Source organism: Vibrio nereis NBRC 15637 (genome assembly GCF_001591105.1).
GTDB classification, from domain to species: Bacteria; Pseudomonadota; Gammaproteobacteria; order Enterobacterales; family Vibrionaceae; genus Vibrio; species Vibrio nereis.
Map to the genome: position 1 here is coordinate 346,030 of NZ_BCUD01000001.1, position 57,671 is coordinate 403,700.

Genomic DNA, 57,671 nt, shown 5'->3' on the forward strand with positions numbered 1-57,671 from the left:
GTCTTATTAATAGATAGCGATTGATAGGGCAGATCACAAGGGGATTTACACAATGCTTACTTTTCTTCTATCGGTGGAAAATCGATTTCCTGACCTTCTGCAGTGAGTATGGATACGCGCTGCGGTTTACCTTGCGGATCTAACCTTAATTCACCAACCGCACTCGCGTTAACGAGCTTGCGAGCACCTGATGTGTTCGGTTTGCGTTTTTTAATCTTCATTCGCTTACGCTTGGTGAAAAAGTTAAGCAATGAGCGCGGTGAATAAAGCAGACGGTCCGCATGGTCGCAAAAGCCCAATAGAGGCTCGGGAAAGTTATTTTTGATGCCACTGCAGGTGATCTGAAAGATGTTTGGGCTGCACTTTCTAAACCTGAGTTTGATGTCGTAAGCGAATGAGTAGTGCACATCGCCAGAGAGAATCACAAAATTGGTTGGGGTTTTGGTGTGGGTAAAAATACTCAGCAGAGTATTGGCACTGCCTGGATGCGCCATCCAGTTTTCTGCATCCACCACCAGAGGGTAGCCTAGACTGGTCATGGCACGTTGCAGGGCTTCAATAAACTTCACACCAAATATTGGCGCAGCAGAAACAATGATCACTTTATCTTGGTGCATCAGCTCTTGATGAAACTCTATCATCGCTTCCCAATCCATTAACCCCGAAGGCTTATTCATGCGCGATTCGGAGCGCCAGCGCCTTGTACGAGTATCCAGCACCACGACTTTGGGCGAGGTATGAATGGTGTAATGCCATTTTTCAAACGTGTACAAGTGTTGAATAAAAGCATCCTGTGACTCGCAGCTCGGGTCTGCAAAGTAAGTGTCAGCCAGCGTTAAAAATTCTTGGTTAAAGTTGTCAGGTTCATTTCCCCAGCCCTGACAAAGCCAGTAAGACAGCAAACCATTACCAATAATGCGTTTTGAGAAAGGGTTCTCATACGCCGCTTTTTCCCACCCTATGGTGAGGTTCCAATCATCAGTCACATCATGATCGTCAAAAATCATGTAAGTCGGAATGTGAGCCAGCAAACGTTGAGTGTGATGCAACCCAGCGACAAAACCGTCGATGTGTTTTTTCTCTTCACGCCACTTTTGCTGCCATTTAGGTTCGAGTTGCTTTCCATTATGCACAAAGCCCTGGTCGAGCAGACGTGTACGGTTCACGCAAGACCACAATTCTGGCGACCAAACCAGCAGGTACATGGCGAAAAACTCAGAAAAAGTAATTAAGTGGTTCTCGCAATCTGTCGAGGTAAAAATAGGCGCATGGCGATGTGGAAAAAATTTGCTGAGTAAACTGCCGTCATCGACGTAATGAGGCAATATCTTGTCTCGTCCATAGATGAAATCTGGGTGCGAGCGAAGCTCTGTGCAATCGGCAACAGGGCTGTCGGAGAAATTTTCTTTCGGTAAACCCAGTAAGTCGATGACTTGGTCAATGACATCCAAAGTCGGCCCGGCAACGTGATCGGCGTAGATTTGATCGCCGCTCATCATTAATAAGTCTGGTCGTTCGTGCAGTGCTTGGGTTTCCACTTTCTTGTCGGCAACGACGAGCGCATCTTTGCAAGGGTCATGTGGGTTTCGGCATGAACCGTGGACGATGTAATCCGCTTTGTCAGAAATGGTAATGCTCAAGCGTTTTTCATCACCATAAAGCAGATGCGGCGTTAGCTGCGTAAGGTCACCAAATTGAGTATCAAACTGGTAGTTCAACGCTGCATTGGTTGGAAATTCAGATTCAAATTTTGCTAACGTGACGAATGCATGTGTGCCGACCTGAATAGATTGCGCTTCACTTAAGTCAGCCGAGAAAAACGCAGAGTCGTTACCTTGTTTATAAAGTTGGAACGTTCCTTTTAACGGCTCGCGAGTGACGAGCCAAAACACGAGTTGATTGGACGTTGCTTTACGTAAAACAGGGCCAGCGATAAGAAAAGGAATCGTATTAGAGGTCATTAGGGTCTGTTTATCTTTCGTGGTTAATTTTTGTTCGAGATAAAAGCGTTTTAATCGCGGCGAGAGGTTTGTAGCTTAGTCATTCTAAGCAAAATACCTCTCAACAAAGAGTAAAACGCTTTTAGCCGAACCCTTCGGGCAGCGTTTGTGGTCCCTTTCTACTGCGTTATCGGCTTATCAGGTAGAACAACTACATTTCAAATCCTCTGCCTTGTATAAAGAACCCACAAACTGCTGCAAAAATCATCTCGAAAGGTAAACAGGCCCTAATCAGTCAGTTTCTTCTACTATATCTGGGTTCTCGAGTATTTCGATGACTTCTGAGCTTGTCAGCTCATGGCCCATCAGGAAGAGTGCTAGCATAGCATCTGCTTTTGTCTTTGTATCTGAGTCCTCTTCCAGAATTTGCTCAAAGCGCTGGCGGATCATATCTATTTCATGCTCGACAAATCCTCTGCCTTCTTCTTCCCCCTGAGTTTCCTCGGGTGCTGAATCAAACTCCAAAAACAGTAGCTCGCCATCAAGCTGAGTATGAGTGAGCCGCTCTGGAAGCCACAGTTCACCACACACAACCTCTGGGTCGGTGTTGTCGGGTAGGGAAGTCAGCAGTGTTTTTAGTTCGGACGCTTTCACAGTAGATTCATGTAGGAACAGGACGTTACCTATTTTAACGGCATACGACCCTTAAACATAAGTATTAACCTGCTCAATTGATTAATAAATGTGTCATTGAGGGCAGAAAATAGAATTCTCAACGAGTAATTGATTGAAGAGGGGACTTGGTAAGATAAGTAGAGGGACAAATAGAAAAGGTTCCAAGATCGAATCTTAGAACCTTTGTTATCAGAGAGACGGTGTTTTATTCACTAGGCAGTTCTTTGGCAACTTGACCAAGTGTATCAATGATCACATCGATGTGTTCTTTTTCGATGATAAGCGGTGGCGATAGCGCAATGGTGTTACCCATGCTACGTACCATAACGCCTTTGTCGTAACAACGCTTAAGAATATCGAAACCGATTGGTTTACCGTGCGAAGCTTCGGCAAATTGTACTGCACCGATCAAACCGTAGTTACGGATATCAACAATAGAGCCGATGCCTTTCAGTGAGTGAAGACCGTCTTCGAAGTACTGGCCAATCTCGCCACTACCACGAGTCAGTAGCCCTTCTTTTTCATAGATATCAAGCGTTGCTAAACCTGCTGCACAAGCGACAGGATGGCCTGAGTAAGTGTAGCCGTGGAAGAATTCAACCGCGCCTTCCGGTGCATTGTTGACCACTGTTTCGTAGATCTTGTCTTGAACAAATACTGCGCCCAGAGGTACAACACCGCTGCTGATACCTTTTGCTGACGTGATGAGATCTGGGATGACATCAAATTCTTCAGATGCGAATGGTGAGCCCAAACGTCCCCAGCCTGTGATAACTTCGTCAAAAATCAGCACGATATCGTGTTTAGTACAGATCTCTCTTAGACGACGTAGGTAACCTTTTGGTGGAAGGATTACGCCACCCGCACCCGAAATTGGCTCTACAATCACAGCCGCGACAGATTCCGCACCGTGGAACTGAATTAAGCGCTCAAGTTGTTCTGCTTTTTCAACGCCATTTTCTGGCAGGCCTTTGCTAAACGCGTTACGCGCGATATCTAGCGTGTGGTCTAGGTGGTCGGTTTGCAGTAAAGGGCCAAATCCTTTGCGGTTAGGAGTCAAACCGCCGACAGAAATGCCACCAAAGTTTACGCCGTGGTAACCTAGCTCGCGGCCGATTAGCTTGAATTTACCTGTGTTACCTTTTGCTTGTTGGTAAGCCAGTGCAATTTTTAACGCACTTTCCACTGCCTCAGAACCTGAGTTCGTAAAGAATACTTTGTTCAGGCCTGGTGGCGTGTATTTCACTAAACGCTCGGCGAATTCAAAACCAATGTCATGGCCAAAGTTGAACGGTGAGCTGTAGTCTAGCTCTGCAACTTGCTTGGCCATTGCTTCACCGATCTCTTTACGACCGTGACCTGCGTTCACACACCAAAGACCAGCCGTTGCATCCAGCATTTCGACGTTTTGGTCGGTGTAGCAATACATGCCTTCAGCACGATTGATGATGCGTGGGTTCTGTTTGAAATCGCGATTAGCGGTAAATGGCATCCAGAATGCTTCGTAACTGACTTTTTTATCCATGATCCACAAACTCTATGGTTGGTTAATGTTGCGGAGATGTTATTTGTAGTGTTGGATGTGTAAAATCATCGCGAATAAATATAAAGGTTTAGCGCTATCAAACTTTATCCTTCAGGGGCCACAAGCTTTACCGGGCGTCGTTTAGCTTTCCTTGCAAAAAACGAACAAATGCCTTTGCCGCGGTGGAAAGGTAGTGACTTGATTTCCAGCCAATGCCCAGTTGTAAAGGAATCGGGGGATCGAAAGGAATGGCTTTCAGCTCGGGATCATCGGCAACCAAAACGGGCAGGCAAGTGCCAATACCTACGTGGCGACGCACCATAGATTTGAGCAGCTCAGGTAGGTTGGTCTCAAAGTGAATATTGGGTTGTAGCTTAGATTGCTGGCAGTAACTGTTAACAGTTTCACGCAAAAAATAACCATTTTTAAACAGTACCAAAGGCTGTTGGCAGAACTCTTCCAGTGTGATGCTAGCGCGGGACGCGAACGGATGATCAGCCGGTACACAGGCGGCAATCTGATCTTTTGCAAGCAGAGTATGGCGAATTTGTTCATGATCTCTATCGCCGCGAATCAAAGCCAAATCTAATTCACCATTAACAAGCATCTGTGCCAGGGTTGCAGTACCTGCTTCATGAATTTTAATCTGAATGCCTGGGTAGGCTTTTTTGAATTGCTCTAAGGCATCCGGCAAAAAGTAGGATGCCAGCATAGCTGGGGAGCCAAAATGGATCACACCACGGGTTAAGCCTTTAAGCTCTTGGAGCTCTTTTTCTGCTTGCTCGACATCTTCCAAAATAATCTTCGCATGACGCAGTAAAACTTGCCCTTCTGCGGTCAGGCTCATTTGTCGCTCAGTGCGATTGATCAGTTTTAAATCCAATTGCTGCTCTAACTTTTTGATGCTCGTGCTTAACGCAGATTGCGCGATACCCAGCTGATCGGCCGCTTTGGTGAAGTTGCCAGTTTTGGCCAATTGGTTGAAATAATGTAGCCGCTTCAGATCCATCGTGATGACTCGCTATCTATTTTGTATATGGAAACTATACATACCATATATTGTTAATATATTCCTACAATCGTTATAGTTTTGTTGACTCAAGCGTCGGGCCGACTCGCTTAACAAAAACAAAATGACGTGAAAGGCAATTATGCTGCCAAGCCAAATAAGGAAGTGAAACAATGAACATTGCTAAGGTTTTTAATCAAAATGTAGAAGAACGTTGCGGATTTACTATCTCTTTGCACCCAGAGAGCCCGCGTTTACAAGTGGTGACTCTTGCAAAAGAAACCTTGGATACATTCTCTGATCTCATTCAAAACTACTCGCTTCAATCGATCGAATACAAACCGTTCCTTCGTTTCGCTGTGGCAGACGCGCTAGACAAAGCGTGTGACTACCAACTGGGTAAATTCCTAGTTGAAACCATGGAAGATCGCGAAACGGGTGCATTTTTGCTAGAGCCTTCTGAAGAGGCTATCGCGTCGTTTGAAGACAGCGATGAACAGCGCGAATTCTTTGTCGTTCTTTCTACGGCGATTTCACACTTAATCGGTATTCCAAACTTTGACGCGATGTACGGTAAATACTACGCACGTTTCACCGTGAAGAACGAAGATAACAGTGACAGTTACCTACGTCAGGCTCATCGTCGTATGGAACTGCACAACGACGGCACTTACGTGAATGAGCGTACCGATTTCGTATTGATGATGAAGATGGACGAGAAAAACATGCAAATGGGCGATTCACTGCTGCTGCACGTTGATGACTGGCAAGATCTGGATCGTTTCTACAACCACCCAATGGCGAAGCAAAACATTGTATGGGGCGCGCCACCAAGCAAAAACATCGGTTACACCATCGAGCATCCAGTGTTCTTCGAAGAAGACAAAAATGGCAAACCACACATGCTGTTCATTGACCAATTTGCTCAGCCACAAAACATGCAACAAGGTCTGTACCTGCACCAGATGGGCGAGTCTTTGGAGAACGACACTAACTGTATCAATGTTCGCGTGAATATCGGCAGCATGCTGGTGGTACAAAACCACTGCTGGCTACATGGCCGCGACAAGTTTGTTGCCCACGAAGGCTTGAAGCGTGAACTTCTGCGTCAACGTGGTCACTTTACTCGCTAGTAAATAGCCTCGCTTGCGGGGCTTATAGTCAAACGGCTTTACAGCTTAAGTCGGTGAAGCCGTTTCGCTATAACTAAAATAAAGAAAGTGAAGGAGCACGTAAGCGTGGAAAAAATATACGACTACATAGTAATTGGTGGCGGGATCGTAGGTGTCTCCACCGCGTGGCAACTACAAAGCCGCTTTCCAGATAAATCGATCCTGTTGATTGAAAAAGAATCAGGATTTTCTCGTCACCAGACAGGCCACAACAGCGGTGTGATTCACGCTGGTGTTTATTATGCACCGGGCAGTTTGAAGGCAGAGTTTTGTAAAGCTGGCGTTGCTGCGACTACCGAGTTCTGTGCGAAACACGATATTCCGGTCGAAAACTGCGGTAAATTGTTGGTCGCTACTTCGCCGCAAGAAGTGGAAAGAATGCAGGCGCTGTATGAGCGTTGTCATCAGAATGGGCTTGATGTTGAGCTGATTGATCAAAACGAACTGAAAAAACGTGAGCCGAATATCGTTGGCTTAGGCGCTATTTTTGTACCGACAACCAGCATTGTGAATTACCGCCAAGTGACCGAAAAAATGGCGGAAGAATTCGTTGAAACGGGTGGCACCATTCAGTTGGGGGCGGAAGTCACCAACCTAGTTGAAACCACAGAGAAAGTCTTGGTTTCTGCAACACGCGGCTCAGAGTCGTTGGCGTATCATGGCCAGTTTTTAGTTGTGTGCTCTGGTTTAATGGCGGATCGAATGACACGTATGATGGGGATTGAAACGGATTTTCAGATCATCCCTTATCGCGGCGAGTACTACCGTTTGCCTGCTAAATATAATGACATCGTCAATCACCTTATTTATCCAATCCCAGATCCAGACTTGCCATTCTTGGGCGTGCACTTAACGCGTATGATTGATGGTTCAGTAACCGTTGGTCCGAATGCAGTGCAAGGCTGGAAACGAGAAGGGTACGGCAAAATCAACTTCAATCTGCGTGATGTGCTAGACATGGTGAGCTTTCCTGGTTTTTGGAAAGTGTCGGCTAAGCACTTGAAGACGGGGCTGATTGAAACGAAGAACTCTTGGTGGAAACAAGGCTACTTGAAGCTGGTGAATAAGTACTGCCCAAAAATCAAAGTAGAAGACTTAGAATCATACCCAGCAGGTATTCGAGCGCAGGCGGTATTGAAAGATGGCACCTTAGTGCATGACTTTTTGTTCGCTGAAAGTGAGCGTAGCCTCCATGTATGTAATGCGCCGTCACCGGCAGCAACCTCTGCTATCCCAATTGGTGGCTACATTTGCGATAAGATCATGCAAAAACAGCAACTAGATAATGCTGAGAATGCCAACTCAGAAGTAGCCGACGTCGCGTAATATTCTTCTAAAAATAAAAAAGAGCCTGAAAGTGATCACTTCCAGGCTCTTTTTTATTCCGGCTTACTAAACGTTATGCTTTCGATAATAGTCACGCATGGTTTTAATAAACAGCGATCGCACTTTGTTCAGTGCATTGGTTTTTTTGGTGATCGCCATGATCTCTAAGTGATAAAACCGACGAGAAGGCGCGATCGCCACCAGTTCACCTGAATCAACATATGGTTTGGCATAGTTTTCTGGTAAATAACCGATAAAGCGAGAAGAAAGCAGCAGTGCCATCCGCGACTCGTAGTTGTAGGCGGTCGCTTTAAGGTTCATGTTGGCAAGGTGGCCATTGATACGCTCTTGAGTTTTTATACCCGCGTAGGTCACCGGAAAACCATCAATAATTTCATCGGTTAACTCTTCATCACTCAGCTGAGCCAACGGGTTATCTTTGCTCGCGTAGAGATAGCAAATGTCCGTATAAATGTGTTCGTATTCCAAGCCATCCAATTCACGGTGGAAGGGGATAAAGCCAATATCGGCTTCTTCTTGCATCACCATTCTTTCGATTTCTGTCATTCTGGCAACTTCGGCCGTTAAATAGACCTCTTGGGCTAATTTTGAAAACTTACGAATCACCGCAGGTATGCTGGCGCGGTGGTCCAAACTGATGGTGTCACTAAACAGGATCGTCAAGCTACCGGACAACTGAATGTCGAGGTGGTTAATGGTATTGCGGAAGTCTTCCAGTTCTCCCAGAAGCTTTACTGTAGCTTCATACACGACCGCCCCTTCTTCGGTTAACGCGAATCCAGATCGGCCACGGCGGCAAAGGATCAAATTTAAGCGAGATTCCAGATTAGAGATATGAATACTGATTGTTGATCGGCTGATATTGAGTTCGGTTTCTGCGGCTGAGAAACCGCCACAGTCAGCAACAACTTTAAAGATCTTAAGCTGTTTTATTTCATAGTCACCGATTTGACCGACAGGCGAAGGTTTTTTGCTCATTGTTTTAGGCTCGTAAAACTTTATGTTTACAGGGGAATATTTAACTCCCCCGACTGCTTGTTATTATTTTGTTATGTTTTTTGGTGATTATGCGCGATTTTGAGTTATTAATCTTTGAAGTTGCTAATATTTATAAAAATAGGAATTTGAGTGATGAGAGATTTAGTCTTATCCCGTGGCTTGATCAATGGTGAATGGGTCGAAGCTAAGGACGGCAAGCAAGTAGATGTAACTAACCCGGCAAATGGTGATGTGATTACATCCGTACCAGATATGGGTAAAGAAGAAGCGGAAACCGCGGTACTTGCAGCACACGATGCGTTTCAAGATTGGCGAAAAACGACGGCTAAGTATCGTGCTGGGCTACTAAAGAAATGGTTCGACCTAATGGTTGAAAACGCTGACGCACTAGCAAAACTGCTGACGACTGAGCAAGGCAAGCCGTACAAAGAAGCTTATGGTGAAGTGATGTACGGTGCCTCTTTCCTTGAGTGGTTTGCCGAAGAAGCAAAACGTGTTTATGGCGATGTTATCCCATCGGCGAACCCAAGCACTCGCTATGTCACAATCAAACAGCCTGTTGGTGTTGTCACCGCGATCACACCTTGGAACTTCCCAGTAGCGATGATCACCCGCAAAGTGGGTCCTGCGTTAGCGGCAGGTTGTACAGTTGTTGTCAAACCCGGTGAAGACACGCCACTTTGTGCGCTTGCAATGGCAAAACTGGCTGAACAAGCAGGTATTCCAAAAGGGGTAATAAACGTCGTAACCACGTCTCGCCCGGCCGAAATTGGTGATGTTTTGTGCCGTCATCCTCTGGTTCGCAAAGTCTCGTTTACGGGCTCAACGCCAGTTGGCAAATTGATTCTGCGCCAAGCTGCGGACACAGTGAAAAAAGTCTCGCTGGAATTGGGTGGTAATGCGCCATTCATCGTGTTTGAAGATGCGGATATCGAAAAAGCGGTTCAAGGTGCGGTGATCTCCAAATATCGTAATGCAGGTCAGACTTGTGTGTGTACCAACCGTCTTTACATCCACGATGCGGTTTATGATCAGTTTGTTGAACGTTATACCCAAGTCGTTAAAGAATTAGCCATCGGTGACGGACTGGTTGAGGGTAACGAGATTGGGCCGCTGATTAACCAAAAAGCGGTGGATAAGGTGGATTCTCTAGTTGCAAAAGCGTTAGAGCAGGGCGCAAACAAGACGCTTGGTGGCAATGTCTCTGAGGTGGGCGATCAGTTCTACCAGCCAACGATCTTAACGGACATCACTGAAGAGATGGAGATCGCGCATCAGGAGCTGTTTGGCCCTGTTTCGACGCTTTTCCGATTTACAGATGAAGACGACGTGATTCGCCGCGCCAACGATACGCCATTTGGCTTAGCCGCGTATTTCTACACCGAGAGCCACAGCCGAGTATGGCGCGTGAGTGAAGCGCTGGAATACGGAATCGTTGGCATCAACGAAGGCATTATCTCGACAGAAGTTGCTCCGTTTGGTGGTGTGAAAGAATCAGGCTGTGGCCGAGAAGGTTCCAAATATGGCATCGATGATTATTTAGAAATCAAATACCTATGCCATGGTGTTTAGTGTTTGATTTCACATAGTTTCTACATGTTTTCCCTAACTTGTTAGTTTGTTCAGACCCTCTGGGTTTTTTGATAGCAGCACTTGATGTGCTGCTTTTTTTCGTCTGAAGATTGAGGAGAACAGTCCGCGTGCTTGAGAAAGGTTTGAGAGCCGTAAAACTTTAGGTGGATAAATTTGGATTTAACAAATGTAAATGAATTGTAATTATCAGTAACAAGGTGACAACTGGGAAATGATAAGTCACTTAAAAGACTGTTACTGGCATGGCCAGAGCAAACAGGAATACATCAAGGAGATAATTCATGTTTAAAACCTTACGCAATAAGATGCAAAAAAAGAGTGTATCTAAACTAGTCGCTGGGTATGCACTTGCAATTTCAAGTACCTTTTTTACTGCATCTCAAGCTTTCGCTGCCGAGCACAACTGGCGTTTTGTAAACCTATACTCACGCGGTTCTGCTTACGGTGAAGTGTACAAACATTTTGCTGAAAATATCGAAACGATGTCTAACGGTCGTATCTCCGTTCAAATGATGTATGCCGGTGAAGGCGTAGGTCAAACAGGGGTGCTTGGTTCAGTAAAATCAGGCCTGATGACCATGGGTGCTCCTTTCCAACCAATGCACGCGGGTGAGTTCCCAGCAGGTGTTGTAGAAGTTGGCCTACCAGGCATGACTGACGATGTAGGCGAAATAAGCGCGCTTTTCCACGAGAAAGGCTGGAGCGAAGTTCTAGAAGAAGCTTACGACAAACAGAACCTTGTATGGCTAGAACCTTACATCCAACTGCCAGTTTATGTACTAACTAAAGAGCCAATCAACTCTGTAGAAGACTTCAAAGGATTGAAGATTCGTGCGCCAGGTGCATACGGCAAATTCCTACGTAACCTAGGTGCGTCTCCAGCTTCTTTGTCTTGGAGCGAAATCTACACCAGTTTAGCAACGGGCGTTATCGATGGTTCGATTGGCAGTAACATCATCGACCACCGTGACGGTAACCACGTAGAAGTGGCTAAGTACATGTACCGTCTACCAATCGCGGGTGCTCAGGCGTTGCCGATTGTTGTCAATAAGAGTGCTTGGAACAAGCTACCTAAAGATCTACAAGCGATTGTGCGCGCAGCAAGTGCGGTTCACGCTCGTGAGCAGATGACGAAGTCAAGACTTTGGGAATCTCAAGCGATTGCCGACATGGAGTCAAAAGGCATGAAGTGGAGCCCAGAGCCAAGTGCTGAAGATGTCACGAAATGGAATGACGCTGCTAACTCTCTTTGGTCAGAATATGCAGAGTCAGACAAGTACAGCAAGCGTTTGATTAAAATTGTACAAAATAACTAATTATATAAGGCAATTGGGGATAGTTCGGATCTTCACTTAGAAGAAGAATGACAAGTGAAATTGCCTACTAAGGGGGCTTGCCCCCTTTTCCTTTATTCTGGCAGGGATGATGTATATGTTGAGTAAAGTTTTGACAGCTTACTGTCTTGGAATTAATCGCTTAGTTTATTGGGTCGGCCTATCTGCATCGGTACTCATGCCGATACTTGCAGCAACGGTCGCTTTTGAAGTCTTTTCTCGTTATGTGCTTGGTTCACCAACCATCTGGGCGTATGACGTTTCTCTTTTCTTATTTGGCTATATCGCGGCACTGGGTGGCGCATTAGCTCAACAAAACAAAGCACACATTAACGTGGACGTGCTTTACCTTTCGGTATCGATGCGCGTGCGCTCGGTCTTCAATCTTGTCTCTTATTCCTTGGCGATTTTCTTCCTTGCTGTTGTGTTGATGATGGCATACGGAAAATTTGAAGAGGCGATTGAATTTAACTATCGACGTCAGTCTGAGTGGGCACCATCAATGGCACATTTTTGGATCATGATGATAGTGGCTTGTGGCTCATTTATCGCCCAGTTCACCAGCGACATGCTACAAGACCTGTACTACGTAGTGACAGGCAAAGCCTTAATTGAACAAGATTCGGAAGTCAACGAACAACAAGATACGCTGGTTGAGCAAGCGGGGGATGTATGAGTATAGAAGTATTAACGCTGCTATTGATCGGCTGTATTTTATTTAGTTTTGCGTTGGGTGCGCCTGTTGGCTTGGCATTGGGTGGTATCGCCATGGGCATGGGCTACATGACCTGGGGGGATGGCATTTTTAACCTGGTTCCGACCACCATCGAAAGTAACTTCTTTAGCTTTATATTGCTGGCTATCCCTTTGTATATCTACATGGGGCAGTTGCTGACTCGTTCTGGGATTGGTGACGCGATGTTTAATGCGAGCCAGATGGCGATTGGCCGCCTGCGTGGCTCATTAGCGATCAGCGTGATTGGCGTCTGTTCGATGATCGGTGCAATGGTGGGGATCATTGGTGCGGGTATCATGACATCCGGCAGTATCGCACTCAAACCTATGTTGGAGCGTGGCTATGATAAACGCTTGGCTCTGGGTGTGATTATGGCGGGTGGTGGCTTAGGTATCCTGATTCCACCAAGTATTCCGATGATCATGTACGCGGCGACAACGCAGAACTCTGTCGGTCGAATGTTCCTTGCAGCTATTATCCCTGCGCTTATTTCCATTACATTGCTGATTACCTATGTGATCGTTAGCTGTAAGCTCAACCCGAAAAAAGCGCCACTTGGTACGGGCAGTGAAAGCTCAATGACGGGTAAAGAAAAATTCAGAACCGCACGTGACGGGATATTTTCTTTACTGCTGATCGTAGCGGTACTGGGCAGTATCATTACCGGTATTGCGACACCAACAGAATCTGGCGCGATTGGTGTCGTTGGCGCGATCCTATTGGCGTTCCTTTTTAAGCGTTTCCGTTTTGAAATGTTCAAATCATCCGGCTTTGAAACCGCGATGCTGGTGAGCGTGTCGATGTGGATTATTCTCGGTGCGTCACTGTTTAGTAACTTCCACATGCTGAGTGGCGTGCAGAATATGGTTGCAGACATCACTCAAGACTTAGGCTTGCCGCCGCTTGGTGTCATTATACTGATGCAAGTGATCATGTTGCTGCTTGGTTTCATCATCGATGAGCTGATCATTGTCTTGATGTGTGCGCCGCTGTTTACCCCAATCGTGGTATCACTGGGTTATGACCCGATTTGGTTCGGTATTTTGATGATTCTAAACATCGAGATCGCCGTTCAAACTCCGCCTTATGGTTTCGCCTTGTTCTATTTAAAAGGCATAGCGCCGCCGGGTGTAAGCATGATGGACATCTACCGTTCTATTTTGCCGTTCATTTTACTTAAGCTGTGTGTACTTGTGATGTGTATGTTGTTCCCTGAAGTCGTGATGTGGCTACCGAACAAAGTGATGGGGGTAAATTGATATGAGTTTACAACGTATCTTAATGCCAGTGGATCTCGCATACCCTGATGTGGTGAAACGTGAGGTGGAAATGGCGTTAAAACTGATTGCTGAAGATGGGCTGATAGACATGCTCTATGTGGATGATGCACGTGTTCACCACAGCATGGTGCCAGCCACAAGTGGCAACGCGTTTTCGAGTCATCACCAAACCTCGTTTGATGGTGTTCAAACCATGCTAGAACAACTGGTGCCTAAAAAGCACCGAGGTAAGAGTATTGTGCGCAATGGTGTGGTGTTTGATGAAGTCGTTCTACAGGCGAAAAAGTCACGAGCAGACGCCATTGTGATGGCATCGGCTAAACCCAAATTACGTTCTTATCTACTAGGTTCAAATGCGGCAAAAGTGGTGCGTCATGCCCCTTGTTCGGTGTTTGTTGTCAGGTAAAGCAAACATTCAAACTCATCAACATAGCCCTGCGTTTAGCGTAGGGCTTTTTTGTTTCATGGTGTTGGTGTTTTAAACACTTTGGAGGAGAAGGGCGTAGGCGATGGGGTACCTTGCCGCGCTTAGGCGTTTTTATTCAATCGAGAAGGTGGCTTATGATACAATCCGCGCAGTTTTATCAAGATAAATGAATAGGTAACGCTTTGACATCGTCACAGCCCCCAAGAACAGATTCTAAGGCGACTGAGCAACAAGCTCAGGCTAATACGCCAGCATCATTACGTAAAGCACTTAGCCAGTGCATGATGCGAGATCGATTTCGTCTCAGCAAACGCATTTCCGGCGCAAGTAAAATTAAAAAAGACGCGTCACGCAATGCCGTATTTGACGAAATTGCACTCGATATTGCGAAATCCATGATGGAAGTGGAGCAACGTGCTAGCTTCCACGCGACCATCGAATACCCAGAGCTATTGCCTGTCAGTCAGAAAAAAGACGACATTGCCAAAGCGATAGAAGAAAACCAAGTGGTTATCGTCGCAGGTGAAACCGGCTCGGGTAAAACCACTCAGCTGCCAAAAATTTGTGCCGAGTTGGGCCGCGGTAAGTTTGGTCTAATTGGTCATACGCAGCCGCGTCGTCTTGCGGCCCGCTCTGTCGCCAGCCGTATTGCCGAAGAAATGGAAACCAAGCTGGGTGAGTTTGTCGGCTATAAAGTTCGATTTAACGATCAAATCTCTGAGAATACTCAGATCAAGTTGATGACGGACGGTATCTTGTTGGCAGAGATCCAGCACGACCGCTTCTTGAATCAATATGACACCATCATTATCGATGAAGCGCACGAACGCAGTCTCAATATCGACTTTATTCTTGGTTATCTGAGAGAGCTGTTGCCTCGTCGTCCTGATCTGAAAGTGATCATCACTTCGGCAACGATCGACCCTGAACGTTTTTCCAAACACTTTAATGATGCGCCGATCATCGAAGTCTCCGGTCGTACTTATCCGGTAGAAACGCGCTATCGTCCACTGCGCGGTGATGATGACTCGGATCGCGATCAGCTTGAAGGCATTTTTGAAGCCGTCGATGAGCTGTGTGATGAAGGCTTAGGAGATATCCTGATCTTCATGAACGGCGAACGAGAAATTCGCGACACGGCAGACGCGCTCTCAAAGCGTAATTTGAAGAGCACGGAGATCGTCCCTTTGTACGCACGTTTGTCTGCGGGTGAGCAAAATAAGATTTTCCAACCTCACGCTGGCCGCCGCATTGTATTGGCGACCAACGTCGCGGAAACCTCGTTAACGGTTCCGGGCATCAAGTATGTGATTGACCCAGGCACAGCGCGTATTAGCCGCTACAGCTACCGCACTAAGGTTCAGCGCCTTCCTATTGAGCCGGTTTCTCAAGCAAGCGCCAACCAGCGTAAAGGTCGTTGTGGTCGTGTAGAAGAAGGTATCTGTATTCGACTTTATTCAGAGGAAGACTTTGAATCACGTCCTGAATTTACCGATCCAGAAATTCTGCGTACCAACTTAGCCTCGGTTATTTTGCAGATGACCGCACTGGGGCTCGGCGATATCCAAGCTTTCCCATTTGTTGAAGCGCCAGATAAGCGAAACATTCAAGATGGTGTGCGTTTGCTTGAAGAGCTTGGTGCGATTAACGCCGAAGCGAAAGATCCTAAAAAGCGCCTCACGTCGGTGGGTCGTCAATTGGCGCGTTTGCCTATCGACCCGCGTTTAGCTCGTATGGTGCTAGAAGCGCCAAAATACGGTGCTTTAAAAGAAGTGATGGTAATTGCGTCTGCGCTTTCTATTCAGGATCCGCGTGAACGCCCGAGTGATAAACAGCAGTCGTCTGACGATAAACATCGTCGCTTCTTCCATGAAGAGTCGGACTTTCTGACGTTTGTGAACTTGTGGGACTACATTCAGAAGCAGCAAAAAGCGCTGACGGGTAACCAATTCCGCAAGCAGTGTAAACAAGAGTATCTTAACTACCTTCGCATTCGTGAGTGGCAAGACGTTTACTTCCAGCTGCATCAGTCCATGCGCGAGATGGAGTTCAAATTGAACGACGAGCCTGCGAGTTATCACGGCGTACACAGCGCAATACTGGTTGGTTTACTGTCTCACATTGGTATGAAAGACCAAGAGAAAAATGAGTATCAGGGCGCGCGAAATGCCCGTTTCCATATCTTCCCTGCATCGGGCTTATTTAAGAAACAGCCGAAATGGATCATGTCGGCCGAGCTGGTGGAAACCTCAAAATTGTGGGGTCGCATCATTGCTAAAATCCAACCGGAATGGATTGAACCTGTAGCCAAACACCTGATCAAACGCAGCTACAGCGAACCGCATTGGTCGAAGAAACGCGCAGCAGTCATGGCGTACGAAAAAGTGATGCTGTACGGGGTACCAATTGTACCTAAACGCTTAGTGAACTATGGCCACATTGACAGTTCAGTGAGCCGTGAAATCTTCATTCGCAGTGCATTGGTTGAAGGAGAGTGGGAGACCAAACACGCGTTCTTCAAGCAGAACCGTAAACTGCTGCAAGAAGTCGAAGAGCTCGAACATAAATCTCGTCGCCGTGACATTCTGGTCGATGACGATGAGCTGTTTGATTTCTACGATCAGCGCGTGAGTACGGAAGTGGTGTCAGGCCGCCATTTTGATACGTGGTGGAAGAAGGCTTCGAAAGAAAACAGCGAACTGCTCAACTTTGAAAAAGAGATGCTGTTCAAAGGCGATGCCAGCCACGTGACCGATTTGGATTATCCAAACTTCTGGCATCAAAACGGCCTTAAGCTCAAATTAAGCTACCAATTTGAGCCGGGTGAAGATAACGATGGTGTGACGGTTCATCTTCCGCTTCCGGTACTTAACCAAGTTGAGCCCGCTGGGTTTGACTGGCAAATCCCAGGTTTGCGTCATGAACTTGTTGTGAGCCTGATTAAGTCTTTACCAAAAACGGTTCGTAAAAACTTTGTGCCAGCGCCGAACTACGCAGATGCATTCTTGGCACGCGTAACGCCGATGGAAGCGCCACTGTTGGATGCATTGGAGAAAGAACTGCGCCGCATGACAGGGGTGGAAGTACTGCGAGAAGACTGGAATCTTGACCAAGTACCAGACCACTTAAAGGTGACGTTCCGCGCGGTAGACCACAGAAATCGTAAGCTGAAAGAAAACCGTAATCTGCATGAGCTAAAAGAGAGCTTAAAAGATAAAGTTCAGGAAACTTTGTCGAAAGTTGCAGATGACGATATCGAGCAGCAAGGCTTACACACTTGGAGCTTTGGTGAACTGCCGAAGGTGTATCAACAGAAGCGCGGTGGGTATGAGGTAAAAGCGTATCCTGCGATTGTTGATACCAAAGACAGCGTTGAAATTAAGCTGTATGAAACTGAACAAGAACAGGTTCAGGCCATGCAAGCGGGCCAACGCCGTTTGATCTTACTGAATGTGCCATCGCCGATTAAGTATTTGCACGCGAACTTGCCGAACAAATCTAAATTGGGCTTGTACTTTAACCCGTATGGCAAAGTGCTCGATCTGATTGATGATTGCATCGCATGTGGCGTCGACAAATTGATCGAACAGCAGGGCGGGCTGGTTTGGGAACCTGAACAGTTTGAAGCGTTGAAAGAACATGTCCGTGCGGAGTTGGGTGATACGGTGGTCGACATTGCCAAACAGGTTGAAACTATTTTGACCACTGCGTTTAGCATCAACAAAAAGCTCAAGGGCAAGATTGATTTCACCATGGCATTTGCACTTTCAGATATTAAGGCGCAAGTGGAAGGATTGATCTTCAAAGGGTTTGCGACCGAATGTGGCTGGAAGCGTTTGCCGGATATTTTACGTTACCTGAAGGCAATTGAACGCCGCATGGAAAAATTGCCGATTGATCCTAACAAGGATCGCTTGCATATGCTGAAAATTGAGTCGGTCACCAATGACTACAAAGAACTGCTCAATAAAATACCAAAAGGTGTGGCAGTGCCAGAAAATGTCAAAGAAATCCGATGGATGTTAGAAGAACTTCGTGTAAGCTACTTTGCCCAACAACTGGGGACGCCGTACCCAGTTTCGGACAAGCGAGTTAAGAACGCGATAGATGCCTGTTAGGCATGCTAATTGCTTTGCTTTAGATATTTGTTCAGTATTTTGACTCGATAGGCAGAGGGTTGCCCCTGCCTCTAGTAATTTAAAAGAAGGTTTATTATGAAAAAGACACTATTAGCGCTAGCTCTTATTGGCGCATCAGCAACAGCTTCTGCGGACTCATGGATTTACGGTAGCGCAAGTGTCGGCCAAGCAGATTTTGGTGGTGAGACTGCGTCTTCTTACAATGTTCACGTAGGTACTGGCATTCTTCCTTTTATTGGTCTTGAAGCGGGTTACCAAACTTTCGGCGAGTTCGAAGGCGTTAACTACAAGAACCAAAAGTTAAACCTTGAAGGCCAAACACTTTACGCTGCGGCTAAGCCAAGCATCGATTTCGGTCCTCTGCACATTTACGCAAAAGCAGGTCTTCACTCTTACACGTTAGAAGATAGCGCGGCGAACTTCAAAGAAGAAGAAATCGACACTATGTACGGTGTAGGTGCAGAATACTTCACTATGGGCCCAATCTCATTTGGTGCGGCATACAATGTATTCTCAATGAAAGATGAAGACGTTGAAAACTTCTCGCTAAACGCGACATTCCACTTCTTATAATTTTTATAAGCTAGCTGAATTTAAAAAAGCCACTCGCTTAAATCGAGTGGCTTTTTTGTGTCTGTTTTACTTAGAAAACGATGACAGGGTTATTTTACGGCAACTCCTGTTCCTTGCGTGTCACCTTGCAGCTGCACAAACACGGCGGTTGTGAGTGGAGGAACAGTGAATTGCTCGTTGGAAAAGGTGGCTTGTTTCACTATCGCGTCAGCCGAGTTTTGCTGAACAGGGTGAAGTTCAAATCCATTCGCACCTTTTAGCGTAAACACTTGTTGCTTAGCGGTTGAGTTTAATACAGCCACGACCGAATCGTAGTTTGCATCTAGATCGTCGCCAGCCGACACACCGTCATCAATCGACATCACAATCACGCCTTGCTCTTGGCCTTGTCCCACATTGTGGAATGTAACGCGATCAATCACTTCTTGAGCGGTATCTAGGCGGAACAGTTCACTTGAGCTACGGATTGTTAATAGCTCAAGGAATTGCTGTTTAGTCAGTTCAATGTCAGTACTGTCTGGGTGAGCTGTTGTGTCAGCGACGATAGTTTTAATCAACTCCCAGTTTGAACCATCTTTATCTTGGCGCGGCAGGCCAACGTTCCAGTTATTGTCTGAGCCATCGAAGAATACACGGTTGAACCAGTCACCAGAGTCGTATGAATCACGCTGCATGGATTTAGAGCGAAGCAGCTCTGAACCCATATGGATAAATGGGATCCCTTGTCCAAGCATCACGGTTGATAGAGACACGGTTTGCATTCGAGCGCGATCCGCCGAACTCGTGCCAGTGGCAATCTTGTAAGCATGGTTATCCCAAAGGGTTTGGTTGTCATGCTTAGAAACGTAAGAGATATTCTCCGATGGCAGTTTGGTGTAACCCGCGGGCGCGCCATTGTAGTCAATCTCTTTACCCAGCTTCGCGTTGCCTTGATAATCGGTCAGTGTGAAGTCTGCCAAGTTACCCGCCATACCAAGGCGCACTAAGTCTTGACTGTGTAGCAGAGCATCGGTGGTCTCTTGGTTTTGGATCACTTCTTCGTTTGGATAAGCCGCGTTACCAAAACCTTGATTGTAACGCAAAGGGTGCTTTCCTTTTGAATCTGTGCCGCCATCGAACGGACTGCCCCCGCGTACCGCATCACGTAAACGGTCGGAGAAAGTGCCAATAGCCGTTCCTGCCATGTTGATTTGTGTGGCTTGGTCAAAGCGGCTGTCATTGGCGACTTCACCAAAATTCCAACCTTCGCCGTAAAACAGCGTGTCTGGGTCTACTTTTCGGATTTGTTCCAGCGCGTAAACCATCACATCTTTGGGTTGGTGGCCCATCAAGTCAAAGCGGAAGCCGTCGACTTTGTAGTCCTCAGCCCAAACTTTTAACGAGTCCACCATCAGTTTACCCATCATCAAGTTTTCGGTAGCGGTATTATCACAGCACGTGGACGTTTCAACCCCACCTGTATTGACGTTCAGGCGGTGATAGTACCCTGGGACGATTTTATCCAGCACGGACTTCTCATTGACGCCCGAGGCGTTGGTGTGGTTGTAAACCACGTCCATCACCAACTTGAGCCCCATATCATGCGTAGATTGCACCATCTCACGGAACTCAAGAATGCGTTTGGAGCCATTTGGATCAGTCGCGTAGCTGCCTTCTGGAACGGTGTAGTGGTAAGGGTCGTAACCCCAGTTGAATCCATCAAGCATACGAAGATCATTCATCAGTGCTTGCGCTTTATCCGTGGCAGGATCGTAGCTGTTTAGCACATCTTCTATCGTGGCAGTGTCGCTTTCATTGTCACAGATAGCCGCTTCCGGTTTCATTCCGCACAGCTTACCAACCGTATCGGTAATATTAACGACATTGCTTGGGTTTTCGTCGACGGTGGCGATATCAAAAGCGGGCAGAATATGCAGTGTGGTTAAGCCCGCATCTTTAAGCGCTTGCAGGTGCTGGACGGATTCACGGTTATCTTCAGTTAGCGCAAGATACTTGCCGTTTAGGCTAGGTGTGCCAGCTTTATCACTAAAACTGAAATCACGAATATGGGACTCATACAGCACATGGTCTTCATCTTTGTCTAGCGAAGGGCGCGTGTTATTAACGTCGGCCCAGCCAACAGGCATCAGATTGGTGCTATCTAGGTCAACGACTTGAGAATACAGTGAGTTTTCAGACAAACTCAGCGAGTACGGGTCTGTCACTTCTCGCGTTTCAATTTCACCCGTCAGTGGGTGGTAGACCGTCACTTGATAGCGGTAGTACTTGTTTAAAACATCAGTGACAGCAGCCGAAGACCAGATACCTGTTACCGAATCTTCGGTCATCTTCAAGGTTGATTCAGCATTAAGATCGGCGTCGTAGATGATCAATTGAACGTCTTGAGCGGTCGGCGCCCAAAGTTTGAAAGTGGCGTCGCTACCTTGAACAATCGCGCCCAAATCTTGACTGATGGCGTTACCAGCTTGCTCATCGGCATAGACGGCATCCAGTACGCCAGCCTTTTGCACTTGGGTTGCCGAAACAACATCACCATTGGCATCATAGGCAACAATCACGATCTGCGACTTCAGTATCTGGTGCAACGTTTTGTTATCAACCTCAATTTCAGCGGTGGAGAGACTACCTAGGTGGCGGAATCGTGTTTTGAGTACTTCAGACATGGCGCCTGTTTTGGTTAGCTCGACAGCTGCTCCACCTGCAATTTGATTGTCTTCATCCATCTGGATTTCGTTGTTGGCATCATAGAACAGCTTGATTGAATCGGCATTAGCGGCCGCTTCCCAGGCGATAGTCTTGGCATCTAACCAATGTGCTTTTTGACCATCAACTTGCACAGGGAGTTGTTCAGTCGGCTCATAGAACAGTTCGCTACTACCGTGGAAACCAAACAGGCTTTTTGTCTCACCAATCTTAGTGAGGTCCACTTTGGAATTCGAGCTGCCGAAGGCTTTGTCATTGCCTTTGTGAAGGATGAAGTTTAAGCATTTGTGCGGGTCGGCGGCGTCAGGGTCAACTTTCAAGACGTAATAAGCACCATAGGTCTCATTGATCCCAGTGTATGGGAATGGCTTGTTCCAATCTGTTCCACTACTCGTAAGCCCCATCGCTTCTAAGTCAGTGCTTGAACAGCCATCACCATTCCAAAGGTGTAATCCCCAACCTTCATAGTCATTACTGGTCGATCGACTTGAGATATCACGTTTGTAGTAAATAACCACTTCGTTTTCTGCCGCTTGATGCAGAGAGGTATTGTCAGCGATTGAGGTCTTTTCGTCGCTGTCCAAAGCACACCCTGCAATCAGAGTAGCAGACACCAAAGGGATAATTGTCTTGGCGATGGTCGATAGTTTGAAAGTATTTTTGTCCACGTTTACAGATCCATTGTTATTAAATTCTGATTCTGAAAGGTAAAAGTACCTGACGGTGAATGTGAACAGTGATGCTACTCGACGGATGGCAGTGCAAAATGTGAGGGTGTCTATCTAAGTTTTTTGTGACCGTGAATTTTTAATTACGATGAATGATATTCACAACTTCAGTATGAAATATCAGAATGAACGCGATATGTCTCTCAAATCAAGCTCATCAAATGGGCTGGGCGTAGAGGCTAGGGAGGAGAGGGGCTGAGAATCTCTCATCCCCCATTGTGTGATGCTATGCGGTGGAAAATTGAGACTAATTGTTTGAAGGAAAATAAGTTTGGGTAGGACTAAGACAGGCGTTGAATCGGGTAGTCCTTGCTCACTTGTCATCCTCATAGTTTGTCACGATGCATTCGGCTGCTAATTCACTATATCGGCTTTGCATTGTCAGAAGAAATTCCTCGGCGTCGTTAAATTTGGGGATTGCTTCACCAAGCACAACATCGCAATTAAATGGGACGAACATGGCCGTACCTTTGGGTAACGAGCGACCTAAACCTCGCATTACTACTGGTATAACAGGGCAGTGTTGATGTTCTTTTGTGAGGTGGAAAATCCCCTTTTTCAGGCCACTCATGACTTCTGGTTCACCGCGACTACCTTCGGGGAAGATGATCAAAATATCCTCATTGTTGAGAGCATTGTGGCACTCGTCAAAGATGGCGTCTCGTTCACTTTTGGATGGCGAACGACGAATAGGAATAATGCCGAGGACATTCAGTGACAGCCAAGCCGTCAGCTTGTTTTTTAAGAAATAATCAGCCGCTGCTACCGGTCGTACCTTGTGAACCATATCGATAGGAAACAAAGCCAGCAACACCAATGTATCTAGGTGACTATTATGATTTGCTGCGACAACGATAGGCCCTTTCTCAGGGAGATTTTGCCGATGGATAATATTTAAACCTAGGCCGATAAAAACTAACGGCTTAACGAAAAAGAGCACAAACAGAACTTTCAGTAACTTCATATTGCTCTCCTAGTAATACAGATAGTAGATGTAATGGAAAAACAGTGGGGCGGTAAACATTAGGCTATCAATACGATCGAGAATGCCACCGTGACCCGGTATAAATTGGCTGGTGTCTTTAATTTTTAGATCACGCTTGACTGAAGAAATCACAAGATCGCCAATAAACCCACTAAACGCGATAAGCATGCCTGCGATCAAACCCTGAACCGAGGTCAGTGGTGTCAGGTATGGCGCAAAAAAGTAGCTCGCAGCAATAACCGTTAAGGCTCCACCGACAAAACCTTCCCACGTTTTATTGGGGCTGACTCTTGGCACGATCTTGTGTTTACCAAAGCTTTTACCCCAAACGTATTGGCACACGTCGTTAAACTGCGTGAACACAAGCAAAAATAGCAGCATACCCATAGAACCTGCTTCTGGGTTTTTACTCGGCAGTACCAGCAAATAAGCCATATGGCTAACACAAAAAACCGTTAGCATAAGTGCCCAGTGGATGATGCCAGCAGAGCGGATAAACCCTTTAGTTTCTCCTATCAGCACCGCCACCATCGGCAAGTATAAGAACATGTAAACCGGGATGAATATGATGTACATGCCGTACCAACCAATGGATAGCCAATAGTATTGGAAGGGGATGGACAAGTAAGCCCAGAAAATGACGCGGCGGTCAGCCATGCGAGTCGGTACGATAGAAAGAAACTCTTTAAGCGCCATAAAACTCAGAAATGCGACAAACACGAGCGTGTATTGCGTCGGGAGATAGAGGACGACAAATACGATCCCAATCATCCACCACCACGAACGGATACGGAGTTTGAGTTCTTGATAGTCTTTGTTTGGGTTACGTCGCGACAGGAACAGATAAGACAGCGTGCCGACAAGAAGGACGATGACGATCGTCACCATCATATGCAGCGAGTGTGAAGGAATACTACTCATCATCTGCCTCCGTTAAAGCAGATGCGTTCTTGATACAATAAATCTGCGCCAGCCTTCTCCAACAAGTCGCGACACAGCCTAAGGTGATTACAACTAGGGCAGAATCCATTAGATAGAGGCTTGCGGGCCAGAAATAACCAAAAGCCTGTGCGGCAGCCATTATTAAGCTGGTAAAGGTGAGTAGAGCCATACGATGTTGCTTAGCCATAGGGCCACGAAAGTCTGCTTGGCAGCCCATACTGACACCCAGAACGCGAATATAGGCGGTCATAATCGCGAGAGCACCAGCAAGCCATGCTAAGTGTAAGGCATACTCATTTTGAGCAATAAACCCCGCACCGAGAATAAACATGAGATCCGCGATTCTGTCTGGTGCATCGTTAAACAGCTCACCAGCGGGAGATTGTTTACCGCCTTCGACGGCAACCATGCCATCAAATAAGTTGCAAAGTAAGCGTAATTGGATGGTTACTGGAAAAACGAACAGCCAGACAATGGAAGGGGAGTTGTGATGAACAATGGCAACTAAGAGACCAAGAGCAGCGACAGCGATACTGAGTAACGAGATCTGATTGGGGGTAATGTTCTTTTGCGCGAGCCAAACAGAGATACGTTTGGTAATGGATAAGCTTCTGACGGCCAGTGGTCGTCGGTTAGATTGGTCTTGTTGTTCCATGCATTCGTCTACTTTGCGTCCGTAAAGAAAAGTATTATAGACGTTGCATATCAAAACGTAAGAGCGTAAGTCGCGGTAAAACCACCAGTTGAATCAACTATGAGACTGGCATGCAAAATAAAAAGCCAGCGGTCACTCACCGCTGGCTTAATCAATCGAGAATGTTAAAGCTTAGAGGCGATTACGCTTCTTGCTTTTGCATCTCTGCTTCTTTTTCTTCTGCAATGATAGCGTCCACAATCACTGCACAAGCCGCATCGCCTGTGATGTTTAGCGCGGTACGGATCATATCGAAGATACGGTCTAGAGCGAACAGAAGTGGCAGACCTTCAATTGGAATACCCGCCGCCAGAAGCACAGCTACAACTAGGAATGAAGGACCAGGAACACCTGCTTGGCCAACGGCGCCTAGAGTAGACGTTACGATGATCGCAATATAAGCACCCATGCCTAGGTCAATGTTGAATAGCTGTGCGAAGAAGATAGCAACAAGACCGTAGTAAATAGCATTACCAGACATGTTGATAGTGGCACCCAGTGGCAATACAAATGATGCTGTTGAGTTTTTAACGCCCAGCTCTTTTTCACACGTATCCATGGTCACAGGCAGGGTAGCCATAGAAGAAGCCGTTGAAAGTGCTACGGCTTGTGGTTTCTTCATTGCTGTTAGGAACTTCTTCGCTGAGGTCTTAGTGAAGATATGAACCATTAGAGGGTAAACAACAAAGCCGAAAATTAAGATCGCTGCGATGTAAACAATAAACAGTTTGAATACCACCATAAGGGCACCGAAACCGAACGTACCTACTGCTTCCGCCATTAGGCCGAATACGCCGATAGGCGCGATGATCATTACCTTGTTGATCATCCATACCATTGCGTCAACAATGCAGTTTACACCGTTCATGATTGGTTCACGGCGTTCTTTTTCTTGCTTAGAAATCGCAATACCAAAGAACATACAGAAGACAAGGATCTGTAGAATATTCGCTTCGTTTAGTGACTGAAAAACGTTGGTTGGGATCATACCAGTGATGGTTGCCCAGAAAGATGGCAATTCACCTTTTGAAGCGTACTCTGCTGAAAACATGCCTTCGACGCCAGAAACATCGATACCCATGCCCGGTTCAAAAACCTCTCCCATAAATAGAGCAAGCGCCACGGCTAGCGCTGAAGTTAGGCCAAAGTAACCTAGCGTTGTTAGACCGACTTTACCTGCAGACTGGCTGTTGCCTAGACCAGCGGCACCAGAAATAAGGGCGACGGCAACCAAAGGGATAACAAGCATTTTAATTAAGTTGATAAAAATTGCGCCTAGTGGAGCAAACATCGATGCACTATGACCCATAAAGGCACCAACGGCTGTACCTACGATCATAGCAATGACGACCTGCACGCCAATATTGCTTAGTAAACTCTTTTTCTGTAACACTTCCATAACCTCTGTGCTAATAAAATTTAATTATCTAGAATTACCATCTGAGTTAAAACTCGAATCTAGGCAATAATATCGCTTTGCTTTGTACACTTTATTTTTACATTTATCAATACAATTGAACGCAGAGTAGCCCAGTGAATGGCATTTTTATTGACGAGTGACAATTTTTAAACAGTTGCAAACGATTGCTATTGTTTTTATCTATGTGTTTGGCTTTTGGGATAGGTCAAGTGATTGGTTTTCGTGACGTGAGGGAAAGAGTTGAAATGTTAATAAAAAGATCGATTTCACAATAATTTAAGAAACCGATCTCATAGATGTTTAGATGGCTAACACGCTACTTGCGTGTTGCTTCTTTCATTGAGGATACAAAAGCTGCGAGTTGATTTAACATCTCGTCTGGTTTTTGCGTATTAGATTCAATGATTTTGACAACCGCAGAGCCTGAAATTGCGCCCGCAGCCCCCGATTCAAGTGCTTGCTTTACCTGATCTGGCTCAGATATGCCAAACCCAAGTAGAGAAGGTGGTGCGTCAAATTGGTTCAGTTTATCTAGCATGGCGCCCACTGGCATGTTGGCTTTTGTTTCTGCTCCCGTAACCCCTGCACGAGAGAGCAGATATGTGTAACCGCCCCCCAATGTAGCCACAGAGCGTAAGGTGTCATCCGATGCCGTTGGTGGAGCAATAAAAATAGGCTCTATACCGTGTGTTTTGGCGGCTGCGACAAATTCTTCACTTTCGTTTGTTGGTACATCTGCAATTAAGACCGAATCGATACCTGCTTTAGCGCATTGCTCATAGAAAGCATCAACACCGCGAGAGTAAACCAGGTTTGCATACATCAACAGGCCAATCGGTAATTCCGGGTATTTTGCTCGGATTTTTCCAATTTGTTCGAAGCAAATTGCTGGCGTCGCGCCTGACTCAAGCGCTCGGATATTGGCACCTTGAATGGTCGGGCCATCAGCCAAAGGATCAGAAAATGGGATACCAAGTTCTAGCGCATCTGCTCCTGCTTCTACCAAGGTTTCCATGATCTTCAGGGATTGCTCTGGATTAGGGTCACAAACCGTTACGAACGGTACGAATGCGCCTTGATTTACTTTACCTAGGCGCTCAAACATAGCTTCATAGCGGCTCATTAGATCACTCCTTTTTCTTCTAAGATGGCATGTACGGTGAAAATGTCCTTATCACCACGACCAGACAGGTTAACCACTAACAATTGTTCTTTTTCAGGATTTTCACGAGCCATGCGAAGGGCTTGCGCAAGGGCGTGTGATGACTCCAAAGCTGGGATAATCCCTTCACTGCGAGCGAGTTCTTGGAACGCTTCTAGTGCTTCGTCATCCGTCACATTGTCATATTCGGCGCGGCCTATCGCGTTAAGGTGCGCATGTTGTGGGCCAACTGATGGGAAGTCTAAGCCAGCAGATACGGAGTAAGACTCTTCTACTTGGCCATTCTCATCTTGCATTAGCGGCGCTTTCATACCGAAGAAAATGCCTGTTTTACCATGTTTAAGTGGCGCGCCATGTTGGTCTGTGTCTATGCCTTTACCCGCTGGTTCCACGCCGATTAAGCGTACGGATTCTTCTTCGATGAAGTCGGCAAACATGCCAATTGCGTTTGAACCACCGCCCACACATGCGATCACCGCGTCTGGTAGTCGGCCTTCACGAGCCAAAATTTGGTTTTTGGTTTCTTCACCGATCATGCGTTGGAATTCACGTACGATGGTTGGGAATGGGTGTGGACCAGCGGCTGTGCCCAACAAGTAGTGAGCATCTTCATAACTGCCAGACCAATCGCGTAGTGCTTCGTTACACGCGTCTTTTAACGTAGCAGAACCTGAATGTACAGGGATGACTTCTGCACCCATCAATTTCATACGGAATACGTTCGGGCTTTGGCGCTCAACGTCTTTAGCGCCCATGTATACGCGACATTTCAAACCTAACAGTGCACATGCCAAAGCGGTTGCAACGCCGTGTTGGCCTGCGCCAGTCTCAGCAATGATCTCATTCTTTCCCATGCGTTTAGCCAGCAGAGCCTGACCTAGCACTTGGTTGGTTTTGTGCGCGCCGCCATGTAGTAAGTCTTCACGTTTTAGGTACAGTTTGGTTTTAGTACCTTTGGTAAGGTTACGCGTGAGCGTTAGCGCAGTAGGGCGGCCTGCGTACTCTTGTAACAAGCTCATGAATTCACTGCGAAACTCTGGGTCTTCTTGCGCGTCGATAAATGCTTGTTCAAGCTGCTCCAATGCAGGAACTAAAATTTGCGGTACGTACTGACCACCGTATTCGCCAAAATAGGCATCAAGTTTTGCCATGGTTTATTCCTTTAATAATTCAGCTTGGTATGACTGCTCACACCAAAAATATTGTTTGTTTTAATTTTAGTAATCGCGAATGGCTGCGAATGCCTGATTCAACTTAGTTTGATCTTTCTTACCTGGCGAGCTTTCGACTCCAGAATTTAAATCCAGTCCTAGGCAGCCTTGTTGAGCGGCTTTTTGTGCATTAAATGGTGTGATCCCGCCTGCCAGCATGACGCGTGATGGATCGCCTATTAAAGACCAGTCAAAGACCAAACCTGTCCCACCTGTTTGCGAACCAATTTTAGTATCTAAAAGGTGACGGTCGATGTTGTTGCTCAGCAGTGATGGGATCGAGTCTGTCACGCCATAGGCTTTCCAAATTTCAACATCGCCAGGTAGTTGAGCTCTTAACTGGTCGACGAATTGCTGATCTTCCTGTCCATGAAGTTGGACTGCTTTTAAGCCGAGCGATTTCACTGTATCCAAAATAAAATCTACCGCTTCATTTTGGAACACACCCACGTAGTTCAGTGGCGCACCACTCATGGTTAAGCGGGCGGTTTCCATATCGACATAACGAGGTGAGCTTTTTACAAATATCAGGCCACCCAATACCGCACCCGCTCGATAAGCCTTGGCTGCGTCATCAGGGTGTGTCAGGCCGCATACCTTGTTTTCACCTAAGATCACTTTACGTGCGGTGAGCTCTAGGTTTTTCTCAGCCATCAATGAACTGCCAATCAAAAAGCCATCGGCGTATGCTGATAAATCTCGCACTTGTTGATTGGTGTAGATGCCAGACTCAGAAATCACGGTGGCTTGTGGTGCGAGTTTACGAATCAACGGTGCCAGTTCTTTGGTGCGGTTTAAGTCGGTAGACAGATCGCGTAAGTTGCGGTTGTTTATGCCGATAACTTTTGCACCGAGATTTACTGCGCGGTGAAGTTCGTCTTCGTTGCTGACTTCCGTCAATATGCCCATGTTTAATGACGCCGCAACCTCGGCAAGAGCGCGGTATTGTTCATCATCAAGCACCGAAAGCATCAGCAGAATGGCATCGGCTGAGTAGTGACGAGCAAGGTACACTTGATAGGTGTCGACCATAAAGTCTTTGCACAATACGGGTTGAGTGACTTGGCTACGGACTTGAGGCAAAAAGTCAAAACTACCCTGAAAGTACTTTTCATCAGTAAGGACAGAGATCGCGTCTGCGTGTCTGTTGTACACAGATGCGATGTAATCTAAGTCAAAGTCGTCACGGATAAGTCCTTTAGACGGAGAGGCTTTTTTACACTCTGTAATGAAAGCGGTTTTCTCGCCACTCAGCGCCTGATAAAAATCACGATCAGAGGGAGTCAGGTTGCCTTTAAAGCTCTCTAACGGCTCGGCTTGTTTACGTTCTTCTACCCATGAATACTTGTCTCGCACAATTTTTGCCAATACTTCGGCCATTTGCGCTTCTTTAGCTGAGACATGTTCGGACAAGTGGTTGTTTTTATGAGTCATCTTACTTACCTGTAACAAAGTGACTTGGGGTTTAAAGTACTTAAGCGTGGTTGGCCAGCTGTTTAACTAGCTCGTAGGCTTTGCCTGAATTCATTGCTTCAATGGCTTTTTGGGTATTCGCTTTTAGGTCTTCGTGACCAAATAATCGCATCAGTAACGCAACGTTGACGGCTACCGCACCCAACTGAGCATCGGTTCCTTTACCCGTTAGGATATTGGTGATGATCGCTTTGTTCTCTTCTGGATCTCCGCCTTTAATGGCTTCAAGAGGGTGAGCACTTACGCCGAAATCTTCAGGGGTTAGGGTGTACTCAGTAATTGTGCCATCTTTAATTTCGGCAACGGTGGTTTCGCCATGGATTGCCACCTCATCAAGGCCACTGCCATGTACCACGGCTGCGCGTTTCATTCCCATTTGTAACATGGTTTCGGCGATAGGGCGTACGAGTTCTTTGCTGTAAACCCCCATTAATTCAATATTTGGCCTTGCCGGGTTAATCAGTGGGCCAAGAATATTAAAGATAGTGCGGGTCTTCATAGTTTGGCGCACAGGCATCGCGTGGCGTACACCGCCATGGTATTGCGGAGCAAAAAGGAAAGCGACACCAAGTTTGTCAACGGCAGAGCGTGTGTCTTCTGCACTCATGGCGAGGTTTATGCCAAAAGAGTCCAGCAAGTCAGAAGAGCCTGATTTGCTTGAGACACTGCGGTTACCATGTTTTGCGACTTTCAGGCCACATGCCGCGGCAACAAAAGCTGCAGTGGTTGAAATGTTGATCGTGTTGTGGCCGTCTCCACCTGTACCAACGATATCGGCAAAGTCGTACTCTGGTCGAGGGAATGGAGCCGCGTTAGCAAGCAGGGCTTTTGCTGCGCCAGCAATTTCATCGGGTGTTTCCCCTTTGATCTTTAGCGCAGTCAAAGCTGATGCCATCAAAATAGGGTCGAGTTCGCCACGGATAATTACATCAAACAGTGTCTGACTTTCTTCTTGAGTCAATGATTGTTGGCCGTATAGCTTATTAATAATCTGTTCCATGATCGTTTTCCTTACTGCTGCTCTTTCGCGAGTGCCCAGTTAATCGCATTGGTTAATAGTGTTGCGCCATAGGTTGTCATAATAGACTCTGGGTGAAATTGGAACCCGCAGACTTTATCTTGCTCATGCACCACCGACATCACTAAGCCGTCTACTTCTGCGGTGACTTGCAGAGCGTCAGGTACTTCGGTCGCGACTAAAGAGTGGTAGCGCGCGATAGCCAAAGGTGATGGGAGATCAGCGTATGTGGCATGATTTTGGTGTTCCATCATAGAAACTTTACCGTGAATGATTTCGCCTGCGCCAGCAACTACTCCGCCATACGCTTCAACAATCGCTTGATGACCAAGGCAAATACCAATAACAGGCACTTGTCCTTTTAACCTTTGGATGATTTCTGGCATTGAACCAGCGTATGACGGCGCGCCTGGGCCTGGAGAGAGCAGTACCACGGGGTTCTCTAATTCTGCTACTGCTTTTTCAATCGCTTCGGCAGGAATGTTGTTTCGGTAAATCTTCACCTTGTGGCCCAATGAACGGAATTGGTCAACGAGGTTATATGTGAACGAATCGAAGTTATCGATAAATACGATATTAGCCATCTCTACTACTCCTTGTGCGCTGCTTGAATTGCAGAGATAACGGCTTGAGCTTTTCCGCGTGTTTCATCTGCTTCTGCTTGCGGATCAGAATCGAATACGACGCCTGCGCCAGCTTGAACTTGTGCAATGCCATTCTCGACGTATGCTGAGCGAATGACGATACAGGTATCTAACGTGCCTTCACCAGTGAGATAGCCAACAGCGCCGCCATAACTGCCGCGTCTTGCGCCTTCAACGCCACGAATTAACTGCATGGCTCGAATTTTAGGCGCACCAGTCAATGTTCCCATATTCATGCAGGCTTGATAGGCGTGCAGCGCATCAAGGTTATTACGCAGTTGCCCAACGACTCTAGATACCAAATGCATTACGTGGCTGTAACGGTCTACTTTTAGCAAGTCAGCCACATGTCGTGTGCCAGCTTCTGAAATACGCGCCACGTCGTTACGCGCTAAGTCAACCAGCATCATGTGCTCAGCATTTTCTTTTTTATCGCTGCGCAGCTCTAATTCAATGCGGCTATCTAAATCGAAATCAATCGCGCCATTCGCTCTTTTGCCACGACGGCGGGTCCCCGCGATTGGATAAATTTCGACTTGGTTAGTATGTGTTTCGTATTTAAGTGCGCTTTCAGGGGATGCGCCAAATAAGGTGAACAGCTCATCCTGCATGTAAAACATATATGGACTAGGATTACTTAGCTTCAACTCTTTATAGGCAGCAAGTGGCGAAGGACAGGGTAGGGTAAAGCGTCGCGATGGGACCACCTGAAAAATATCGCCTTTAACCACGTAGTCTTTTAAATCGTTTACGATTTGGCAAAACTCACTGTCCGAGATATTGGTCGTTGTTTCAATAGAGCTAAGCTTCTGTGCTTGTGGTAGAGTTTTTAGGTTTGAGCACTGGGCTGCAATATCTCTAATACGTGCCTGGAGCGTGTTTTTTTCGTCCTGATTTGCAAACAGTGTCGCTTGGATGTCGCAACTCTCTGCTTGGTGATCGACCACAATCAGGGTTTCCGCTACGTAAAAAACATAGTCAGGGCATTGATTCGTTTGTTCAGCTTCACCTAGAGGCTCGAAGTTTGCGACTAAGTCATAAGCGAATAAACCGCCGAGAAAAATGGCGTGCTTATCTTGCTCGCTAAGGTCAAAGCTATGTTGAATCAGACGAAGAGCATCAAAGGAAGAAGCTTCACGTAAACGGGAGTCTTCATCCAACGTATCACATGGAGCGGTAAATCTTAGCGTTAATACCGAGCCTTCAAATTCACTGTCTATATTAGCGTGGATATTGTTGTAAAGATGAATGAGAAGCTGCTGACCGTTTGGTGTCAGCGCCGTTAGAGTAACGGTGTGACCGAAGCAAACGATGCGAACGGCGGAATCAACAATAAGTAAGCTTTTTAAGTCCTGTTTCGAGTCAATCTCAGCAGATTCAAGCAATAAACTGTCGGTTTTGTTCTCACACAAGGTATGGAACAGACGAGTTGGATCCTGTGTGTAAGGAGCGGAAGCATGAATGACTTCAAGCTGTCCTAGCTTTCTGATTTCTATAGCCTTGTTCACAAGACCTCCTTTCCGTAGGTAAATAGTTCCTTCTACACATACTCGCATAAAGAAAAGCGACACCCAATCGGGATTTATCTGTATTCGGCGATTTATTGAGCATGTAAATGTGTAAAAGGTAATAAAACAAAAAAGCCCGCTATATCAGCGGGCTTTTGTAACAATAATTCTATAAATTAGAAGTACACGTTAGCCCACCAAGAACTTGTCCAAGTGCGCCACCAAGATAGATCTGATGCAGTGGTGCTCATTGAGCAAACTGCAACTTTCGCTTTCTGGTTGTGGTTAATTTCTTGTAACATAGTGAGCCTTAATTCAGGTACTTCGTATTTGTGTACTAGTTAACTAGTGCAGAGGTAAAAAGTCAACTAAAAAAACAGATTTATGAGAATTGATTTACATAGCCACACCACTGCCTCTGACGGACGACTAGCGCCCGCTGAATTGATAGATCGCGCATTAAGCTTTAATTTGGATGTACTGGCTATTACCGACCACGATACAGTTGACGGGTTAGAGCCCGCTCATCGCTACATAAAAGAGCAGGGTTATACGCTTAAGCTGATCAACGGTATCGAAATATCCACAGTATGGGAAAACAAAGATATTCACATCGTCGGTTTGAATATTGATCCTGAATCCGCTCAGCTTGAAGCTCTTATCCAACAGCAAAAAGAACACAGGCAAGGCCGAGCAGAGCTCATCGCTCATCGCTTAAGCAAAGCGACACGTGAAGGCGTTCTAGAAGAAGTCAAAGTGATTGCGGGAGACGCGCCTATTACGCGTGCGCATTTCGCTAAATGGTTGGTGGATAACGGGTATGCTAAAACCATGCAACAGGTCTTCAAAAAGTATTTGACCCGCAATAACCCGGGATACGTGCCACCGCAATGGTGTTCAATGGCTGATGCGGTTGAAGCGATACACGCAGCTGGTGGTCAAGCGGTATTGGCGCACCCGGGCCGATATGGCTTAACGGCTAAGTGGACAAAAAGATTGATTTCCGCCTTTGTTGAAGCGGGTGGGGATGCAATGGAAGTTGCACAACCTCAACAAGGACAACAAGAAAGACGCAACTTGGCAGATTATGCTATACAATACAAACTATTAGCTTCTCAAGGCAGCGATTTTCATTATCCATCTCCGTGGATGGAATTGGGCAGAAATCTTTGGTTACCTGCAGGTGCGGAACCTGTATGGCAAGATTGGGGTATTGAGCCTTCACAAACAGAAGCGTCTGTTTGAATCATATCAATACATTAGAATATAGAGTCGAGAGATTCGATAGGGTCCGCGGACCCAATAATGAGGAATTACAATGAGCCAGTTTTTTTACGTTCATCCAGAAAACCCACAGGCTCGCTTGATCAATCAGGCTGTAGCAATCATTCGTAATGGCGGAGTCGTCATTTACCCAACGGATTCAGGCTACGCATTGGGTTGTCAGCTAGAAAACAAACAAGCGTTAGAGCGAATTTGTCAGATCCGCCGTTTAGATGAAAAGCATAATTTTACGCTTTTATGTCGCGACCTTTCTGAGTTGTCATTGTATGCACGAGTAGACAACACGGCGTTTCGTCTGCTGAAGAACAATACACCGGGGCCATACACTTTCATCTTTAAAGGTACGAAAGAAGTGCCACGACGTTTAATGAACTCAAAACGTAAGACGATTGGTATCCGTGTTCCGGACAATCGCATTGCGTTAGATTTGTTAGAAGCGCTGGGCGAGCCACTGATGTCTACATCGCTTATTTTACCGGGTAGCGATGTGACGGAATCTGATCCGGAAGATATTCGTGACAAACTAGAACATGCAGTCGATTGTATTCTTAACGGCGGCTATCTTGGTGAGCAACCAACCACAGTGGTTGATTTTAGCGAGGATGAGCCTGTTATTGCCCGTTTAGGCTCAGGGGATCCTGCACCGTTCGAATAATCAAAAATACGTGATTTTCGGCACAGTATTTGCGATAATGTGCGACCGCGATTTTGGGTCGCACATTTTTATTCGACGTCTGAGAAGACGACACATAGGTAGATAAATGAACGAAAAGTTACAGAAAGTATTAGCACGAGCAGGTCACGGATCACGTCGCGAGCTTGAAGCTTTGATTAAAGCTGGTCGCGTGAGTGTGAACGGAGTTGTCGCTAAGCTTGGTGAGCGATTAGAAGATGAGAACGCGGTAGTTCGAATTGACGGACACATTGTTTCTGCGAAAGCGCAGGAAGAAGTGATTTGTCGCGTTCTAGCGTACTACAAGCCTGAAGGTGAATTGTGTACTCGTCATGACCCAGAAGGTCGCCGCACTGTATTTGACCGTTTGCCAAAAATCCGCGGCTCTCGCTGGATTTCAGTTGGTCGTCTAGATGCAAACACATCTGGTCTACTACTTTTCACAACGGATGGTGAACTTGCAAACCGTCTGATGCACCCAAGCCGTCAGGTTGAACGTGAATACCTCGTACGTGTATTTGGTGAAGTTACCGAACAGAAAGTGAAAAACTTGGTTCGTGGTGTTGAGCTTGAAGATGGTATGGCTCGCTTCGAAGATGTTGTATACGCAGGTGGTGATGGTATGAACCACACTTTCTACGTTGCAATTAACGAAGGTCGTAACCGTGAGGTTCGTCGTCTATGGGAATCTCAAGAAACAACCGTTAGCCGTCTGAAACGTGTTCGCTATGGTGATATTTACCTAGATAAGAAATTGCCACGTGGCGGTTGGATGGAGCTTGACCTTAAACAGGTTAACTACTTACGTGAGTTAGTGGAGCTTCGCCCAGAAAGAGAAACACTATTGGACGAAAACAAAGCGAACACATCACGCAAGCGTGAACGTTCTCGTAGCCAAAAAATTCGTCGTGCAGTTAAACGTCACGAAGAACGCATGAATAACGGTGGTGGTCGTAGCAATAACCCAGCACGCCGCAAACCTAAGAAAGGTGCCGGTGAGCAAGGTGCACGTAACAAACAGCGCCAGCGTTAATTTACCGTCTTAATTGAAGAAAGCAGCCAATGGCTGCTTTTTTTATCTCTGCTATGCGCAATTAAAAAGAGCCGAAGCATTTCTGACTTCGGCTCTTTTAGTATGAGTGACTACTTTACTGCGACTAAAGCGTTTGGTTGAGCTCGTAATAGCGGCCTTTTTGACTTAATAGGTCACTGTGGCTGCCGTGTTCTACCACTTCTCCTTGCTCAAGCAAACAAATCGAGTCCATCTTATCTAGATTCACTAGTCGATGAGTGATGAACACAACAGTCTTTCCTTCAAAGTGCTCCTCAAACAACTGCATAATTTGGTGTTCCGTTTGTTTGTCTAGCCCCTCTGTTGGCTCATCAAGCAGCAAAATAGGGGCATTGTGGAGTAACGCTCGAGCAATACCAATTCGGCGTTTTTCACCGCCAGACAACTGACGGCCACCATCACCTAGCCAAGTGTTTAACCCTTTCTCTTCAAGTAATTTGGCTAAGCCGACTTTTTCAAGGATTTCTTCCAAAGCGGAATCGTTAGCATCTGGTTTTGCCATCAAAAGGTTATCGCGCAAAGAACCATTGAGAACATCTACGCGCTGGCTGACGACACTGATCGCTTTGCGCAATTGGTTTTCACTCCAATTCTGAATAGGCTGGCCTGCCAATTTAATCTCACCTTGTTGAACATCCCAATAACGATTGAGGAGTTGGAGTAGGGTAGACTTACCAGAACCAGTTTGGCCAACAATTGCGATGCGGTGTTTTGCCGGAATATTCAGATTAACTTGCTTCAGTACTTGCGTATCATCATCTGAATAGTGGAATGAAACGTTAGAGTACTCGATCGAAAAGTCATCACTGTGCGACACATTTTCTGATGGGAAGGTAACATCTGGCTCTGACAAAATAACGTCGTTCAAGCGCCTTGCTGAAGTTAGCGTTTGGCCCAAGTGTTGGAACGCGCCCGCAATCGGCATGAGCAGTTCGACACTTGCCATAGTGGCAAACACAACTAAAGCGATCATTGGATCTGGCATGTTGCCACCCACGCCGTCTGCTGCGAGCCAAAGCATTAGCACTAGTGTCCAGCCGTTCGCCAGTAGCAATAAGGCTTGTGCTAAACCAGCGAAATGCGCATTGAACATCTGGTTTTTGAGTAACCGTTCCTGGGTATCCAGGATCGCATTACGGTAACGCTCCTCTGCCCCAAATAGAGTCAGCTCGCTGTAACCCTGTAGCCAATCCAGAGTCGCAATACGTAAATCAGCTTTATTTTGTGTCAGTTCACCACCGTTACGTTTACCTAACTTGTAAAACAGCATTGGCCAGGTGATCAGTAATACCAACAAAATGGCGCCTAAGGTCAAGCCAAGCTCTTTGTCGAACCAACAAAGTAGAGCGGTCAGACCTGCGATCCCCAGTGTGCCCACAATCATTGGGCTAACAAGGCGCAGATACACATGATCCATGGCGTCAATGTCTGCCACTAATCGGTTAAGCAGATCCGCATCCCGTAGATTAGATAGGCGTCCAGGAATAAGCGGGGCCAGTTTTGAGAAGAAGAAGATACGCAGATCAGTCAATAACTTGAACGTGGCATTGTGGCTGACAACGCGTTCGCCCCAACGACCCGCGGTACGTCCCATTGCAAAACCGCGAACAAATGCGCCCGGTAGCATGTAGTTGAAAGTCTCACGTGCGATGGTTAAACCGGCAATTGCAGCGGCTGACAAGAACCAACCTGAGAGTGTCAGTAAGCCAATGGATGCAAACAGGGTTAGAAACGCCAGTAACATCCCGAGAGACAGACCGAACCAATGTTTTTTATACAGTTTTAGATAGGGAATTAAATCACGCATCAAGATTCCCCTTATTTTCTTGGTTTAATGCTTGGTTAGAGTTAAGCATTGTTTGGAAAAGACCTTCTTGGCTAGACAGTGCATCGTAACAGCCTGATTGTACAATTTGACCATCTTGCATCACGATGATGTTGTCTACGCTCTTAAGTGGCGTTAGTTGGTGGGTGACCATCAACGCGGTATTGTCACTCACTTGCCCTGCCAGTCCATCCATGACTAATCGTTCACTACGCGCATCGAGGCTCGCGGTTGGCTCATCAAGTAACCAGAATTTACCGTTTTGTATCATGGCGCGAGCCAAGGCTAAACGTTGAGCCTGACCGACAGACAAACCACCAGAGCGGTCAGAAACTTGATAGTCTAACCCGTGTTTATCAACAAACTCGGCGGAGTAGGACTCTTTTAATGCCGATTCGATTTGGGCATCGCTCACGTTATCTTTGCCTAACGTAATGTTGTCGCGAATAGAGCCATGCAGCAGCAATGGGTTTTGTCCCACCCAGCTTACGCGTTTTCGCCAATCAGCAAGATCGAGTTCTGTACGTTCAATGCCGTTGATCGTTAATGAGCCTTCATAAGGTAGGAAACCTAAAATGGCATTGATAAGGCTGGTTTTACCTGCACCACTTGGGCCAACCAGCGCAGTGGTCTGGTGCTCGTTAAGCGCAAAACTTACCGGACCAAGCAGTTTTTGCCCTTCAGGAGAGAAAACTTCAAGGTCTGTTGCACGGATAACGACGCTAGCATCTTCCTCAAGTGTCTTGCTACCTGAACGAACAGTGCTGACATCTGTATCTAAAAATTCGACAATACTTTCCGCGGCACCCACGGCTTGTTGTTTGGCATGGTAGAAGGTGCCCAAGTCACGCAGAGGTTGATAAAACTCAGGTGCAAGGATCAGAATAAACAAGCCCGCAAAGAGAGTAACCCCCGCGCCGTAATCACCGAAGTTCAGCTCACCAATAAAGGCAAATCCAAAATAAACGGCAGTGAGTGCAATCGAGATCGAAGTGAAGAATTCAAGTACTGCCGATGAAAGAAAGGCTATCTTAAGGACATCCATTGTACGTGTACGGAAAACCTCTGACGCCCCGCGCATCACTTCGGTTTCTGCTTTTGTTCGGTCGAATAAACGGATGGTCGTCATCGACTGTAAGCGGTCATAAAAGTGACCCGACAGGCGTTGCAATGCTTTAAAGTTCTTGCGGTTTGCATCGGCTGCTTTCATGCCCACGAGCGCCATGAACAAAGGTACGAGTGGTGCGGTAATTAGGAAAATTAAGCCTGCTGCCCAGTTAACCGGGAAGACGACAATTAAAATCACGAAAGGCACTAACACAGACAGCGACATTTGCGGTAAGTAACGCGCAAAAAAGTCGTGCATGTCTTCGACTTGCTCCAATAACAGTGTTGCCCAAGAGCCCGCAGGTTTCCCCTTGATGTAGGCAGGACCAAGCTCTCGTAACTTATCAAGAATCAATTGGCGAATATAAACGCGAATCTGTTCCCCACAGCGGTAACCAGCAATTTCTCGTCCCCATGAGCAAAGGGCACGAATACCGATGATGATAGCAAGACCAGCAAAGTACGGGATCAGTTCATACTTATCGACTTGTTCTATGATGAGCGAATGAAGAATGTTGGCGAGCAAGGCTGCTTGAGCCAGCAGGAAAACGCTTGAAAGTACGCCAAGGCCGACAGCAAACATTAACCAGCGTTTTGCTAGCTTACTTTGCTGCTTGAGCCACTTATTCAAGCCGCGCTGTTTCTTTTTGTCCATTGTGAAGGCTTAATGATAATTATTAGTGCGAGTTAGAGCTGGGCATTATACAAAAGAAAGCCCTACGGGAATACCGCAGGGCTTTAAGGATTTGAGCTAATAGTGAAAAATATTATTCAGCGTCTGCTAGTGCATCAAGAAAACGCTCTGCATCTAATGCGGCCATACACCCTGTACCAGCGGATGTAATAGCTTGACGGTAGTTGTGATCCATAACATCGCCTGCAGCAAAAATGCCCGGAATGCTGGTTTGTGTTGCGTTACCGTCTAGGCCAGATTTAACAACGATGTAGCCATTTTTCATTTCTAGCTGGCCTTCAAACATGCCTGTGTTTGGCTGGTGGCCAATTGCAATAAATGCGCCCATGACATCAATCTGTTCTACGGCGTCTGATTTAGTGTCTTTAATTCGAACACCTGTTACGCCCATATCATCACCGACGACTTCTTCAAGAGTACGATCGGTATGTAGAATGATGTTGCCGTTTTCAACTTTATCCATCAAACGATCGACCAGAATCTTTTCAGAACGGAAACTGTCGCGACGGTGAATCAAATGCACTTCAGATGCAATGTTAGACAAGTAGAGAGCTTCCTCAACGGCAGTGTTACCACCACCCACAACCGCCACTTTTTGATTACGGTAGAAGAAACCATCACAAGTTGCACAAGCAGAAACCCCGCGGCCTTTAAATGCTTCTTCCGATTCTAGGCCAAGGTATTTTGCTGACGCACCAGTGGAGATGATCAATGCATCACAGGTGTATTCGCTTGTGTCACCTTTTAGGCGGAAAGGACGTTGGCTAAAATCAACTTCATTGATGTGGTCAAAGACGATTTCTGTTTCAAAACGCTCAGCATGTTCTTTCATCCGATCCATCAAAGCCGGACCTGTAAGTCCTTCTGGGTCACCAGGCCAGTTTTCAACTTCAGTCGTGGTGGTGAGCTGACCACCTTGCTGCATGCCAGTGACAAGTAAAGGGTTTAGGTTTGCTCGAGCTGCGTAGACAGCCGCAGTGTAGCCTGCTGGGCCAGAACCAAGAATAAGTAGCTTGCTGTGTTTAACGTCGCTCATTTGGGCTCCATTTTGCGATGATGCATATTAATTTTTAACGTTAATGATTATATGGGGCTATTCAAACACTTCACAAGGGCTGGAAGTGTAATAAATGGTTATAGATTAGAACGCAAACGATCTCTTTTATTTCGCTAAGTCGCTGAGAAAAAGTGGCATTTTCCTATAGCTAGTGAAGTTGACTGGTTTTTGAGCTACGGAACATTCAAAACTGAAACTTACATCTAGATATTGTCTTTACTTTGGTGTTTGTGTTTATTTTTGGTTTTATGCTGGATGTAAATACTAAAAAACATTGATCTCACGATATAAATGCGCAAATAATGAATGTGAAAAAGATGTTAAGTCGATAACACCTATGTACATTCATTAAGGAGAAGATGATGTTACATAACCGCGAAACAACCCTACAACTAACTAAGCTGAGTGAGAACGCGATTGCGCAGTTGGCGCCGTCTTTTGGTCATTTGCCAAATACAGAACACGCTGATGGTCAGTACCGTTTACGTCGTTACTCTGTGGTTCAGTTTAAAGATGGAAAAGTGATTGATTTGAACAAAAATGAGTTCATGCAAACTGATGATATCAATCGCTTTCAGGGTAATGTTGTTCGTCAATTTGAACCTGTAGAAACGTCGACGTTGGAAAGCGAAGGAATGCGTGAATTATGCGAAGTTTTTGCGCAATCAAACAGTCTACAGAATGGTCAAGAGATCGAAATTCATCAGATCCGTATATCAGCAATTTATAACGAAACGCAGGTGGCTCCAGAGGGTGTTCACCAAGATGGATTTGAACATATTGCGTTAATTGGCATGGGTCGCCACAACGTTGAAGGCGGCGATATTATGCTTTACAACAGCTTTAATGAAGCGCCGTTTTTCCGTAAAGCGTTGCAAAGCGGTGAAGTTGCCATGCTTGCCGATAACAAGCTTTGGCATAATGCAACGCCTATCAAGTCTGTGATTGAAGGCCAAGAAGGCTACATGGATGTGTTTGTACTAACAGCAAAGGAAGCGGTGAATGAACTTCACTCCTAATCTAGTCAGAGCACAGTTTGGTGCCCTGCAGCAGACTCATAACGATCTTCCGGTTATCTTTCTTGATGGGCCGGGAGGCGCTCAGGTCCCGCATTCTGTGCTTGAAGCGATGACGGCTTACTTAGGTCATTTCAATTCAAACTTGGGTGGGCATTACTTCTCAAGTCAAAAAACGACGGATTTGATGAAGCAAGCACGTGAATATGCTGGCACATTAGTGAATGCTGAGTCTGCAGATAATATCGTGTTTGGCGCAAATATGACGTCATTAACATTCCAACTTAGCCGCGCAATTAGCCGTAGTTGGGAGTTAGGCGACGAAGTGATTGTTACTGCACTGGATCACTATTCGAATGTCTCTAGCTGGCAGCAAGCCGCTGATGATAAAGGCGCTATTGTGCATCAAGCGCGTGTTAACGAATCGGATTGTACGTTAGATATTGAGCATCTTCTGTCATTAATTAACGCAAACACCAAGCTGGTTGCACTGACGTTTGCATCAAACACCACGGGCTCGATTGTTGACGTGAAACGTGTCGTTGATGCCGCGCACCAAGTAGGGGCTATGGTGTACGTAGATGCTGTTCATTATGCGCCGCATCATCTTGTTGATGTTCAAGCTCTGGGCTGCGATATTTTAGCCTGTTCAGCCTACAAGTTTTTTGGTCCACATGTTGGCATTGCTTATATCTCACCAAAATGGTTACAAGCGCTTCAGCCATATAAAGTAGAGCCAGCAACGAACATCGGGCCTGGCCGCTTTGAAACGGGCACCCAAAGCTTTGAAGGTTTAGCTGGTGTTATTGCCGCTGTTAAGTATCTGGCTCAGTGGGGGAAAGAAGGGGATTCACTTCGTTCTCGTCTCGTCGAATCTTATAAGCAGTTTAATAGTCACGAAGCGGGATTAAGCGAACGTTTCTTGAAGCGACTATCAGAACTTGAAGGTGTTACCTTATGGGGACGCACTGATGCGGATAGCGAACTGCGCACTCCAACATTTGCACTGACGTTCGACAACCACACACCAGAGTACATTGCTAAAAAGCTAGGTGAACGTAATATTTGTGTATGGAATGGTCATTTCTATGCGCTTGGCTTAGTGCGTCAACTGAACCTGGAAGAGGCTGGTGGTGTGGTGCGAATCGGATTTATGCATTACAACACGCTGGAAGAAGTCGATATCTTATTTGATGAACTGAAAAAGATATTGAACCCATAATGAGAAAGCTCCCAAATCGGGAGCTTTTTTTACTTATGCGCTGACTTCAACTTCGTAAGATGTAAACTTACGAATATTGATCACGCCAGTATCAAAAATCATGTACTGGCCTTTGATCCCTTGTAAAACACCAGTCACTTCTGGGTTTTTATCAAAATTATGCGAAGTGATTTTCGTTGGGTGTTGCGTAACCGGGTAGCTGATAGGTGTAATATCAGCGTTGAGTACCTCGATCGCGTCTTCTCCAAATTGCTGTTTTATCTCTGCAATCTTGTCTTCGACCAGTGGCAGTAATTCAGCAAACTTTTCTTCCAGAGGCATTGGCTCGCCATCACCTTTAAGTAAGGTGCGCCAATTGGTTTTATCTGCAATGTGCTTCGCCAGTTCCACTTCGATCAGGCCTGAAATATAACGCGTTTTAACTTTAAAAATCGGTAAACCTTGTGTCGCCCCTTGGTCAATCCAACGCGTAGGAATTTGCGTGTGTCGAGTGATGCCGACTTTAAGGCTAGAAGTGTTTGAAAGGTAGACGAAATGGTCAACCATACAGTTCTCTTCACCCCATTGAGGCTCTCGGCATGTACCTTGATCGTAGTGACAAGTTTCTGGCTTCATAATGCACATATCACAGCTCGCCAGTTTCTTCATACAGACAAAGCAGTGGCCTTGGGAGTAACTCTTCTTGGTCTTTTTGCCACATGAGCAGCAGTAGATATTGCCTGTGTGTGTCAGCGTAATAGATTTTCCGATGAAAGGTTTAAGATCAACCAGTTCATCGCCAACAGGTAAGTGATAGTGGACCTCACCATCAAGAGAAGCACGCATTTTGTTTAGCGTACCTTTCGCGATTAAAGACATGACATTGCTCTTATAATATTGGTAACGGCCGTATTGAGACCGATTAATTAGATGTGAAGTATAACAATAACAGAGATTGTTGTAGATACGTGGTGTTAGGTTAAGCGAGCTGAACCGTAGCCAAGGTGTATCAGTCGCTTACCTGACATTACTGAGCTACGTTTTCAGCGGCCGATGCTTCGGGTGTCACGACTTGTGCGCTTTGTTCATCGGTTAAAATTGGCTCTTTTGGCCCAAGGAATTTTGGTTGAGCATTGGTGATGTATAAATCTAATACCGCTTTGGCTCTGGCAAACACTTCTCGGATGCGAACCTTTATTCCTGAGTGACTTGAAGGGTCGGGCACCGCAAAGCATTTAGCATTGATGTCGTGAGAATTGGCAATGAACAATGCGCGCTCACAGTGGAACTTTTGTGAAATGATCAGAAAGTCGTCAGTTCCAAAGATTTCTTTGGCCCGTACAATGGAATCTAGGGTTCTAAACCCGGCGTAATCGAGGAATATTCTTTCTTCTGGTACACCTGCTTTAAGCAGATCACGTTTCATCGTCCACGGCTCATTGTAAGAACGGTGTGCGTTATCGCCACTCAGCAGAAAGTAACCAATGTTCTCACTTTGGTAGAGTGCGATCGCAGCATTGATCCTGTGGCTGTAATATTCGTTGAGTACTTTCCCAAGGTACTTGCTGGTACCTAGAACGACGGCGACATCGAATGTTTCTACTTCGGATTGTTTTGTATACAGCTGATCTTCCGCTTGGTAAGCCACCCAACGGTCGATGATCAATAAAGTTGCCGCCATCGCAAAAATGAGCGAAAAAGCGTACTTTGCCAGCTTTTTAACGCTTAGGCGCTTAGGTCTGTATTTCTGAAAGAGTTTTTTCACTAAATTTGTCGATTCCGCTGTGCCCATATGCCAATAACTATAAAACTAACAGTAACGATTGAAAACATAATGCCAGCATCAAAATTTCTTAATGTCCGAGTTAGGTAAGGTGTTGCTTTTACAATGATTAAGCCGTAACCAAATGCGTTAATCAAGATAAAAGCAAATGTACGAAGAACAAAATGGTAGTTTCTGAGCACACGCCTTAAAACCGTATTCACCTCACCCCCGAGCATGACTAAAACGCACGCGACTAACGCGGTAGATATTTCAGTCAAGTATGGAACAAGGTATTGCCCGATAGGAGCTAGATAGTCAAAAATAATCATAGATAGCAATAAAGCAGCCCCAAGTAGGGGCTGCAATGAGGAAGGTTAGAAAGCGGTGCGTTTGTAACGACGGTAAACAGGCTGCCAGAAGCTGTTCTCAATGGTCTTTTGAAGCGCCTCGTCGGTAATCTCTAGTGCAACACCTTGTTCGATGGCTTTTTTGCCGACAGCGAAAGCGATTTTTTTAGACACAGAGTGAATCGCTTCTAGTGGTGGCAGTAGTGCACCTTGGCCGTTAATCGCTAAAGGAGAGCAGGTTGCTAGTGCGCGGCTTGATTCCATCAGCATTTCGTCAGTTACGCGTTTCGCTTGTACTGCAAGTACACCTAAACCAATACCAGGGAAGATGTAGCTGTTATTACACTGAGCGATAGGGTACGTTTTACCTTCATAGACAACAGGGTCAAATGGACTGCCTGTTGCAACCAGCGCTTCACCGTTTGTCCAACGAATAATGTCGTTTGGCGTTGCTTCCACACGGCTTGTCGGGTTAGAAAGCGGAAATACAATCGGGCGAGAGCAGTGTTTGTGCATCTCAGTGATAACTTCTTCACTGAATAAACCTGGTGCACCTGAAACCCCGATTAATACCGTTGGTTTTGCATTGCGCATGACATCAAGCAATGAATAGCCATTACCCTCTGCTTGCCAATCAGCAGTGTTGCTGTGTTTTTGAACTAAACGCTGCTGGAAGTCGAGCAGATTAGGCATGCCTTCTTGCAGCAGACCCCAACGATCCACCATATAAACTTGAGAGCGCGCTTGCTTGTCTGAAATACCTTCAGACACCATTTGGGCAATGATTGCTTCAGCAATGCCACAGCCAGCTGAACCTGCACCCAAGAAAGTCACACGCTGTTCAGACAGTTTGTTCCCAGCCGCCTTACATGCAGCCAGTAGCGAGCCGACAGTCACGGCAGCAGTGCCTTGAATATCATCATTGAAGCAGCAAACACGATCTTTATAGCGTTCTAGAAGCGGCATAGCATTCTTCTGCGCGAAATCTTCGAACTGGATCAAAGCATCTGGCCAACGGCGTTGAACTGCTTGCATAAACTCTTCAACAAATGCATCGTATTCCGCGCCTGTAATACGCGGATGACGCCAGCCCATGTACATTGGGTCAGCAAGGCGTTGAGGGTTATTGGTACCCACATCCAGTACAATTGGTAACGTGTAAGCTGGGCTGATACCACCACACGCCGTGTAAAGAGCCAGCTTACCGATAGGAATGCCCATACCGCCGATCCCTTGGTCACCTAGGCCAAGAATACGCTCACCATCAGTCACTACGATGACTTTTACGTTGTGGTTTGATGCATTGTTCAGAATGTCATCAATGCGATCACGGTTTGCATAAGACACAAAAAGACCGCGTCCACGACGGTAGTTATTGGAGAAGTTTTCACACGCTGCACCCACGGTTGGCGTGTAGATGATCGGCATCATCTCAGAAACGTGGTTTTGAACTAAGCGGTAAAATAGCGTTTCGTTAGTATCTTGAATGTTACGTAGGTAGATGTGCTTATCCATATCGTTGTCAAAGTTACAATATTGCTGATAAGCACGCTCAACTTGCTCTTGAATGGTCTCGGTATTTTCTGGTAACAGACCTTCAAGGTTAAAAGAGCTACGTTCTTCCGCTGTAAATGCACTACCTTTGTTGAGCAGAGGTGTACTTAAAAGGGCAGGACCTGCATAGGGAATGTATAAAGGGCGTTTATCGTTATTCATCACATGCCTTTAGTGGGTAAGAGGCCATTAGACCTAAGGAACTGGGAACATGAAAATGATAGGGATTCAGTGTCGTGTTGTAAACTGATATTCCTGCAAACTCGCCCCGTTTCCAGATATACTTTGCTGCTCGAATGAAAACGATACGCAAACGATGACTAGCTTACCGATTGATCCCCTAAAATCTCATTTTCTCGCTCAACTATCCGAAAACCACCTGATTGTAGAAGCCGATACAGGTTCGGGGAAATCAACCCGTTTACCGCTATGGGCATCAGAGCATGGGCGCGTATTGGTTGTAGAGCCTAGGCGTATCGCCTGTACTTCGCTTGCACAATTTTTAGCAGAGCAAAAACAAGAGCGGTTAGGAACGTCGATAGGTTACGCCATTAAGCTAGACAACCAATGTGATGATAATACACAAGTTGTGTTTGCGACGCCGGGTGTGGCGCTACGTTGGTTTTCTGAAAACCAATTGGCAGGCTTCGATATTATTATCGTCGATGAATTCCATGAACGCCGCTGGGATTCCGATTTGCTGTTAGCCCTGCTCAATGAGCATAAGCGACATCAACTCGTCATCACCTCTGCAACTATTGAAGGTGAAAAATTGGCCAAGTACGTTGGCGCGACACGCTTGCGCGCAGAAGGGCGAAATTTCGACGTTTCAATTGCTCATCGGGCTAGAGATTCCAGGCAGCTACCAGATGCGCGCAATCTAGAGCAGAAAGTGAAGCAAGAAGTGGAAGCACTGTTAGATATGGACGGTGATATTTTGGTCTTTCTGCCTGGGCGTAAAGAAATTACCCAATGCCAGTCGGCGTTATCTGGTCTAGATGACGCGATAGTTGTACCACTCCATGCGTCTGTATCTGACTCGCAAAGAGAAATCGCCCTAAATGTTCAGTCGAGTAGAAAAGTGGTGTTGGCCACCAATGTTGCCGAGACATCATTAACTATACCTAACATTGCTGCGGTGATTGACTCTGGCCTAGAAAGAAGAACCGAACAGCGGAACGGCAAAACGACCTTAAGTCTTAAACACATTTCCAAAGCGAGCGCTAAGCAAAGAAGCGGGCGCGCAGGACGTGTTATGGATGGGATCTGCATTCGCTTATACGGAGAGCATGCGGCGTTAGCAGAGGTGACACCTCCTGAACTACATCGAGAGTCGTTAACAGAAGCGATGCTTGCAGCCGCGAGTTGTGGGTATGCGCTCGATAGCCTTAAGTTTGTAGAGTCGCTGCCTGAAAAATCATTGCTTCAGGCCAAGCAAATACTCATAGGTATGGATGCCTTGGACGATAAAGGTTTGGCGACTGAGCATGGAAAGCTGATCTACCCATTGCCCATTGACGCTTTATACGCTGATTTAGTGACGCGAATGCCGAATAAGGCTCTACGTGAAGCTATGGTGGATTTAACTGCTGTATTGGCGACGCCCGCTAGCCTGTATCGATTATCGAGTAATGAAGAGTCCCTTGAACGTTTAAGCCAAGAAGAACCTTTGGGTTGTGATGGTCAACTTGCGATTCGCTTATTGCGCGGGGAAAAGCTGTCTGGTGTCAACGTGGACAGTGAGGTTTTGCGCGAGGCCAAAGCGCTATCAGAACAAATGAGAGAAGCTTTTGAACTTCCGCAATTGGAAGTGTCATCCCATTATGATCACCGCTCGCTTGTTGAAGCTATTGCTAGGCTTCATCCAGAACTCGTATTTGTCCGCAGAGAAAAACGACAAGACGCTTTCGCCAATGGCATTATGGAAGTGACACTTGGGCGCAGTAGCCGCCTTAAATCAACCACCTTAGCCGCATTGGTTCTAGATACTCACAGCCTACCTGGACGCGGAGTAAAGCAGACATTAAACCTTGCAACAGTGGTAATGCCGGCTGAGCTGAGTCTCATTGAAGAACTAGAGCTTGGAAGTTGGCAACAAGGTGAGACAAAAGTTGTGGATGAGGGGATGTATGTCCAGATGGAAATGGAGTATGCCGGTCGGGTGGTTGCCACTAAGCTGGTCCCGGCACAAGGACAGTATGCTGTAAAACCATTGCTGGAGTTGGTGAAAAGCGGGGAACTCATGCCGGGCTTTGCGAAAATTCGGCATGAGCAAATAGAACATTGGAAGATGTATGTGGCACTTGGTCACGCGGACAACAATAATAAAATCGAGCAAATCAGCTTTGATACTTGGTTTGCTGAGCAGTTAGAGATGCTCGAGCTTACTGAACCCGAAGAATTAGAACTATTTTCAGAGGAAGACTTCCAGTTTGAGGGGATCCCGTATTGGGAATATCAGGACTTCGCTGACATGTACCCATTTGAGTTGAAGCTTGGTGACCTCAATTTAGATGTTGAATACGTAGTGGCAAAGAAGCTAGTTTATGTCGTTTATCGTGATGGGCTTCGTAAAGGGGATCCAAAAAGATGGGAGTTGCCATCATGGAAAGGTTGGCGAATCCAGTATAAGAAAGCCAGCAGAATAGTGGATGTCAGGTAGCCAAATTATTTAATTAGTAAAATATTAAGCAACCGCTCGCGTATGAGGCTTTATTGTGCACGCATTGTTACAAGACTGGTTTTTATATAGCTTTTTAAAACGCTGAAGGGGCATAAAAGACGATTGTTTTATATCCTATTGCTATATCTAGAAGGTTGGAGGATATTTAGAATACTGTGTTGCCGATATAAACGGGGGTTGATATGGAGCATCAAGTAAAGGCGAGTGTGGTATTCGATTACACTTCTTTCCTCGGAGCATCATGTTCCAAAAAATGGACATTTTTGGAAGCAATGAGCACCTTCGCACCTATTTTCAGTCTGATGTGGAAAAACACCGTCAAAGACTCTATTTCAGTTGAAGATCGCTTGTGGGATCAGGCTATGAAGTCGCTATCTGCAAATCGGAGTGATGAATCTAATCTCATTACCTTAGTAGAGTTAGCAAAGAGTGAAGGCTTGGAGGAGATCAATCTTGTCATGCCGTATGAGCTTGATAACAATCAGATTGAAAAAGTCAGTTCCCGCGCTCATGCTCGTATTCAACGCTTAAATCAAGACGAACTTAAGATTACTTTTTAAAGCCTCAGAAGAGGCTTTATTTTTGCTATTTTTCTTCGGTTTTAGCCTCATTAACATGGCATAAGTTGTTATATTCAATATACATTGCAGTTACGATACCTACTCATTTTCTGCTAATGTTAGAAAGGGAAATGAACAACGAGAGGTTAGAATGGACGTCAAGTATCGTTGGTTGTTAAGTGGTGTAATATTGGCTTGTTCTGCGCCTCTATACGCACAAAATGATGTTGTTCGAGACAATATCAATCATGAACTTCTTTACGCTCAAATTAGTGCAGGTTCATTAAATGAAATTATTGGTGAGAATAGTCATGTATCAGCAATGTCTGTAGGTGGTAACTATCTCTATACGCCAGAGGTATTACTTACTTTGGATTACGAAGCGCGTTTTATTCACCCCGATACAACAACCTCTCAGCTTTATTCCTTGTTACCAGGTGTCGCGTATGTCGCGAACATACATAATAACTTGGACATAGTGGCGGGGGCTTTGGCCGGGATACTGTGGGCTAGCCAAACTGATAATGAGACAGATGAGACTCTTACCAGAGAAGACTGTTTTATCTGGGGTGGCAATCTAGCGCTTAATTACCAATTTACAGAGCGTTGGAAAATGTCGACAGAAGCCGAATTCAGAAGAAGTGATATCTTAGATGAAGAGATATACACATTCCGGGTGGACTACCATGTATCCCCCAGAGTAGCTTATGGTGGCTTTTACTCTCATCGCGATAAGCATATTGCAACCATCAATGAAGGTGGCATTTCATTTAGGTATTATTACTAAAAAGGGTCAGCGTTGCTGACCCTTTTCATATTGTTACCGGCTTGGACTATTAAAGTACCGCGGCGATACCTTTACATAGTGGCAGCATGTTTGAACGAGTCATGCCTGCAACACTGATACGGCCAGAGCCCACAATGTAGATACCAAACTCATCTTTTAGACGCGTTACTTGCTCTTTAGATAAACCAGAGAACGAGAACATACCATTTTGACGTTCGATGAAGCTAAAATCTGCGTCAACACCTTGTTCTTTTAAAGTGGCAACAAACAGCTCACGCATGTCTTGGATACGGTCACGCATCTCTTTGACTTCTTGTTCCCATTCTGCGCGAAGGTCAGCATCGTTTAAGATGTGAGTTACAACTGCGCTGCCGTGAGCTGGTGGGTTAGAGTAGATTGAACGAATAATAGCTTTTACTTGTGAGAACGCAGTTGCTGCAACATCTTCAGATTCTGCCACAAGAGTGAATGCACCAACACGTTCGTTGTAAAGGCCAAAGTTCTTCGAGAATGAGCTAGCGACTAGGATTTCTTTGTTGTACTTAGCAAAAATACGCAGGCCAGCAGCGTCTTCTTCCACGCCTTTCGCAAAACCTTGGTAAGCGAAATCAAATAACGGAAGTAGTTTCTTCTCGGCAACCAGTTTGGCAAGTGTTTCCCACTCGTCTAGTGTTGGATCGATACCAGTTGGGTTGTGGCAGCAGCCGTGAAGTAAAACAACATCACCTTCAGACGCTTTTTCTAGGTCAGCAACCATAGCGGAGAAGTCTTTGTCTTTCGATTCTGCATCATAGTAGCTGTACTGTGCTGTTTCGATACCAGCAGCAGTAAACACACCGTTGTGGTTAGCCCAAGTAGGGTTACTGATCCAGATTTTTACATTACCTAGCTGGCGCTTGATAAACTCTCCAGCAACACGCAATGCACCAGTACCACCAGGAGCTTGTGCCGTTTTTGCCAGTTTGTTCGCTACGATTTCTGAATCTGCGCCAAACAGTAGCTTTTGCACTGCCAAACCATACTCAGCTGTACCTTCGATGGTTAGGTAAGATTTCGTCTTCTCTGTTTCTACCAAAGCAGCTTCTGCTTTTTTAACGGTAGCTAATACAGGAGTCTCACCTTGCTCATTTTTGTAAATACCAACACCAAGGTTGATTTTGTCAGTACGAGCGTCTTTTTTAAACTCTTCGGTAAGGCCAAGGATAGGATCTGCAGGAGCAGCTACTACTTTTTCAAACATATTGATCATCCATGTTAGTCGACGTGGGTATACCGCTATTTATACCTTTCTCGTAGTGTTGGCACAACCGTTTACGTGTACAAAAGTAAACAAATTTCAGTTGTGTAAGAGAAACATAGTCAAATGGTGCTTTATAGGATTTTAAAGTGAATATATCTAAGCAGAATGGTTGTTATTGATGTTTTTGTTTCTAACGTTTAAGGCCTTTCTAAAACACAGCCAAGTGTCTCACTTGTTGGAATTGTAAATAAAATGTTTTAAAAAGGTGGTTTTCTTTATATGCATTGAGGTTAGTATTTGTCGGCGTTTATTTGCTAGGAAAATAACAATATGGATAATCTAAAACATCTTACAATTGTAGCCTCACTTTTATCGCTGACTGCCTGTGGTGGTGGAGACAGTGATAATGCCAGTGGAGATACAACTTCAACACCAGATGTGCCAGTCACTTCTTCATACACCTATTCTGGCTCACTGGTTATTCCTGAAGGCGTAGCGGTTAAATCTTCTCGCGCAATGTACTCAGGGTTGATCAATCCTCTTAGTGCTGACTGTCCAAATGTACCAGACGGTTATGCGCCTATGGCTAACGCTAAAGTTACTCTTGAAGACTCAGCAGGCTCAGCGTTAGGTGCACAAACAACAACTAATAACTGTGGTGTTTTCCTTTTACAGTTACCTAAAGAAGACACTGATGTTGAAAATGCGGTCATTAGTGCTTCTCTTGACGGGTTCAAAACACTGAAAGCGCATGCGGAGAACTTTGTTCCTGCCGAAGACGGTAGCGAACCAACAGTTGTAGCTTCAACTATCCCAAGCGACTCGACTTATGTGATTAGTGCGATCCAGAAAGCGAGTGGTGATGAGCTGATGTTCTCTGTGACTGACTCATCAACCAACAACGCGGTAATTCAGCTAACGAAAGCGGCTTTTACTGTTAGTGTGAACGATCTGCCAATCTCTATTTCGACGTTAAATTCATCGGATCAACTTGGCGTGGCGAGTAGTAATACTTTGACGTTAGATCGAAGTGGTTCTATGGATGATGATGCTAAAGACGAAAATAATAAGGACGTGGTTGATAGTAATGGTGAGACGTATAACCTTTCGAGACTTACCGCTTTGGCTGCCCATCAGTTCGTTTCAGAAAAAAATACAGCAGATGAAGTCGCAGTGATACCTTTTGCAACGTACGTACATATGATTAATGATCTTTTTTACAGACGTTTATGCTTTCCGATGATCAAGGTCAGTTAGTGAGCTATGCCTACTCAGAATCTGGTTTTACACAAGAACAGGCCAAATTACATTTTGCGATCGATATGTATAATCCCCATTCTGGGCTTTGGGATAACCAAATTCAATATGATCAACGACATATTGATCGCACTGATAACATAGCATCAGTTGGCCGAGCAAATCGCTGGGGATACAGTACAGCCTTGGAAAGGGCCGTTAACGAATCGCTCACGGCCCTTACTGGTCGTAATAATGCAATTAAGCGTGCATTTGTGATGACTGACGGCAAGAGTAGCTTTTACGATAGAGCTGGTGTTATTGAAACGGCGAATCAAAATTCTATCCCCGTTCACTCTATTGCTTTGGGTGCAGGCGCAGATGAAGAAGATTTAAAAGCAATTTCAGAGCAAACGGGTGGTAGTTACTATAAAGTGCTTAACCCTTCGGATATTGTAGGCATCTATTCTTCCTTACAAACAACGGTTAAGTACGCCTACCTAGCGGCGTTGAACACGCCTTTGCAAGCAGGTGACGTTGTAAAGCTTTCACTAGAAATTAACGGTGAAGAGGTAACGCGTGAACTAACCATTCAATAATCTGTTTTTTTTTTCGATTAAGCGCCTAGAACCTTACTAGGCGCTTTTTTCTTACACGGCTTGTTTATTATTTAACCTTTACCTCTAACCACTGGCTGCGAATCAATATCGTTTTGCTACTTTGAACGCACAATTAAGTTCCTACTTTAGTACTAACTGTATCTCTGTACGTATAATGTTTTGCTCAGTGGTAATGGCAGATAAGTACAGGTATGAATCGATACCAACAGTTGGCAACAGATTTTAAACAGTTAATAGAAAATGAAACATGGCGCTCCGGCGAGAAGATTCCTTCTGTGCGTGTTATGAGCCGCAGTGTTTCTGTCAGTGCAGCTACTGTTTTACAAGCTTATCAACTGCTGGAATCCGAAGGTTGGTTAAAAGCAAAACCTCAGTCTGGGTATTTTGTTTCGCCTAAGGTTGAAAGAGTCAGCACGGATTCGCCCAATGACCCGCCTCCTCGAACTGAATATAAAGATGAACTTTATGAATACTTGCGTGATAGCAGTGAAGTGGAAGCGCCTTTAGGGCTCGCACTCCCTGATCCTCAACTTTATCCATTTCAGGCGTTGACGCGTCACCTTGCAAGAGCAGGGCGGCAAATGCCATTAAACAGTCCCGTGGCTGACTTACCTCCAGGAAATGAACAGCTAAGGCGTTTGATTGCGCAGCGCTATGTAAGAAATGGCATCGTCGTATCACACCAGGACATAGTCATTACCTCTGGGGCGATGGAAGCGCTGAATCTTAGCCTACAAGTGGTCACTACCCCTGGCGACCATGTTGTTATTGAAGACCCTGTCTTCTATGGAGCGATCGAAGCAACACAACGAAGTCAGCTGAATGTGGTGAGTGTTACTGTCGATCCAATCAAAGGGATTGATTTGAGAGGCTTAGAAGAGGCTTTTCAGAGAAAAAGTGTGACTGCGTGTTGGCTGATGCCAAACTATCAAAACCCAACAGGGGCACTTTATAGTGATAGTAGCAAAAAAAAGATAGTCGATTTGGCGAACCGATATGAGGTTAACCTGATCGAAGATGATGTTTATGCGGAACTGCATTTCTCAGACTGTAAGCCTAAGCCACTAAAATATTGGGATGAAAACGATCGGGTGCTGCTCTGTGGTTCATTTTCTAAGTCGCTATGTCCTGGTTATCGCATAGGCTGGGTTGTAAATAGAAAATTGAGTGAACGCCTGCAAAAGCAACAGCTATTATCGACTCTCTCAAGCAGCTTTCCTATTCAGCAGGGTGTTGCCCATTATTTGCAATATGAAAGCTACGACAACCACTTACGTAAATTGAGAAAAGAGTTGGCTTTACGCCAGCAGCAGTACATTAAGTTTATTGAATTCACCTTTCCGAAAGGTACTCAGGTGTTTTCTTCAGCCGGTGGTTATTTTCTTTGGGTGAAACTGCCTGAAGAACTCCATACTTCGTTGCTTTATAAACAGCTCATCGCTCAAGGCGTGTCATTTGGGTATGGGAATTTGTTTAGCGTGCAAGGCCTTTATCAAAACTGTATTCGCTTAAACATCTCTTTTGAGTTGAATGAGGACACCCAACGAGCACTTCAGCAGATGGCAGAATTAGCAAAAACTGAACTGTTTGGTCATTTATCACAATAACTGTACTGCAACGGTTGTAGTGGCTTGTAGTGAAATAGCTTAACTCGTTCTTAATTGGTTAATGTTATGCAAAAGCAGGGCTCGAAGCATGAATCTAGGTTGATCGCTGTTGCGATAGTTAGCGCGTTACTTGTTATTTTTGGTCACCTTATTTTGTCCAAATCATTTTCTGGAATGCCCTTTTTAGAATACACAGCGGCTGCGATTCCTTTTGCCATGTTTGCTTTATGCATTTATGGCGTTCGTTATGCGTCTAAAGTCGACCGAGAACAATGAGTAAAGCCTCCAAATAGGAGGCTTTAAAGTAACTAGGGTCTGTGTGATGTTTTATCTGGATCTGAAGACGAAGGGTCGGATTCAGATGGGTAGATTCCCATTAAATCTTCCGCGTTTTGTAGCCAGTCAGGGTGCCAGTAGTAGGGTTGGCTACCCGCAGGGTGATCCCAATCCATCACTTTTTCGTGCCTGCCACAGTATGACAGGTCATCAAGTCTGAATACTTTCATAACTTGTCTCCTCACTAAAATACCACTCTTAGTGACATCTTTAAGTATGGCGTATTGAGTGAGTTATTGCTTGTTATGAAACGCGGTAAATTGGTGGTATTAGATTCGGTTACTTCTGCTGTTTGCTATTCAACTCATCAACAATGGCCTGTTTCGCATGTTCGATAGTGGGGGATTCCCCTTCTTTCAGATCCAATTCTTTTCGGCCGTGAATGCCCATGAGATCTTCTGCTACATGTAACCAATCAGGATGCCAATAGTAGGGTTGTTGACCTTGCGGGTGATCCCAGCTGTGCACACCATCCTGAACGCCGTTGTAGTTGAGATCTTCTATCTTGAATACTTTCATTTTGCTTTCCCTAAACACTATAAACACCTTTAAAATTAGTAGATAAAGTTAGGTTGTTCCAATGAATAGAGATATAAAAAAGCCTCCAATGAAGGAGGCTTTTCTTTCAAGCTAACTGCAATTAGAAGTTTGCAGAGCGTGGTGTACGTGGGAACGGAATTACGTCACGTACGTTACCCATACCTGTTACGTATGAAACTAGACGTTCAAAGCCCAGACCGAAACCAGAGTGAGGTACTGTGCCGTAACGACGTAGGTCGCGATACCAGCCCATGTGCTCAGGTTCAATACCCATTTCGCGCATACGCTCATCTAGGACGTCTAGACGTTCTTCACGTTGAGAACCACCGATAATTTCGCCGATACCCGGTGCAAGAACATCCATCGCCGCAACAGTCTTACCGTCATCGTTCATACGCATGTAGAATGCTTTGATGTCTTTCGGGTAGTTCTTAACGATTACAGGTGCTTTGAAGTGTTCTTCTGCTAGGTAACGTTCGTGCTCAGAAGACATATCGATACCCCACTCAACTGGGAACTCGAACTCGCGACCAGAATCTAGAAGAATTTGGATTGCGTCCGTGTAGTCTACTTGAGCAAAGTCAGAAGCAACAAACTGTTCTAGGCGAGTGATCGCTTCTTTGTCGATTCGTTGTGCAAAGAATTCTAGGTCGTCACGACGCTCTTCCAGTACTGCTTTGAACACGTACTTAAGCATATCTTCAGACAGTTTTGCTACGTCATCTAGGTCTGCGAATGCAACTTCAGGTTCAACCATCCAGAATTCCGCTAGATGGCGGCTGGTGTTTGAATTTTCAGCGCGGAAAGTCGGGCCGAACGTGTAAACCTTGCTAAGAGCACAAGCGTACGTTTCTGCGTTCAGCTGACCTGATACAGTAAGGAAAGTCTCTTTACCGAAGAAATCTTCGTTGTAATCCACTTTGCCTTCTTCTGTGCGAGGTAGGTTTTCCATGTCTAGCGTTGAAACGCGGAACATTTCACCAGCGCCTTCACAGTCAGATGCTGTGATAAGCGGTGCAGACACCCAAAAGTAGCCTTGTTCGTGGTAGAAACGGTGGATGGCTTGTGACAGACAGTTACGAACACGCGCGACTGCACCAATTACGTTAGTACGTGGACGTAGGTGGGCAACTTCACGTAAATACTCAATTGAGTGACGAGTTTTCGCCATTGGGTAAGTATCTGCATCTTCAACCCAACCAACAACTTTAACGTCAGTTGCGGCAAGCT

At 45.8% G+C, this 57,671-nt stretch carries 48 protein-coding genes, 1 pseudogene and 1 other annotated feature (1 of these 50 running past the window's edge); of the genes and pseudogenes, 21 read left to right on the forward strand and 28 right to left on the reverse strand.

Annotation, left to right across the window (positions count from 1 at the left end):
• Positions 1–56: 56 nt before the first annotated feature.
• The 4 genes from VNE01S_RS01525 to VNE01S_RS01540 form a co-directional block, all read right to left on the reverse strand.
• The gene (locus VNE01S_RS01525; RefSeq protein WP_053395611.1) at positions 57–1,961 is read right to left on the reverse strand and encodes an alkaline phosphatase D family protein; all 1,905 of its coding nucleotides are present in this window, start codon (positions 1,959–1,961) and stop codon (positions 57–59) included.
• 270 nt (positions 1,962–2,231) lie between these two features.
• Complete coding sequence (locus tag VNE01S_RS01530) at positions 2,232–2,594, reverse strand: VC1380 family protein (RefSeq protein WP_053395610.1); 363 nt, start codon at positions 2,592–2,594, stop codon at positions 2,232–2,234.
• 226 nt (positions 2,595–2,820) lie between these two features.
• On the reverse strand, positions 2,821–4,140 hold the full coding sequence (gene aptA / locus VNE01S_RS01535; RefSeq protein ID WP_053395609.1) for an omega-aminotransferase AptA: 1,320 nt from the start codon (positions 4,138–4,140) through the stop codon (positions 2,821–2,823).
• Positions 4,141–4,267: 127 nt separating this feature from the next.
• The gene (locus VNE01S_RS01540; protein WP_053395608.1) at positions 4,268–5,149 is read right to left on the reverse strand and encodes a LysR family transcriptional regulator; all 882 of its coding nucleotides are present in this window, start codon (positions 5,147–5,149) and stop codon (positions 4,268–4,270) included.
• 173 nt (positions 5,150–5,322) lie between these two features.
• On the opposite strand from VNE01S_RS01540, the gene glaH reads away from it, so the two are divergent.
• Both glaH and lhgD read left to right on the forward strand, forming a co-directional pair.
• Entirely contained in the window at positions 5,323–6,282 is a 960-nt protein-coding gene (glaH, locus tag VNE01S_RS01545; RefSeq protein ID WP_053395607.1) for a glutarate dioxygenase GlaH, read from the forward strand.
• Between the two features lie 105 nt (positions 6,283–6,387).
• Complete coding sequence (gene lhgD, locus VNE01S_RS01550; RefSeq protein WP_053395606.1) at positions 6,388–7,647, forward strand: L-2-hydroxyglutarate dehydrogenase; 1,260 nt, start codon at positions 6,388–6,390, stop codon at positions 7,645–7,647.
• 66 nt (positions 7,648–7,713) lie between these two features.
• Here lhgD and VNE01S_RS01555 read toward each other — a convergent pair whose 3' ends face one another.
• Entirely contained in the window at positions 7,714–8,646 is a 933-nt protein-coding gene (locus VNE01S_RS01555) for a LysR family transcriptional regulator (protein WP_053395605.1), read from the reverse strand.
• A gap of 153 nt (positions 8,647–8,799) precedes the next feature.
• Here VNE01S_RS01555 and VNE01S_RS01560 point away from each other — a divergent pair, with 153 nt between their 5' ends.
• From VNE01S_RS01560 to VNE01S_RS01590, 7 genes are all read left to right on the forward strand, one after another.
• On the forward strand, positions 8,800–10,239 hold the full coding sequence (locus VNE01S_RS01560) for an NAD-dependent succinate-semialdehyde dehydrogenase (RefSeq protein ID WP_053395604.1): 1,440 nt from the start codon (positions 8,800–8,802) through the stop codon (positions 10,237–10,239).
• A 302-nt stretch (positions 10,240–10,541) separates the two neighbouring features.
• Positions 10,542–11,576 (forward strand): TRAP transporter substrate-binding protein, encoded by a 1,035-nt coding sequence (locus tag VNE01S_RS01565; RefSeq protein WP_053395603.1) that lies wholly within the window; start codon positions 10,542–10,544, stop codon positions 11,574–11,576.
• Positions 11,577–11,691: 115 nt separating this feature from the next.
• Positions 11,692–12,270: a TRAP transporter small permease subunit gene (locus VNE01S_RS01570; RefSeq protein WP_053395602.1), complete on the forward strand. Its 579-nt coding sequence runs from the start codon at positions 11,692–11,694 to the stop codon at positions 12,268–12,270.
• Positions 12,267–13,589, forward strand: coding sequence for a TRAP transporter large permease (locus tag VNE01S_RS01575; protein WP_053395601.1), 1,323 nt, complete (start codon positions 12,267–12,269; stop codon positions 13,587–13,589). The genes VNE01S_RS01570 and VNE01S_RS01575 overlap by 4 nt, the downstream gene beginning before the upstream one ends.
• Position 13,590: 1 nt before the next feature.
• Positions 13,591–14,016 (forward strand): universal stress protein, encoded by a 426-nt coding sequence (locus tag VNE01S_RS01580; RefSeq protein ID WP_053395600.1) that lies wholly within the window; start codon positions 13,591–13,593, stop codon positions 14,014–14,016.
• 203 nt (positions 14,017–14,219) lie between these two features.
• A complete protein-coding gene (hrpA, locus tag VNE01S_RS01585) occupies positions 14,220–18,155 on the forward strand; it encodes an ATP-dependent RNA helicase HrpA (RefSeq protein ID WP_082331684.1) in 3,936 nt (1,311 codons plus the stop codon).
• 96 nt (positions 18,156–18,251) lie between these two features.
• On the forward strand, positions 18,252–18,749 hold the full coding sequence (locus tag VNE01S_RS01590; RefSeq protein WP_053395598.1) for an outer membrane beta-barrel protein: 498 nt from the start codon (positions 18,252–18,254) through the stop codon (positions 18,747–18,749).
• Between the two features lie 95 nt (positions 18,750–18,844).
• Here the strand turns inward: VNE01S_RS01590 and pulA are convergent.
• The 12 genes and pseudogenes from pulA to trpL2 all read right to left on the reverse strand — a co-directional run.
• A pseudogene (pulA, locus tag VNE01S_RS01595) lies at positions 18,845–22,120 on the reverse strand (pullulanase-type alpha-1,6-glucosidase); the annotation flags it as partial.
• Between the two features lie 373 nt (positions 22,121–22,493).
• A complete protein-coding gene (locus VNE01S_RS01600) occupies positions 22,494–23,144 on the reverse strand; it encodes a lysophospholipid acyltransferase family protein (protein WP_053395597.1) in 651 nt (216 codons plus the stop codon).
• Between the two features lie 9 nt (positions 23,145–23,153).
• Positions 23,154–24,086 (reverse strand): phosphatidate cytidylyltransferase, encoded by a 933-nt coding sequence (locus tag VNE01S_RS01605; protein WP_053395596.1) that lies wholly within the window; start codon positions 24,084–24,086, stop codon positions 23,154–23,156.
• Positions 24,079–24,762 (reverse strand): CDP-alcohol phosphatidyltransferase family protein, encoded by a 684-nt coding sequence (locus VNE01S_RS01610; protein WP_053395595.1) that lies wholly within the window; start codon positions 24,760–24,762, stop codon positions 24,079–24,081. Before VNE01S_RS01610 ends, VNE01S_RS01605 begins: the two co-directional genes overlap by 8 nt.
• A 181-nt stretch (positions 24,763–24,943) precedes the next feature.
• Positions 24,944–26,200 (reverse strand): dicarboxylate/amino acid:cation symporter, encoded by a 1,257-nt coding sequence (locus VNE01S_RS01615; RefSeq protein WP_053395594.1) that lies wholly within the window; start codon positions 26,198–26,200, stop codon positions 24,944–24,946.
• A 337-nt stretch (positions 26,201–26,537) separates the two neighbouring features.
• Positions 26,538–27,344, reverse strand: a complete 807-nt coding sequence (gene trpA, locus VNE01S_RS01620) for a tryptophan synthase subunit alpha (RefSeq protein ID WP_053395593.1) — start codon at positions 27,342–27,344, stop codon at positions 26,538–26,540.
• Complete coding sequence (gene trpB, locus VNE01S_RS01625) at positions 27,344–28,534, reverse strand: tryptophan synthase subunit beta (RefSeq protein ID WP_053395592.1); 1,191 nt, start codon at positions 28,532–28,534, stop codon at positions 27,344–27,346. Before trpB ends, trpA begins: the two co-directional genes overlap by 1 nt.
• Before the next feature lie 66 nt (positions 28,535–28,600).
• Complete coding sequence (gene trpCF / locus VNE01S_RS01630) at positions 28,601–30,028, reverse strand: bifunctional indole-3-glycerol-phosphate synthase TrpC/phosphoribosylanthranilate isomerase TrpF (protein ID WP_053395591.1); 1,428 nt, start codon at positions 30,026–30,028, stop codon at positions 28,601–28,603.
• 40 nt (positions 30,029–30,068) lie between these two features.
• Complete coding sequence (trpD, locus tag VNE01S_RS01635) at positions 30,069–31,067, reverse strand: anthranilate phosphoribosyltransferase (RefSeq protein WP_053395590.1); 999 nt, start codon at positions 31,065–31,067, stop codon at positions 30,069–30,071.
• Positions 31,068–31,078: 11 nt separating this feature from the next.
• Positions 31,079–31,669, reverse strand: coding sequence for an aminodeoxychorismate/anthranilate synthase component II (locus VNE01S_RS01640; protein WP_053395589.1), 591 nt, complete (start codon positions 31,667–31,669; stop codon positions 31,079–31,081).
• Positions 31,670–31,674: 5 nt separating this feature from the next.
• Positions 31,675–33,237: an anthranilate synthase component 1 gene (locus VNE01S_RS01645; RefSeq protein ID WP_053395588.1), complete on the reverse strand. Its 1,563-nt coding sequence runs from the start codon at positions 33,235–33,237 to the stop codon at positions 31,675–31,677.
• A 126-nt stretch (positions 33,238–33,363) separates the two neighbouring features.
• Positions 33,364–33,467 (reverse strand) — a sequence feature (Trp leader region).
• Positions 33,414–33,539: a tryptophan operon leader peptide gene (gene trpL2, locus VNE01S_RS01650; RefSeq protein WP_053395587.1), complete on the reverse strand. Its 126-nt coding sequence runs from the start codon at positions 33,537–33,539 to the stop codon at positions 33,414–33,416. (Overlaps the previous feature by 54 nt.)
• An 82-nt stretch (positions 33,540–33,621) precedes the next feature.
• On the opposite strand from trpL2, the gene rnm reads away from it, so the two are divergent.
• The 3 genes from rnm to rluB all read left to right on the forward strand — a co-directional run bounded on the left by rnm (position 33,622) and on the right by rluB (position 36,227).
• Positions 33,622–34,482 carry an RNase RNM gene (gene rnm / locus VNE01S_RS01655; RefSeq protein ID WP_053395586.1) on the forward strand — a complete coding sequence of 287 codons (861 nt, stop codon included), beginning with the start codon at positions 33,622–33,624 and terminating at the stop codon, positions 34,480–34,482.
• A 73-nt stretch (positions 34,483–34,555) separates the two neighbouring features.
• Entirely contained in the window at positions 34,556–35,176 is a 621-nt protein-coding gene (locus VNE01S_RS01660; RefSeq protein ID WP_053395585.1) for an L-threonylcarbamoyladenylate synthase, read from the forward strand.
• 106 nt (positions 35,177–35,282) lie between these two features.
• The gene (gene rluB / locus VNE01S_RS01665; RefSeq protein WP_053395584.1) at positions 35,283–36,227 is read left to right on the forward strand and encodes a 23S rRNA pseudouridine(2605) synthase RluB; all 945 of its coding nucleotides are present in this window, start codon (positions 35,283–35,285) and stop codon (positions 36,225–36,227) included.
• 124 nt (positions 36,228–36,351) lie between these two features.
• Here rluB and cydC read toward each other — a convergent pair whose 3' ends face one another.
• The 3 genes from cydC to trxB form a co-directional block, all read right to left on the reverse strand.
• Entirely contained in the window at positions 36,352–38,073 is a 1,722-nt protein-coding gene (gene cydC, locus VNE01S_RS01670) for a heme ABC transporter ATP-binding protein/permease CydC (protein ID WP_053395583.1), read from the reverse strand.
• On the reverse strand, positions 38,066–39,853 hold the full coding sequence (gene cydD, locus VNE01S_RS01675) for a heme ABC transporter permease/ATP-binding protein CydD (RefSeq protein WP_053395582.1): 1,788 nt from the start codon (positions 39,851–39,853) through the stop codon (positions 38,066–38,068). The genes cydC and cydD overlap by 8 nt, the downstream gene beginning before the upstream one ends.
• A gap of 112 nt (positions 39,854–39,965) precedes the next feature.
• A complete protein-coding gene (gene trxB / locus VNE01S_RS01680; protein ID WP_053395581.1) occupies positions 39,966–40,928 on the reverse strand; it encodes a thioredoxin-disulfide reductase in 963 nt (320 codons plus the stop codon).
• Between the two features lie 380 nt (positions 40,929–41,308).
• On the opposite strand from trxB, the gene VNE01S_RS01685 reads away from it, so the two are divergent.
• A complete protein-coding gene (locus tag VNE01S_RS01685; protein WP_053395580.1) occupies positions 41,309–41,968 on the forward strand; it encodes a 2OG-Fe dioxygenase family protein in 660 nt (219 codons plus the stop codon).
• Positions 41,952–43,187: a cysteine desulfurase-like protein gene (locus tag VNE01S_RS01690; RefSeq protein WP_053395579.1), complete on the forward strand. Its 1,236-nt coding sequence runs from the start codon at positions 41,952–41,954 to the stop codon at positions 43,185–43,187. The genes VNE01S_RS01685 and VNE01S_RS01690 overlap by 17 nt, the downstream gene beginning before the upstream one ends.
• Positions 43,188–43,220: 33 nt before the next feature.
• On the opposite strand, the gene VNE01S_RS01695 is transcribed toward VNE01S_RS01690, so the two are convergent.
• The 4 genes from VNE01S_RS01695 to VNE01S_RS01705 all read right to left on the reverse strand — a co-directional run bounded on the left by VNE01S_RS01695 (position 43,221) and on the right by VNE01S_RS01705 (position 46,994).
• Positions 43,221–44,045 carry a DUF2797 domain-containing protein gene (locus tag VNE01S_RS01695; RefSeq protein WP_053395578.1) on the reverse strand — a complete coding sequence of 275 codons (825 nt, stop codon included), beginning with the start codon at positions 44,043–44,045 and terminating at the stop codon, positions 43,221–43,223.
• A 148-nt stretch (positions 44,046–44,193) separates the two neighbouring features.
• Positions 44,194–44,958 (reverse strand): SanA/YdcF family protein, encoded by a 765-nt coding sequence (locus VNE01S_RS01700; protein ID WP_082331681.1) that lies wholly within the window; start codon positions 44,956–44,958, stop codon positions 44,194–44,196.
• On the reverse strand, positions 44,931–45,260 hold the full coding sequence (locus VNE01S_RS18825; RefSeq protein ID WP_082331680.1) for a DUF3392 domain-containing protein: 330 nt from the start codon (positions 45,258–45,260) through the stop codon (positions 44,931–44,933). The genes VNE01S_RS01700 and VNE01S_RS18825 overlap by 28 nt, the downstream gene beginning before the upstream one ends.
• A gap of 45 nt (positions 45,261–45,305) precedes the next feature.
• Positions 45,306–46,994 (reverse strand): NAD-dependent malic enzyme, encoded by a 1,689-nt coding sequence (locus VNE01S_RS01705; protein ID WP_053395577.1) that lies wholly within the window; start codon positions 46,992–46,994, stop codon positions 45,306–45,308.
• Between the two features lie 154 nt (positions 46,995–47,148).
• On the opposite strand from VNE01S_RS01705, the gene VNE01S_RS01710 reads away from it, so the two are divergent.
• From VNE01S_RS01710 to VNE01S_RS01720, 3 genes are all read left to right on the forward strand, one after another.
• Complete coding sequence (locus tag VNE01S_RS01710; RefSeq protein WP_053395576.1) at positions 47,149–49,494, forward strand: helicase-related protein; 2,346 nt, start codon at positions 47,149–47,151, stop codon at positions 49,492–49,494.
• Between the two features lie 203 nt (positions 49,495–49,697).
• Positions 49,698–50,075 (forward strand): hypothetical protein, encoded by a 378-nt coding sequence (locus VNE01S_RS01715; RefSeq protein ID WP_053395575.1) that lies wholly within the window; start codon positions 49,698–49,700, stop codon positions 50,073–50,075.
• Between the two features lie 151 nt (positions 50,076–50,226).
• On the forward strand, positions 50,227–50,862 hold the full coding sequence (locus VNE01S_RS01720) for a porin family protein (RefSeq protein WP_053395574.1): 636 nt from the start codon (positions 50,227–50,229) through the stop codon (positions 50,860–50,862).
• Between the two features lie 49 nt (positions 50,863–50,911).
• Here VNE01S_RS01720 and VNE01S_RS01725 read toward each other — a convergent pair whose 3' ends face one another.
• The gene (locus tag VNE01S_RS01725; RefSeq protein WP_053395573.1) at positions 50,912–52,102 is read right to left on the reverse strand and encodes an amino acid aminotransferase; all 1,191 of its coding nucleotides are present in this window, start codon (positions 52,100–52,102) and stop codon (positions 50,912–50,914) included.
• A gap of 330 nt (positions 52,103–52,432) precedes the next feature.
• Here VNE01S_RS01725 and VNE01S_RS01730 point away from each other — a divergent pair, with 330 nt between their 5' ends.
• The 4 genes from VNE01S_RS01730 to VNE01S_RS01745 all read left to right on the forward strand — a co-directional run bounded on the left by VNE01S_RS01730 (position 52,433) and on the right by VNE01S_RS01745 (position 55,841).
• Positions 52,433–53,359 carry a vWA domain-containing protein gene (locus VNE01S_RS01730; protein ID WP_053395572.1) on the forward strand — a complete coding sequence of 309 codons (927 nt, stop codon included), beginning with the start codon at positions 52,433–52,435 and terminating at the stop codon, positions 53,357–53,359.
• Positions 53,332–53,937, forward strand: coding sequence for a vWA domain-containing protein (locus VNE01S_RS01735; RefSeq protein ID WP_053395571.1), 606 nt, complete (start codon positions 53,332–53,334; stop codon positions 53,935–53,937). The genes VNE01S_RS01730 and VNE01S_RS01735 overlap by 28 nt, the downstream gene beginning before the upstream one ends.
• Before the next feature lie 212 nt (positions 53,938–54,149).
• On the forward strand, positions 54,150–55,565 hold the full coding sequence (locus VNE01S_RS01740) for an aminotransferase-like domain-containing protein (protein WP_053395570.1): 1,416 nt from the start codon (positions 54,150–54,152) through the stop codon (positions 55,563–55,565).
• A 66-nt stretch (positions 55,566–55,631) separates the two neighbouring features.
• On the forward strand, positions 55,632–55,841 hold the full coding sequence (locus tag VNE01S_RS01745; protein WP_053395569.1) for a hypothetical protein: 210 nt from the start codon (positions 55,632–55,634) through the stop codon (positions 55,839–55,841).
• Between the two features lie 32 nt (positions 55,842–55,873).
• Here VNE01S_RS01745 and VNE01S_RS01750 read toward each other — a convergent pair whose 3' ends face one another.
• From VNE01S_RS01750 to asnS, 3 genes are all read right to left on the reverse strand, one after another.
• Complete coding sequence (locus tag VNE01S_RS01750) at positions 55,874–56,071, reverse strand: hypothetical protein (RefSeq protein ID WP_053395568.1); 198 nt, start codon at positions 56,069–56,071, stop codon at positions 55,874–55,876.
• A gap of 109 nt (positions 56,072–56,180) precedes the next feature.
• Entirely contained in the window at positions 56,181–56,420 is a 240-nt protein-coding gene (locus tag VNE01S_RS01755; protein WP_053395567.1) for a hypothetical protein, read from the reverse strand.
• Positions 56,421–56,541: 121 nt separating this feature from the next.
• Positions 56,542–57,671: the 3' portion of an asparagine--tRNA ligase gene (gene asnS, locus VNE01S_RS01760; RefSeq protein WP_053395566.1), read on the reverse strand. 271 nt of this gene lie beyond the right edge of the window; the window shows 1,130 of its 1,401 coding nt (coding positions 272–1,401); its start codon lies beyond the right edge, outside the window — the gene reads right to left on this strand; its stop codon occupies positions 56,542–56,544.

Coding starts and splice junctions, on each gene's coding strand:
- VNE01S_RS01525 (WP_053395611.1), bottom strand. CDS start 1,961: ATGACCTCTAATACGATTCCTTTTCTTATCGCTGGCCCTGTTTTACGT.
- aptA (WP_053395609.1), bottom strand. CDS start 4,140: ATGGATAAAAAAGTCAGTTACGAAGCATTCTGGATGCCATTTACCGCT.
- VNE01S_RS01540 (WP_053395608.1), bottom strand. CDS start 5,149: ATGGATCTGAAGCGGCTACATTATTTCAACCAATTGGCCAAAACTGGC.
- glaH (WP_053395607.1), top strand. CDS start 5,323: ATGAACATTGCTAAGGTTTTTAATCAAAATGTAGAAGAACGTTGCGGA.
- VNE01S_RS01555 (WP_053395605.1), bottom strand. CDS start 8,646: ATGAGCAAAAAACCTTCGCCTGTCGGTCAAATCGGTGACTATGAAATA.
- VNE01S_RS01560 (WP_053395604.1), top strand. CDS start 8,800: ATGAGAGATTTAGTCTTATCCCGTGGCTTGATCAATGGTGAATGGGTC.
- VNE01S_RS01565 (WP_053395603.1), top strand. CDS start 10,542: ATGTTTAAAACCTTACGCAATAAGATGCAAAAAAAGAGTGTATCTAAA.
- VNE01S_RS01570 (WP_053395602.1), top strand. CDS start 11,692: ATGTTGAGTAAAGTTTTGACAGCTTACTGTCTTGGAATTAATCGCTTA.
- VNE01S_RS01575 (WP_053395601.1), top strand. CDS start 12,267: ATGAGTATAGAAGTATTAACGCTGCTATTGATCGGCTGTATTTTATTT.
- VNE01S_RS01580 (WP_053395600.1), top strand. CDS start 13,591: ATGAGTTTACAACGTATCTTAATGCCAGTGGATCTCGCATACCCTGAT.
- VNE01S_RS01590 (WP_053395598.1), top strand. CDS start 18,252: ATGAAAAAGACACTATTAGCGCTAGCTCTTATTGGCGCATCAGCAACA.
- VNE01S_RS01600 (WP_053395597.1), bottom strand. CDS start 23,144: ATGAAGTTACTGAAAGTTCTGTTTGTGCTCTTTTTCGTTAAGCCGTTA.
- VNE01S_RS01605 (WP_053395596.1), bottom strand. CDS start 24,086: ATGAGTAGTATTCCTTCACACTCGCTGCATATGATGGTGACGATCGTC.
- VNE01S_RS01610 (WP_053395595.1), bottom strand. CDS start 24,762: ATGGAACAACAAGACCAATCTAACCGACGACCACTGGCCGTCAGAAGC.
- VNE01S_RS01615 (WP_053395594.1), bottom strand. CDS start 26,200: ATGGAAGTGTTACAGAAAAAGAGTTTACTAAGCAATATTGGCGTGCAG.
- trpA (WP_053395593.1), bottom strand. CDS start 27,344: ATGAGCCGCTATGAAGCTATGTTTGAGCGCCTAGGTAAAGTAAATCAA.
- trpB (WP_053395592.1), bottom strand. CDS start 28,534: ATGGCAAAACTTGATGCCTATTTTGGCGAATACGGTGGTCAGTACGTA.
- trpCF (WP_053395591.1), bottom strand. CDS start 30,028: ATGACTCATAAAAACAACCACTTGTCCGAACATGTCTCAGCTAAAGAA.
- trpD (WP_053395590.1), bottom strand. CDS start 31,067: ATGGAACAGATTATTAATAAGCTATACGGCCAACAATCATTGACTCAA.
- VNE01S_RS01640 (WP_053395589.1), bottom strand. CDS start 31,669: ATGGCTAATATCGTATTTATCGATAACTTCGATTCGTTCACATATAAC.
- trpL2 (WP_053395587.1), bottom strand. CDS start 33,539: ATGTTACAAGAAATTAACCACAACCAGAAAGCGAAAGTTGCAGTTTGC.
- rnm (WP_053395586.1), top strand. CDS start 33,622: ATGAGAATTGATTTACATAGCCACACCACTGCCTCTGACGGACGACTA.
- VNE01S_RS01660 (WP_053395585.1), top strand. CDS start 34,556: ATGAGCCAGTTTTTTTACGTTCATCCAGAAAACCCACAGGCTCGCTTG.
- rluB (WP_053395584.1), top strand. CDS start 35,283: ATGAACGAAAAGTTACAGAAAGTATTAGCACGAGCAGGTCACGGATCA.
- cydC (WP_053395583.1), bottom strand. CDS start 38,073: ATGCGTGATTTAATTCCCTATCTAAAACTGTATAAAAAACATTGGTTC.
- cydD (WP_053395582.1), bottom strand. CDS start 39,853: ATGGACAAAAAGAAACAGCGCGGCTTGAATAAGTGGCTCAAGCAGCAA.
- trxB (WP_053395581.1), bottom strand. CDS start 40,928: ATGAGCGACGTTAAACACAGCAAGCTACTTATTCTTGGTTCTGGCCCA.
- VNE01S_RS01685 (WP_053395580.1), top strand. CDS start 41,309: ATGATGTTACATAACCGCGAAACAACCCTACAACTAACTAAGCTGAGT.
- VNE01S_RS01690 (WP_053395579.1), top strand. CDS start 41,952: ATGAACTTCACTCCTAATCTAGTCAGAGCACAGTTTGGTGCCCTGCAG.
- VNE01S_RS01695 (WP_053395578.1), bottom strand. CDS start 44,045: ATGTCTTTAATCGCGAAAGGTACGCTAAACAAAATGCGTGCTTCTCTT.
- VNE01S_RS01700 (WP_082331681.1), bottom strand. CDS start 44,958: ATGGGCACAGCGGAATCGACAAATTTAGTGAAAAAACTCTTTCAGAAA.
- VNE01S_RS18825 (WP_082331680.1), bottom strand. CDS start 45,260: ATGATTATTTTTGACTATCTAGCTCCTATCGGGCAATACCTTGTTCCA.
- VNE01S_RS01705 (WP_053395577.1), bottom strand. CDS start 46,994: ATGAATAACGATAAACGCCCTTTATACATTCCCTATGCAGGTCCTGCC.
- VNE01S_RS01710 (WP_053395576.1), top strand. CDS start 47,149: ATGACTAGCTTACCGATTGATCCCCTAAAATCTCATTTTCTCGCTCAA.
- VNE01S_RS01715 (WP_053395575.1), top strand. CDS start 49,698: ATGGAGCATCAAGTAAAGGCGAGTGTGGTATTCGATTACACTTCTTTC.
- VNE01S_RS01720 (WP_053395574.1), top strand. CDS start 50,227: ATGGACGTCAAGTATCGTTGGTTGTTAAGTGGTGTAATATTGGCTTGT.
- VNE01S_RS01725 (WP_053395573.1), bottom strand. CDS start 52,102: ATGTTTGAAAAAGTAGTAGCTGCTCCTGCAGATCCTATCCTTGGCCTT.
- VNE01S_RS01730 (WP_053395572.1), top strand. CDS start 52,433: ATGGATAATCTAAAACATCTTACAATTGTAGCCTCACTTTTATCGCTG.
- VNE01S_RS01735 (WP_053395571.1), top strand. CDS start 53,332: ATGCTTTCCGATGATCAAGGTCAGTTAGTGAGCTATGCCTACTCAGAA.
- VNE01S_RS01740 (WP_053395570.1), top strand. CDS start 54,150: ATGAATCGATACCAACAGTTGGCAACAGATTTTAAACAGTTAATAGAA.
- VNE01S_RS01745 (WP_053395569.1), top strand. CDS start 55,632: ATGCAAAAGCAGGGCTCGAAGCATGAATCTAGGTTGATCGCTGTTGCG.
- VNE01S_RS01750 (WP_053395568.1), bottom strand. CDS start 56,071: ATGAAAGTATTCAGACTTGATGACCTGTCATACTGTGGCAGGCACGAA.
- VNE01S_RS01755 (WP_053395567.1), bottom strand. CDS start 56,420: ATGAAAGTATTCAAGATAGAAGATCTCAACTACAACGGCGTTCAGGAT.